The sequence below is a fragment of the Fundidesulfovibrio terrae genome (genome assembly GCF_022808915.1).
GTDB classification, from domain to species: Bacteria; Desulfobacterota; Desulfovibrionia; order Desulfovibrionales; family Desulfovibrionaceae; genus Fundidesulfovibrio; species Fundidesulfovibrio terrae.
The window spans coordinates 57,523-114,911 of sequence record NZ_JAKZFS010000007.1 but is presented as its reverse complement, the minus strand read 5'-3'; the positions used below and the strand labels follow the sequence as shown (position 1 = coordinate 114,911).

Below are 57,389 nucleotides of genomic sequence, written 5' to 3'. Positions count from 1 at the left end.
GAGCCGTTCACTGTTGGGTGGGATGAACGCAAGATTGAGGTTCCCCTGCTGCAATTCGACATTCAGGCGTGTTTCCGGAGCAACCGGAAAAAGATTCCAGACCGCATTCACTCCAGACGTTTTCAATGCCTCGATACATATCTCCCGGGCGAATTCAAGGTGCTGGTCAGATTGTACGGAGAAAGCATATGTTTCAGCACAAGAGGCGTATTTTGCCGTGAGAAAAATGGATGCTATGAAAAGAATGGCGGTCGCAAGGCGCATTGGATTACCGTTTCGGTGAGGGAGTTTTACTCGCCGTCGTGTACGTTGGAGGCCGTTCAGAAGTCAATCTGGTAGAGCTGTCCGGACAAGGGGGGCATCGTCACGCGACGGGGAGATTCGAAAGAATGCCCAGGCCGGTCTCCAGGGAGAGGGACACCCGCCAGTCGCGAGCCTGCTCCAGTTGCCGCCGGACCTGGGCGGTGAAAGCCGCATGGCCGGGTCTGCCGCCGAGCGCGGCGTAGCGCGAAAGCCCTCTCGCCAGCCAGTCCAGCCCTTCGCGCCGTTCGTCCTCGTCGGCGGGCAGTTCCGCGCATCGGGCCGTCCCCGAATCCTCTGTGCAGGAATTTTCCGCGATCAGGGCGGCGCGGACCCCGGCTCTGTGCCCGAACACCTGCGTGGCCAGCACCATCCCCCCTCCCACACGGTTGGCGCCGTGCATGCCTGTGGCGCATTCGCCGCAGGCCAGAATTCCCGGAACGCTCGTCTGGCCGTGCTCGTCGATGACGGCCCCGCCGTTGCTGGCGTGGGCCATGGGTGCCACGCGCAGGGGCGTACCGTCGGGTGCGAGCAGGGTGGCGACGCCTGCGCTGTCCAGTCCCTCGGCCAGGGCCAGATCGATGGCCGAATCCTCCAGGGAGTAGCCGTAGGGGCAGTGTCCCGCGCGCCGGGCGCTCAGTTCTCCAATCCCTGGGATCAGTTCCTCAACCGGAACGGGGGGCACGGGTGGATTCTCCGGGCTGCCGGGACTCGCCAGATGGTAGCCGCCCGCGCCGAGTACTCCCGGCTGCCAGAAGGTTTTTCCGGGAAGCGTCCCCCACATGTATTGGAGGAACCCCAGGTTGGCCATGCGCGCGCCCGTGCGCGCGAGTACGCCCTGGCCGAAGCCGGGGTTCGGGCCGGCCATGGAGTGGGCGAAAAGCCGGGCCGGTCCGCCCATGGCGGCGACCACGGCCCTGGCGCGCACGAGGATTGGCCCGTGCTGGCCCGGGCGTGGTGGGCCGCCGCACTCTGCCCGGGCGGATGCGTGGCCCGACTCGACTGCGCCGCAGGGCATCAGGAGCGCGCCGCGCGCAGGATCGCTCAGGACGGACGCGGCCTGGAATCCGTGCAGGAAGCGGCAGCCGAGCGCCCTCAGTCGCGTGGTGAAACATTCGTAAGCCTTGGACAGGCCGGTGAACACGAAGGCCCGGCGGGAGCCGGGAGAGAAACAGGAGGAGTGCGCCAGGGGCTTCCCCGATGCGTCGCGGGTGAAGGGCACGCCCAGGGCCATGAGGTCGCGCAGGCGCGCCTCGGACTCCTCGGCCTGGACAGCCAGAAGCTCCGGGGAGAGCCATGCTCCCCGATTGAGGGCCAAAACTTCGCGCACGTAGTCCTCGCGGTCCTGGTCCGTGAGGCAGGCGTGCATGCCCAGGGCGTCGTTGACGTTGGCGAAGGAGGAGCCGGACGGCCCGGACGACGGGCTGGCCACGGCCAGGCGCAAGGATGGAGATGCCTCCAGGCAGGAGAGGGCGGCCCGCAGTCCGGCCAGGCCTGCGCCGAGGATCAGAACGTCGGCCTCGATGGAGGACGTGACGGCGGCGGTCAATCCACCTTCTTGCCCTGCTTCTTGATGGCGAAGCAGAGCATCTTCTGGGCTTCCTGAAATTCAGGATTGAGCTTGAGGGCCAGCTTGGCGGCCCGTTCCACCTTATCGAACTTTTCCCAGTCGATGTAGAGCCGGCCCAGGTTGAAATAGAGGTTGGGGTCGTTCTTGGCGTAGTTGACGGCCCGCATGAAGTACTTCTCGCCCACGTCGAACTGGCCGAGCTTTCTGAGCACGATGCCGATGCGGTTGTACAGGTGCAGCTGGTCCGGGGAGAGTCCGAGAGCTTCGTCCAGGTACTTGAAGGCGTCCTCGAAGAGTTCCGCCTGGATGAACAATTCGGCCACCTCGGCCCGAAGAGGGGCGTCGTTGGGGAATTCCTTCACCAGCCCGCCCAGCGTCTTGCGGGCTGGATCGAATTCCTTGTTGTCCAACTGCTGCTTGCCGATTCTCAGCCCCTCGGCCCGGCGCTTCTGGCGCACCTCGATCTGGGCCTGGGCTAGGTCCACGGTGTTGGTCTGGAGTTCGCGCAAGAGTTCGCGCAGACGCTCCAGCAGCTCCTTTTCCTCCCCGGCCGTGTAGGGGAGGACCAGCGGGTAGAGCTGCCGGAGCTCCTTGCTGTTGTTGAGCTGGTAGACTGCCTGCTCGATGAGCTTGCAGAACTCGTCCCGCTCGGCCTTCATGAGCTGGGCCTTGAGCATGGCCAGAACCGCCTCGTGCAGGGCCGTCACCGCCGGGAGCGGCTTGGCCTGCTTGAGGAACGTGTTCACCTGGGTGATCTGGTTCCTGGCCTTGGTGAGTTCTGCGGACATCCACCACCTCCAGTCTGAAGTTTAGCGGCCAAGCTCCCTGCGCAGCATGTCCCGGTAGCGCCCGAAGAACGAGCGGCTGTCGTGCGGTCCGGGGCCCGCCTCGGGGTGGTACTGGATGGCGATGATGGGCTTCTTGGTGTGGGCGAAGCCCTCAAGGGTGTTGTCGTTCAAGTTGACGTGGGTGAGTTCCACGTCCTTGAGCGTATTGATGTCTACGCAGAACCCGTGGTTCTGGGAGGATATTTCGATGTGCCCGGTGGCCAGTTCCTTCACCGGATGGTTCAGGCCGTGGTGGCCGAACTTGAGCTTGTAGGTCTTGCCGCCGAGAGCCAAGCCCAGCAGCTGATGCCCCAGGCAAATGCCCGCGGTGGGGTAGCTGTCCAGGAGCAGGCTCGTGGCGTGCACCATGTCGGTGAGGGCGGCCGGGTCGCCGGGGCCGCTGGAGAGGAACACCGACTCGGGATTGATCTTCTTCACCTGATCGGCGGTGAAGAAGGCGGGCACCACCAGAAGGTCCAGGCCCACGCCCACGAGCAGGCGCAGGATGTTCCACTTGATGCCGCAGTCGAAGGCCACCACGCGCGGACCCGTGCCGGGCCAGTCATAGGTGCCGTCCGCGTTCAGGGTGACGGTTCTGGGACCCTTGCCGTCCCAGATGTAGGGCTCCTTCGGGGTCACGGCGTCGGCCAGTCCCAGGCCCTCCATGGGGGGCAGGTCGCGGGCCTGTTTGACCAGGTCGGCGGGGTCCTTGCAATCGGTTGCGATGATGCCGCGCTGGGCGCCGTGCAGGCGCAGGTGCCGGGTGAGCGCGCGGGTGTCGATGCCCTCGATGCCCACCACGTTATGGCGGCGCAGGTATTCGGGCAGGGTTTCCTTGGCCCGCCAGTTGGAGGGCTCCTTGCAGCATTCCTTGACGATGAAGGCTTCGACGCGGATGCGGTCGGATTCCACGTCGTCTAAGTTGACGCCGTAGTTGCCGATATGGGGATATGTCATGCAGACCATCTGGCCGACGTAGGAGGGGTCGGTGAGGACCTCCTGGTAGCCGGTCATGCCGGTATTGAAGATCACCTCTCCTCCGGCGCGGCCGGGACCGGTGAACGACTCACCTTCGAACCAGGTGCCGTCTTCAAGGGCGAGAAACGCTTTCATTGATGCTCCAGACGCCGCGTACGCGGCATGAAATGGCGGGCCTTAAGCCGGGTTGGCTCTATATAATGCCGGACCCCTGTTCGTCCAGCACGGAATGCGGTTTGCGGTCTTCGGGAAATGGGCCGCGGTACGCCGGTGCGCGCGGCTCACAGCGCATCCGGGGAAGGCCCGGGCGGGCGGTCCGTCCCCGCGCCGCATCGTCAGGCGGTCAGTCCCAGCTCGATGAGCCGGGCGATGAGCGCCGGGAAGTCCAGCCCCACGGCGGCGGCCGCCTTGGGAAGCAGGCTCGTGGCGGTCATGCCGGGCAGGGTGTTCACTTCCAGAAGCACCGGCGTGTCGCCCGTGAGGATGAAGTCGCTGCGGCTGTAGCCGGACAGGCCCAGCACCTGGTGGGCCTTCAGGGCTGCCCGGCGGACCTTGCCCAGAACGTCCTCGGGCAGGGGGGCGGGGCAGATCTCCTCGGCGGCGTCCTGCACGTACTTGCTCTGGTAGTCGAAGAAGACTCCGGCCTTGGGCTTGATGAGGATGGGGGGCAGGGCTTCATGGCCAAGCACCGCGCAGGTGACTTCGAGCCCGTCCAGGGCCGGTTCGGCCAGCACCTCGCGGCCCTCGGCGAAAGCGGCTTCCAGGGCGCGGGGGAGCTCCGCTTCGTCGCGGACGAGGCTCATGCCCACGCTCGACCCGCCGGTGTTGGGCTTGAAGAAGGCCGGGACCCCGAAGGACGGGCGCCACTCGGGGCCGGGCTTGGCCACCAGGAGTTCCCAGTCGGCCGTGACCAGCCCCGCGCTGCGGAATATCTGCTTGGACGCGGCCTTGTTGAGGGCCAGGAAGGACGCCTCGGGGCCGCTGCCCTGATAGGGGCAGCCCGCGGCGTGCAGCAGGGCCTGGATGAGCCCGTCCTCGCCGGGGGAGCCGTGCAGGTTCAGGAAGGCGAAATCATGGGCGCGGGCCGCGTCCATGATGGAGTCGAACTGGCTGAGGGGGTCAAGGGGAGTGACGGAGTGCCCGAGGCTCTCAAGCGCGCCTCTGATCTGGAGCGCGCCCGAAAGGGAGACTTCACGCTCGCTCGACCAGCCGCCCGCAATCAAAAGGATCTTCATGGACGTTCATCCCAAGGGTTTGGCTGAGGGCCGTCTCGATGGTCTCGGCCTGGTGTCTGGATTCCGCGAGTCTGTCGCGGATGTATTGGGTCGTGCCGTAGCGGGAGTAGAGATCGACGAAGCGTTCGTCAAGAGGGACGACGCCGTCGTGCATAACCCGCTTGTCGCCGTAGATGATGGCCATGGGGAGGAAGTAGGCGCGAACGTCCACGGCCCAGGGCCAGTGGACATGGTGCACGATGCCCATTGCCAGCAGGGGGTTGCCGAAGCGTTCCTGCATCCAGGCTCCGCCGAGCTGGCTGTGGTTGCCGCCGTGGCGGATGGTGTAGGTCTTGGCGATGTCGTGGAGCAGGGCCGAGGCGCGCACGAGCTGCACGTCCACGTCCAGGCCCGCCGCCTGGGCGGCCAGAGCCAGGCAGGTGGCCACGCGGGCCACGGACAGGCTGTGCTGGCGGATGTGCGGCAACATGTCGTAGTCGTCCCAGCACTGGAGGCACTCCCGGTCCGAAGGGGCCGGGGGCAGGGTCCTGGGGCTCGGGAGCCTCGGCGGCGGGAGCTTGATGAGCGCGTTCCAGAGCGGGGACGCAGTGGGGCGCGCGGGCATCAGATGAGATCCCTGCAATGCCTGGTGGCGAAGTCCAGGCCTTTCTTGGCCGGTTCCAGGGAGGGGTCGATCGTAAGCACCCGGCGCAGCGTCTCCTGGGCCTTGAGCCAGTTTCCCGAGTCGATGTAGACCCGGGACAGGTTGAAGAGGTAGTTGACGTTGTCCTTGTCCACGGCCAAGGCGTTCAAATACGCCCTTTCGGCCTGGTCGAACTTCTTGATCTTGCGGAAGGCCACGCCCATCATGGCCAGGCTCTTGTGATCCTTGGGGTCGAGGGCCACGGCTTGTTCCAGGAAGGTGATGCATTCGATGTGGTTGATGTCGAAGAGCACCTTGCCGATCTCCGCGCGAAGCTCCGCATCGTCGGGAAAGTCGTCGCACAGGCGCTTGAAGAGCTGGAGCGCCCCGTCGAAGTACTTTTGCATCAGGAGCTGGCGGCCTTTTTCCATGCGTTCGCCCTTGGCCTGCATGCGGGCTTCGGCTTCCTGGCCTTCCCTCCTGGCCTGATTGGCCTGGATGAGGTCGGGCAGGGCCCGCAGTCTGGCCAAGAGTTCCGTTTCCTTCCTTGGCACGTAGTCCAGCGGGGTCTTGCTGGCCTCCTTGACCAGGGGGTCCAGGCTGAGCAGGTGGACGGCTTTTGTCAGAAGCTCTTGGAATTCCTTTTTTTCCTGCTTGATGAGGATGTTGCCGTATTTGATGTAGGCCCCGAGGCCGAAAACGACCACCTTGATGGCGCTGTCGACGTTGCCGTCCTTGAGCACGGAGACGATGTTGAGAAGGTTTTTGCGCGCCTGGGCGACCAGGCTTTCCGGGGAATTGTCTTGCATTCGAAGTATGTCCGGACCCCAAAGGGCCATTTATTTTATTGTCTGAGTTAGGCCCATTGCACGCTTCAGGGCGTTTTGCAAGCCGCCGCGCCCCACGCCGGTCCAGCGCCGTCCACCCGGGGCCGGGCGAGCCTTGACTTGACCGGTGTTACCCCCCATATTCCCAAAATTCTTACCGGGCTGGAATTCCGACCGGCGCGGTTCCTTACTGGAGGACACCGTCATGTGCCTAGCCGTTCCCATGGAAGTCAAACACGTCGAGGGGGACGTGGCCGATGTCGAAATCGGCGGCGTGCGCAAACAAATCCGCCTGGACCTCATCGCGGACAAGCCCCAGGTGGGCGAGTTCGTCATCATCCATGCCGGGTTCGCCATCCGCATCCTCAACCGCGAGGAGGCCATGGAGACCATCAAGATTTTCCAGGAAGGGTGGAACCTTGAACTCATTTGAAGCCCTTCGCGATCCCAAGCTGTGCAAGGACGTGCTCGCCAAGATCGAGGAGGCCATGCAGGGCCAGAGCCTGCGCTTCATGGAAGTCTGCGGCACCCACACCGTGGCCCTGTTCCGCAGCGGCGTGCACTCGCTTTTGCCGAAGTCGGTGGTCCACCTGACCGGTCCGGGCTGCCCGGTCTGCGTCACCCATGAATCCGAGGTGGCCGCATACCTGGAGCTGGCCGGGCGCTCCGACGTGATCATCGCCACCTTCGGCGACCTCATGCGCGTCCCCGGCCCCGGCGGCGCGAGCCTCAAGAAGGCCCAGGCCGAAGGCGCGCGCGTTGAGGTGGTGTACTCCCCCTTCGACGCCCTGGCTGTGGCCGAGGCGAACCCCGGCGACAAGGTCGTGTTCCTGGGCATCGGCTTCGAGACCACCGCCCCCACCGTGGCCGCCACGGTGCGCCAGGCCAAGGAGCGGGGCCTCGGGAATTTCTTCGTGATGCCCTTCCACAAGCTGGTGCCCCCCGCCCTGGACGCGCTGCTCTCGGATCCGGACATGGCCGTGGAGGGCTTCATGCTCCCGGGCCACGTCTCCGCCATGATCGGCCTGGAACCCTACCGCCCCCTGGCCGAGAAGTACGGCATCCCCTCAGTGGTGGCCGGTTTCGAACCCCTGGACCTGCTCCAGGCCATCCTGCTCATGGCCGAGATGAAGCGCCAGGGAAAGCCCATGGTGGTCAACAACTACAAGCGCGTGGTGGCCGACGGCGGCAACCCCAAGGCCCGGGCCATCCTCTATGAGGTCTACACCCCCGGCGACGCGCTGTGGCGCGGCATCGGCATGATCCCCGGCAGCGGGCTGGTCATGAGCGACGCCTACAAGGCCTTCGACGCCTTCGAGGCGCTGGGCGTGACCCTCAAGGAATCCAAGCCTCTGCCCGGCTGCCGCTGCGGCGAGGTGCTTAAGGGCATCATGCCCCCCAACAAATGCCCGCTCTTCGCCAAGGCATGCACCCCGGCCACTCCGGTGGGGCCGTGCATGGTCTCCACCGAGGGCAGCTGCGCCGCGTACCACAAATACCAACTCGACCTCGCATAGGGGCGTCAGGAACCGACATGGGCAACAAGCTCCTTCTGGACCAGGGCAGCGGCGGCCTGGCCTCGCACCGCCTGGTGGCCGACGTGTTCTTCCGCCACCTGGGCAATTCCATCCTCGAACGCATGGACGACGCGGCGCTCATCCGGCCCAAGGGCCCCCTGGCCGTGAGCACCGACAGCTTCACCGTGGACCCCATCTTCTTCCCCGGCGGCGACATCGGCGCTTTGGCCGTGCACGGCACGGTCAACGACGTAGCCATGCTCGGGGCCCGGCCGCTCTACCTCACCTGCGGGTTCATCCTGGAGGAAGGCTTCGACATGGACGACCTGGAGCGCATCGTGGCCTCCATGGGGCTGGCAGCCAGGAAGGCCGGGGTGAAGGTGGTGGCGGGCGACACCAAGGTTGTGCCGCGCGGGGCCGCGGACAAGATCTTCATCAACACCACCGGTATCGGCGAGGTGGTGGCCAAAACGGCCCCCAGCGGACACCGGGCCAAACCCGGCGACGCAGTCATCGTGTCCGGGAGCCTGGGCGACCACGGCCTGACGGTGCTCTCCCACCGCCAGGGGCTCTCCTTCGAGGCGCCTGTGCAGAGCGACTGCGCCTCGCTCAACCATTTGACGCTGAAACTCATCAAGGGCCTCCCCTCCGTGCACGTCCTGCGTGACCCCACGCGCGGCGGCCTGGCTACCACCATCAACGAGATCGCCCAGCAGTCGGGCGTTGGGATCGCCCTGGAGGAAGAAGCCATTCCGGTGAAGCCGGTGGTGGCCTCGGGCTGCGAGATACTGGGGCTCGATCCGCTCTACCTGGCCAACGAGGGCAAGATCATCTGCGTGCTGCCGGAAAAACACGCGGCCAAGGCCCTGACCATCATGCGCCGCGACCCCCTGGGCCGCGACGCCCGGGTGATCGGGCGGGTCACGCAGGAGAACCCGGGCAAGGTGGTGCTGCGCACGGGCCTGGGCGGACACCGTTTGCTCGGCATGCTCGAAGGGGAGCAGCTGCCCCGGATCTGCTAGGCTTCGGCCCGGCCGTACGCCAGAACGCCAAAAGCCCGGCGGCGCGCATGCGCCGCCGGGCTTTTTTGACGCCGAAAGCCTGTAACCGGAGGTGGCGGAAAAGTATCTAATACCAAGATATCGTTTGATATGTCGCACATGGCAGGGTGCTTGCTAAGGTCAACGCGGCAACAGTATCCCGCCCACCGGCCCAGCCGGACACCACCGGATACCATAAGGAGGAGCCATGCTTTCATTGTTCACCGGCGCAGCGCGCCAGCCCAAGGACCCCAACGAAGAGGTCAAGCGTGGCCAGCGCCTCCAGCACGCCAAGGACATGTTCTATTCCGGAAAGCTGCCCGTGGTGACCACTCCTGTCATGAAGGGCAGGCCCATCAAGAAGGTGCTCGGCCTGGTGCACGGTCGCGGCTACGACGCCGAATGCGCCCTTTTGACCCTGGCCGCCTCGGCCATGGAAATCGGCGGCGACGCCATCATCGGCTACCAGGAGTCCGTGGCCTTCCATCCGGACGGTTCCAAGTTCTTCTCCTGCTACGGCACCGCCGTGATCCTGGAGAAGCCCGGAACCAAGGCTGGCAGGCGTTCTCTCACGCATTAGCCTCCGGGCCGCGCCGCTTGCTCGTCGCGACACGAATTCGACGGCCGCCGGGACCACCCGGCGGCTTTGTCGCTCCCGATAGCGGGCGGCTCTCCCTGGCCGTCATTTTTCCGTCACGATCCCCGGGCGTGCCTCCTGCCCGATCCTCGAGATAATTTCCGACCTTCTCCGTCCGGGATGGGAAATCCCTTGGCCTGGTGTGAAAAATTGGGTAAGAAGGTTGAAAATTCGCCGTGTCGCGACCGTTTGAAACGTATCGCTCGACCGAAGCCAGCCAATTTATGCAGAAAGATCAGACCGAAATCTTGGTTGTGGACGACGAGACCCCGGTCCGGTTGAGCCTCGCGGCCTACCTGGAAGACGAGGGATTCATCGTGCGCACAGCCGAATCGGCGGAACAGGCTCTGGAGTCCGCCGGAAGCCAGCCCGCGCACCTGGCTGTCGTGGACCTGCGCCTGCCCGGAATGGACGGAGCCGCGCTCATCCTGGAGCTGGCCAAGCGCCATCCCGGTATGAAGTTCCTCATCCACACCGGATCGACCAAATTCAGCCTCTCCGAAGAGCTCAAGGCCGCCGGACTCGACGACAGCCTGGTCTTCTTCAAACCCGTGCTTGATATGGGGGACATGGCGTCCAAAATCCTCCATCTGCTTGAAGGATAATCCGCAATGCCCCAAGCTCCCGTGGCGACCGTCCTGACCATCGATGACGAGGAGGTCATCCGGCGCTCCTTCCAGGCGTACCTGGAGGACAGCGGGTTCGAAGTGCTCCAGGCGCACAATGGGCGGGTCGGGCTCGACGTCTTCCGCGAACACCACCCGGACATCGTCCTGGTGGACCTGCGCATGCCCGAGATGGACGGCCTCGAAGTGCTGGCCACGGTTGTGCGGGAAGCGCCCGACGTGCCCATCATCGTGGTTTCAGGCACGGGAATGATCCAGGACGCCATCGAAGCCCTGCGCCTGGGCGCGTGGGACTACGTGCTCAAGCCCGTGGAGGACCTGGGCATCCTGGAGCACTCCGTGCGCCGGGCCCTGGAACGGGCCAGGCTCATCAAGGAAAACAAGGCCTACCGCGAAAACCTGGAAAACCTCGTGCGGCGGCGCACCACGGAACTCCACGACCGCACCCGGCAGCTGGAGGAAACCAACCAGCGCCTGCAGAACGAAGTCGGCGAGCGCATCGCCGCCGAAGCAAAATACCGCTCCATTTTCGAGAACGCCATCGAGGGCATCTTCCAGGTGAACCACCAGGGAGTCCTGGTGAGCGCCAACCCGGCCATGGCCCGCATCCTCGGCTACCAGTCGCCGCAGGAGCTCATGGACAACGTGGGCAACTTCTGCTCCCGGCTGTGCGAGGACGCCGGCAAGCGGGAGAAGTTCTTCCGCGTGCTGGAGGACCACGGCTCGGTGCAGGCATTCGAGGTTCAGACCTCGCGGTTGGACGGCCAGGCCCTCTGGGCCTCGGTCAACGCGCACACCGTCACGGGCAAGACCGGCGAAACCGTCCGTTTCGAAGGCACCCTGGAGGACATCAGCGACCACAAGCGCTTCGAGGAGCAGCTGCTCCACCAGTCGCTGCACGACGCGCTGACCGGGCTGCCCAACCGGGCGCTCTTCACCGACCGCCTCTCCCAGGCCATCTACCGCTGCTCGCGCCAGAACAGCTTTTTCGCCCTGCTTTACCTGGACGTGGACCGCTTCAAGGTCATCAACGACAGCCTGGGCCACGCCCAGGGCGACCAGTTCCTCATGAAGCTGGCCGAGCGCCTGCGCTCCTGCACCCGGGAGGCCGACACCCTGGCCCGTCTTGGCGGCGACGAGTTCGCGGTCATCTCGGAGCAGGTCCGCAGCCTGTCGGGAGCCACCATGGTGGCCGAGCGCATCCTGGAAGAGATGCGCAGGCCCTTCAACATCGACGGGCACGAAATCTACAGCACGGTCTCCATCGGCATCATCTGCTGCACCGGCTTCTGCGGCACGGCCGAAGAGGTGCTGCGCGACGCCGACCTGACCATGTACCGGGCCAAGAGCAACGGCAAGGCCCGCTACGAGGTCTTCGACAACGCCCTGCAGGAGCAGACCATCCAGCTGCTCACCATGGAGACGGAATTCAGGCGCGCCCTGGCTAAGAACGAGTTCGAGCTGCACTACCAGCCCATCGTGGACGTGAACACCGGCGCGGTGGTCACCCTCGAAGCGCTGTTGCGCTGGAAGCATCCCGAGCGAGGCTACATACCGCCCCTCGATTTCATCCCCATGGCCGAGGAGAACGGGCTCATCGTTCCCCTGGGCTGGTGGGTGCTCGAGGAGGCCTGCCGCCAGCTGGCCCACCTGCAGGCGCTTTTCCCCAGATCCGCCCCGCTGGGCATGAGCGTGAACATCTCCGCCAAGCAGTTCGCCCAGGCCGACCTGGGGCAGAAGTTGGAGACGCTGCTGTCGCATTCCAGGGTGGCCCCCGGCACGCTGGAACTGGAGATAACCGAAAGCGTCATCATGGACCGGGGCGAGGCGGCCATCGGCATGCTGGAGGAGCTCAAGTCGCTTGGGCTCAAGCTCTTCGTGGACGACTTCGGCACTGGCTATTCCTCGCTTTCGTATCTGCACCGCTTCCCCATCGACATGCTCAAGATCGACCGCTCCTTCATTCGGGAGATCGACGCCACCGGCGGACACGCCGAGATCGTGAGGGCCATCGTGGGGCTCGGGCGCAACCTGGGCCTGGGGCTCATCGCCGAGGGCGTGGAGACCGAGGCCCAGCTGGCGGTCATCCGCACCCTGGGCTGCCAGCTCGCCCAGGGATTCCTGTTCTCGCGGCCCTGCCCGGCGGCCGAGATCGAAAACTACCTGGCGGCCAATCGGGTCGAGCCCACCGACTGATTTTTCCCTGTCCAGCAGGCGAAATGCCCCCTGAACGGTTTACCGTTCAGGGGGCTTTTCGCACGTCCGCGCAGCGGAATTTTGCGCCTGCGAGTGCGGCCGGGCCACGACGCGACACTAGCCGAAGTGGTCGAAGCCCCTGGCCGTAAGCGTCTTGCCGCCGAGGCTTAGTCCGCCGCCCTGGGTCACCTCGCCCACGGCCCAGACGCCGGGCACGCGGCTGTACACTTCCAGGAAGCCGTCCCGGGGGCATGCGCCCAGCAGGCAGTAGTCCTCGCCTCCGACCACCGCCGCCTCCACGGGGTCGCGCCCGGCGGCTTCGGCCATGCGCAGCACCTCGGGGTGCAGTGTGTCTGGATCGATGGCCAGCTCCGCCCCGAGGTCCGGGCCGAGAAAGCGCGGCAGATCCCTGGCCAGTCCGTCGGAGACGTCCATGAGCCCGCGCACCCGTCCGATCCCGGCCAGCCTGGTCCCTTCGGCGATCTTCACTCCAGGGCGCAGGTGCGCGGCCACGGCCTCGGGCCAGTCCTTGGCCGCGTCCGGTCCGAAGCGTTCCAGGGCCTCCAGGCCGCAGGCGGCCAGGCCCACGTCGCCCACCACGAACAGGGCGTCGCCGGGCTGGGCTCCCCCGCGCGGGATGAATTTTCCGCACGGACCGGCCTTGCCCCAGAGGGTGATGGACAGCACGATCTTGGCGCAGGCGTTCAGATCCCCGCCCACCAGGGGCATGTTGAGGGATGCGGCCAGCCCGGCCATGCCGTCAAGCATCCGCTCCCAGTATCCGGCCGGGGTGTCCGGCGGCCCGGCCAGGCCCAGGCTGAAGCCCAAGGGCTCGCCGCCCATGCCGGCCATGTCGCTCACGTTCACGGCCAGGGCCTTGTATCCGGCGTCCTCCGGGGAGAAGTAGGCCCGGCGGAAGTGCACGTCCTCGATGAAGAGGTCCGTGGTCAGGGCCACGGCTTCGGGGCAGGCGAGCACGGCGCAGTCGTCGCCGCGCCCAAGCAGCATGTGGGGATGGGTGTTGGGGAAGCGTTCGGAGATGGCGGCCAGGAAATGGTCTTCGGAAGCGAATGGGCGGCTGTTCATGGCCGTCTGACGTATCCCACCCCGAGCCCTGCGGCAAGCAGGGCTTCCGTGGCCACGGTGGCCAGGGCCGAGCCCTTGGCCCCCATGAAGGGGATGAGCGCGCAGTTGAGGGCGACGTTGCACACGGCCGTGGCGATGGTGACGCGGGCGTAGAATCCCTCGCGGCCAAGAGCGATGAGCGCCTGGGTGAGGATGCCGTTGGGCAGGATGAACAGAAGCGACGGCAGGAGCCACAGGCACAGCTCCTCGGCCGGGCCGTACTTGCCGCCGAAGGCCAGGCGGATGACCAAGGGGCCTATCCACATGGAGAAGGCGGTCCCGGCGACGGCCAGGGCGCACATCACCAGCATCTGGGTGCGGAAGGCCCGTTTGAACACCTCGGGGGCGTGCATGCTCACCCGGAGCTTGCGGAAGAATATCTGGGCCAGCGGGGCGGCGAAGAGCACGGCGGCTTCGATGAGCCGATAGGCGGCGGCGTACTGTCCCACGGCGGCGTTGTCGCCGGTGAGCCGCGTGAGCAGGATGATGTCGGACTTGAAGTAGATGGTGGTGGCGGCGCTGATGAGAAGGAAGGCTCCGCAGCTCTTGTAGATGCCGAGATCGAGCCTGAAGCTCGGGGCCTTGCGTATCCCCGAGGCCATGGGCAGGGTCAGCCCGGCCGCCTGTCCCAGTACCCAGCCGCCGAACAGAAGTGCCGCGCCAGCACCGGGCATGGCCAGGGCGATGCCCACGGCCAGGACGGTGCAGGTGCGCAGGGCCATCCGCAGCCTGGCCTCGCGTTCGAACTGGCCATGTCCCTTGAGGTCGGCGGACAGGAAGACCCCGGCCGAAAAGAGGGCGTAATAGACCAGGGCCAGGCTGAAGGCGGCCTTGTCCGTAAGGGGCAGGAGCCAGATCGCGGCCAGTCCCGCCGTCGTGACCAGCGCCGTGTGCCCGAGGGCCAGGCGCTCCAGCGGCGCTTTCGGAGCCAGGCCGGGGCTTGGGTGGGCGGCTTCCCGGAAGATGAGGGTGGAGAACCCGCCGTCCTGGAAAATGGCGAAGATGGAGGCCGCCGTGAGGATATAGGAATAGGTCCCGAAAGACTCCGGCCCCAGAAAGCGTCCCAGGGCGAAAGACAAAAGCGTGGAGAGCACCGCCGAATAGAGGGTGGCCGCCCATTGCCCGGCCAGTGCCTGCGCGAAGCGGCGGGCGGCGCTCACCGGTCGGCCCCGTCGGGTTGGAGGTTCTCCTGAAGGATGAAATCCGCGGCCGCGGCCAAGTCGTGGGCCAGGAGCGTGGGCTGGCCGGGGGCGGGGGCCGTCACGCGCCTCCAGCCGTGCCCGATGGGCGTTAGCCCCAGCTTCTCGGCGAAGCGCCTTCCATGCCCGGTCAGCACCAGCACGGACTGGGCCATGCCGCTGGCCAGACCGAAGGCCACGTCGGAGGCGTTGTCGCCGATCATGACCGTCTCGTCAGGGGCGAGCCCGTGCCGCGAGCGCAGCTCCTCCCACATGCCGGGCTCCGGCTTGCGGCAGGCGCAGCGCTCGTCCGGGGCGTGAGGGCAGAAGGCCACGCCGTCGAAGGCCACGCCGTACGGGGCCAGGAGTTCCTCCAGGCGTGCCTGCACGGCCCGGAAGTCCTGCTCCGAATAGTAGCCGCGCCCGATGCCCGACTGGTTGGTGACCACGAAGAGCCGCACCCCGGCGCGCTTAAGCCGCCCAAGCGCCTCGCCGGCCCCGGGAACCAGCTCCACCTGGGCGGGATCATGCAGGTAGTGCTTCTCCACGATGATGGTGCCGTCGCGGTCGACGAGGGCGTTCACGATGGGCATCAGCGTGTTCTCCTGAGCCGGTCCGGGAAGGGCTGGGGGGCATCCAGCAATTGCACGTCCAGAGGCGCGTCGTGGGCGAGCGAAAGCGTCGCGGGCCAGGATGAAATAACCGGGACCGGCACGGACGCGGCGTCCAGGCGCAGTTCGAAGCGCATGCGGGCGTCCGGGGCAGACCAGAGCTGGGCCTTGGAGCCGGAGAGCACGAAACGGACGCGGACGTCCCGGGCGGGCTTGTCCAGCTTCACGAGCGAATACTGCGGAATTTTCCAGCCCTCCCAACGCCCGGAGCCGGAACCCTCGTAGCGGTTCACCTCGCGCCAGGCCTCCCCGTCCAGGCTCAGCTGGGTGCTGACGCTGTTCTGCCCGGAGGGCGCGCTGTTCACCCGTGGGAAGGCCGTGATGCGAAGCATCGTGACCGGCAGTTCCGAGCGCAAGGCGTATGTGGTGGAGCAGGGCCGGTCCTCCCGGCAGCTCAGGCAGTCCTCGCCGTCGTTTCGCCGGATGTTCTCGTGCTCGGCCGTGGCGGCAAGGCCGAGGCCGTCCTGGGTGAAGAGCGGCGAGAACGTCAGCTCGGCCTGGGCGCCCGGGTTGACGGTGAGTTCCGACGGGGCCGGGCTGGTGACGCCGAGGGGCGTCCGGACCGGTCCCGTCTCCAGGACGGGCCTGTCCAGGGCTCCGGCCAGCTTGATTGCGCGGATCTCGCGTTTCCCGGACGGGAAGGCGTCGAGCTGGCGGGGCTCCCCGGGAGCGAGGCGCATGCCGGGATGGGCCAGCGCCGGGTCGTAGAGGGCCACGGCGGGCGCGCCGTCGGGGTAGGGGAGCACGCGGACCGGTCTGTCCCCTGGGTGATCCCGGAGGTAGGCATTGAGTTCGCCCGGGGAGCCCACGTCCGGTCGCGACACTGCACCGTCCAGGCTGAAGGCATACAGCGAGCTGGATAGGGCCATATCCCGGCCGGGCGTCCAGGGCGCCACGGGAAGCTGGGCCAGCAGTGCCTCGGGCAGTGCCGTGGGCGGAGTTGCGGGGCCGTCCAGGACGGCTTCCAGGCGGAAGTTTTCCGTCTCGAGGGGGCCGGAACGGGTGAAAGCCGGGCAGTCCAGGCGCAGGTCGAAGGACCGGGCGCCCGACACCATGGGGCTCAGGTCAATAGTTGCGGTGTAGAACAGTTTCCCTTCATGGTTGGGGGCCGACAGCGCGCCGCTGCCGTCCTTGAAGCGCTCCAAGGTGACAGTGGCGGCCTCAACAGGGGCCTTGCCCTCGGGGATGACCGTGAGCACGGTGCTGTCGTCTGTGGGAACGCCTGCCGGCAGGCGCACGGAAAAGGCCATGGTCAGCTTGGCGCTCTTGACGCTCGTCCCCGGCAATGCCTGGAAGCGGTAGACCGCCCAGGCGGCCAGGCCTGCGTCGTGCCGGGTCAGAGTCTTGGCAAGGGGGCTGGGGACCATGTTGGAGGCGGCGTACGCGTCCTCGACCATCTTGAAGCCCGAGAAATCGTCGGAGTAGACGTAGCGGCCACCCTCGCCGGGAACCATCGGCGTGACCGGCGTCCTGGCCACGCCAACGGCCAGGAGGTCCACGTCGTCGAAACGCCCCAGGGCTGCGGCCAGGGGGAATTTCTCGGCAGCCCGCATGGACTCGGTGGCCATCAGGATGGCCCGGTGGTAGCCTACGGGGAAGAGCTCCCTGGCGGAGCGCAGCATGTCCCGCCCGTACCAGTCGAAAATGAGCTTGTGGTTGCGAGGGTTGAAATAGAGGATCGCGTCCCTGTTGTCCTTGTCGGCGGCCAGGAGACCCACGAGGTCTTTGTAGCGTGAGGTCTCGCGCGAGTAGTATTCGCTCACGCTTTCCAGGTTGGGGCGCGACACCAGCAGGCACAGCACGGCGGCCGTGGTCATGCGGGCGAAGAAGATGGGGTCGGCCTTGCCGAAGAGAGCGTCCGCCAGCCTGGAAACCAACACCGACAGGAAATGCGCGGCGAAGACGAGCAGGAAGACGAAAACCGAAAAGATGTAGCGCGACGTCAGTTCCATGCGGGCCTTGGCAAGGAATATCCCGGCGACGGGCATGAAGGCCCACAGCGCCATGAGGCCAAGGAATCCGCGCGACGAACCGCGACAGACGGCCGCCACGCACCCCACCGCGGCCATCGCGGCCATGGCCCAGCCCGCGGGGAATTCGCCCCGGTAGGCGAAGGCAGCGAATTCCTTGAGGCTGGACTCGATGAAATCCAGGCTGAAATTGGCCTTGAAACTGGGGTCGTGCAGAAGGGTGTAGACGTTCAGCTGGCCGGCGGCCCAGGGCAGGTAGAGCGCCGCAGCCGCCCCCATTGCCGCTCCTAGGTGCAGCGCCAGGGACAGGGACTGTCCACGTTCGTCCGTTAAGAACCGGCGCAGCAGGAACGCGCCCGCGAAAAGCGTCTGCGCGGCGATGAGCGTGGCCGCCATGTACGAGGTGTAGAGCATGGCGCAGGCCACGGCCCCGAACCCCCAGAGCAGGCGCTTTCGCCCTTGGGTCAGCCCCTCGTGCAGCAGGTGCAGGGCCAGCAGGTTCTCCAGCATGAAGAGCGAGTAGGGCCGCACCTCCCGGCTGTAGTGCATGTGGTACACCGACAGGGCCATGAGAAGGGCGGCCGTGAGCGCCGTCATCCGGCCCAGGGGCCTGCGGCAGAGCAGGTAGAGCGCGGGCACGGAGGCCACGCCCGCCAGGGCCCCCGGCAGGCGCATGAGCGCGTCGTTGTGTCCGATCAGGGTGAGCCAGTGGGTGAGCACGTGGGTCAGGGGCGGGAAGAGCTCCACGCCGATGTCCGAGGGGCCAAGGTGCTTGAGTACCGGCAGCATCTGGGACAACGGGCCAAGCGAGGCCCCCACGGTTATGAATTCGTCCCACCACAGGGAAGGCTGCCCCAGGTTCTGGAAGCGCAGCCAGGCGGCGGTCAGGGTGATGAGCGCAACGACGAGGCGGTCGGAACGGGCGGTGGATGGGGATGTCACGTAAGCGGCCTTGGTAAGATGTGCGCCCGTGGGATACCGGAGGTCCCGCGCAAATTCAAGCGATCAAGGACGGACGGCGTGTCAGGGGCGGAACGGGCCGCAGTCATGTGATGATCCCCCCGGCCAGGGCCCGGCCGTCCCCGTCGAAGACGGCCGCCACCTGCCCAGGCGTGGGCTTGGGTACCGGGCTTTCGAAGACGAGCGTCATCTCCGCGCCTGAGATCTGCGCCCGAGCGGGCCTGGGCCGCTGGCGGTAGCAGGTCTGGGCCAGGACTGTGGAAGGCCAGTCGCCCGGCGGAACCAGGAAGTTCATCCGGCGGACACGGCAGTCCAAGGCGTCCAACCCGGATTTTGGCCCCACCACCAGGGCGTTTTCGTCCGCGCGTTTGTCCAGCACGTAAAGCGGCTCGCTCCAGGCGATGCCGATGCCCTTGCGCTGGCCGATGGTGTAGCGCCAGAGTCCCTGGTGACGCCCGATCTCGCGGCCGTCCGGCAACACCACCGGGCCTTCGCCGGGCAGGGCCACCCCCTGGGCCTCAAGAAACGCCCGGTAGTCGTCGCCGGGGATGAAGCAGATCTCCTGGCTCTCCGAGGGCAGCGGGGGGGCCAACCCGCGCGCGGCCAGGGCCGCCGGAACGTCCGCCTTGCGCCACTCCCCCAGCGGGAACACGGCACGGGCCAGGGCCTGGGGTGGAGTCAGGGTGAGGAAATAGCTCTGGTCCTTGGCCGGGTCGGCGCCGCGTATGAGCTCCCCCGCTTCCTTCAGCCGGGCGTAGTGGCCGGTGGCGATGCGGTCGGCCCCGAGCCTGGCGGCCTCCTCGAAGAGCAGTCCGAACTTCATGTCCCGGTTGCACCCGGCGCAGGGGTTGGGGGTCAGGCCCGAGACATAGGCGTGCACGAAGGGGGCGATCACCTGCTGCCTGAACCGGGCGGAAAGGTCCACGGCGTGGAAGGGCACGCCGATATCCCGGCAGAGGCCGTCCAGCGCCTGCGCAAGAAGCCGTTGCCGGCCGTCCGGCGCGAGAAAATGGGCGTGCAGGGCCAGCACCGCATGCCCGGCCTCGCGCAGGAGGGCCAGGGCCAGCAGGCTGTCCATGCCGCCCGAGACGGCAACCGCTATGGTCATTTCGAATTGTCCATGACGCCGCGCACGATAGCAGGCCCTTCCGGCGTTGTTAACCACCCCCTTCGGGGGGGGAAAGCTGGTGACACGCTCCCGCTAATCGGGCTAAAATACACCCAAAATAGAAGGGAATAGCAAGTCGCATCCCCGAATATCCAACCCCAACCAGGAAGGAAACACGCCCATGGACGTGACCCTCAACTACGGCAAGCAAGGATACACGCTCTCGTTGCCGGACGACCTCAACGTCACGGTCATCCGCAAACAGACCATGCCCGTTCTGGACGACCCGGCGACGGTCCTGGGGAATGCCCTGAAAAGTCCCGCCTCCTGCCCTCCCTTGCGCGAAACCGCCAAGGGCCGCAAGAGCGCCTGCATCCTGATCTGCGACATCACCCGGCCCGTGCCCAACGGCATGATCCTGCCCGTGGTCATACGGGAACTCCTGGAGGCCGGGCTCGCGGCCGAGGACATCACCGTGCTGGTGGCCACCGGCCTGCACCGGCCCAACGAGGGTGAGGAACTGCGTGAGCTGGTGGGATCGGACTGGGTGCTGGACACCGTGCGAGTGGAGAACCACTTCGCCCGCCGCGACGAGGACCACGTTCTGCTCGGCACCTCCAGCCAGGGCACGGCAATCAAGGTGGACAAGCGCTTCGTCCAGGCCGACCTCAAGATCGTCACCGGGCTGGTGGAACCGCACTTCATGGCCGGATATTCGGGCGGGCGCAAGGTCATCCTGCCGGGCATCGCCCACCACGACACAATCACCCGCTTCCACACCGCCACCTACCTGGAGCACTGCAAGGCGGTCAATTGCGTGATGGAGGGCAACCCCCTGCACAAGGACCAGATGGACGGCGTGGGCATGATCGGCGAGGTGTGGGCCGTGAACACCGTGCTGGACGAGCACCGCCGGGTGTCCTTCATAAACTTCGGCCCGTTGGAGAAGAGCCACCTGGAGGCAGTGGCTTTCACCCGGCCCTATTCCGAGATCAAGCTTTCGCGGCGCTACAAGACGGTCATCACCTCCTCGGCCGGATATCCGCTCGACTCCACCTACTACCAGACCGTGAAGGGCATGGTGGGGGCCATGGACGCACTGGAGGAGGGCGGCAAGCTCTTCATCGTGAGCGCCTGCACCCAGGGCATGGGCTCGCCGGAATACGTGGACGCCCAGAAACGGCTTGTGGCCCTGGGCACGGACGGGTTTTTGAACGACATCATGCCCAAACAGCGCGCGGCCATCGACGAATGGCAGACCGAGATGCAGCTCAAGCCCATGCGCCGGGGCGTCATCTGCCTCTACACCGACGGGCTGACCAACGAGCAGAAGGCCCTGACCGGCGTGGAGACCACGACCGACCTGGACGCCTCGCTGGCCCAGTGGCTCGCGGCCTGCGGCGACAAGGACGTGGTGGTCATCCCCGAAGGCCCCTACGTGGTGCCCATGAAGGATTAACACATGGAACAGCCGGGCCGGAGATTTCCGGCCCGGCGTTTCCGGCCGGATCTACCTCCCCAGCCGCTTCTCCAGTTCCGCCACGGCCAGGGTGGTCTTGATGACCGTGTCCGGATTGAGCGACATGCTCTGGATGCCGCACTCCACGATGAACTCGGCGAATTCCGGGTAGTCTGACGGGGCCTGGCCGCAGATGCCTATGTACTTGCCCTTGGCATTGGCCACCTCGATGACCTGCCTGACCATCTTCTTCACTGCCGGGTTGCGCTCGTCGTAGACGTGGGCCACCAGCTCCGAGTCCCGGTCCACGCCCAGGATCAGCTGGGTCAGGTCGTTGGTGCCTATGGAGAAGCCGTCGAACACCTCCAGGAACTCCTCGGCCATGATCACGTTGGAAGGTATCTCGCACATGCCGATGACCCGAAGACCGTTCTCACCCTGCCGGAGCCCGTAATCGGCCATGGTCTCGATGACCTTGCGGGCTTCCTCCACGGTGCGCGGGAAGGGGATCATGACCTCCAGGTTGGCAAGCCCCATCTCGTCCCGGACCTTGCGGATGGCCCGGCACTCCAGGGCGAACGCCTCCCGGTACGCCTCGGAGTAGTAACGGCTGGCCCCGCGCCAGCCGATCATGGGGTTCTCTTCCCTGGGCTCGAACTGCGCTCCGCCGATGAGGTTGGCGTACTCGTTGGACTTGAAGTCGGACAGGCGCGCGATCACCGGCTTGGGATGGAAGGCGGCAGCGATCATGCCCAGCCCCTCGGCCAGCTTGTCCACGAAGTACTGGGCCTTGTCCTCGTAGCCCGAGGTCATCTCCTGGATGACCTTCTTCACCGCCGTGTCGGCCAGCTGCTCGAACCTGAGGAGCGCCAGCGGGTGGATGCGGATGTAGGCGCTGATGATGAATTCCTCCCGGGCCAGGCCCACGCCGTCGCTGGGGATGAAGCTCTTCTCGAAGGCCTGCTCCGGCGCGGCCAGGTTCATGGTGATCTTGGTCTTTGGCCTGGGCACTTCGTCCAGGTTCAGCTCCTCCACGCGAAAGTCCACCAGTCCCCGGTAGACCAGCCCTTCCGAGCCCCGGGAACAGTCCACGGTGATGTTCTCGCCGGGGACGACCTTCTCCGTGCCGCTGCCTGTGCCCACCACGCAGGGGATGCCGAGCTCCCGCGAGACGATGGCCGCGTGGCAGGTGCGCCCGCCCCGGTTGGTGACGATGGCCGAGGCGATCTTCATGATGGGCTCCCAGTCCGGGTCGGTCATGTCCGTGACCAGCACGCAGCCCTTGCGGAACTCCTTGATGTTGGCCGCCTCCTTGATGACGTGGGCCGGGCCGCGCCCGATCATCTCGCCCACGGCCTTGCCCTTGGCGATCGCCTCGCCGGTTCCCGTGAGCACGAACTTGCGCAGCACGCGCGCGTCCTTCATGGAGTGGACGGTTTCCGGCCGGGCCTGGACGATGAAGAGCTCGCCGGTGAGGCCGTCCTTGGCCCACTCGATGTCCATGGGCCTGTGGCGCCCGGCCTTGGCAGAGTAGTGGTCCTCGATGACCACGGCCATGCGGGCCAGTTCCAGGACTTCCGCGTCCGAGGCCACCAGCCTGAGGCGGTCCGGGAGGATCACGTCCACGTTCTTGGTGGGGGATTTGGCGTCGTCGGTGTAGATCATCTTGATGGCCTTCTCGCCCGCCTTGCGCATGAGCACGGGCTTGAATCCAGCCTTGAGCGTGGGTTTGAACACATAGTATTCGTCCGGACTCACAGCGCCCTGCACCACGTTCTCGCCCAGGCCCCAGGCCCCGGTGATGTACACCGCGTCCCTGAAGCCGGACTCGGTGTCGATGGAAAACATCACGCCCGCGCAGGCCAGGTCGGAGCGCACCATCTTCTGCACGCCGATGGACAGGGCAATGGCGAAGTGGTCGAAGCCCTTGTCCACCCGGTAGGATATGGCCCGGTTGGTGAAAAGAGAGGCGAAGCAGCGCTGGCAGGCTTCAATGAGCTCCTCCACGCCGTGGATGTTGAGGTAGGTCTCCTGCTGCCCGGCAAAGGACGCGTCGGGCAGGTCCTCGGCCGTGGCCGAGGACCGCACGGCCACGTCGCAGCCTGCGCCGTAGCGCTTTTCCAGCTTTGCATACGACTCCTCCACCGCCGCGCGCAGATCGTCCGGGAAGGCCAGCGAGCGGATGAGCGCGCGCACCTTGCGGCCGCGCCGGGCAAGGTTGTCCATGTCGCTGGTGTCCAGGTCCTTGAGGATGTCCTTGATCTTCTCCTCGGCCTGGTTGTGTTCGAGCAGGCGGCGGTAGGCCCTGGCGGTCACGGCGAACCCGCCCGGGACGCGCACGCCCTTGGGGCCGAGCTCCCGGACCATTTCGCCCAGGGAGGCGTTCTTTCCGCCCACCAGAGGCACGTCGTCGATGGTGATGTCGTCGAACCAGAGGATGAGCGCGGAGCGTCTGTCCATTGCGGCCTCCAGGAGGGAGTTTGGCGTGAGGATAGCATGGCGCCGAGGCTCATGAGAAGGGGAATGGGCGGGGACTTTTTCATCCGGAAGCCATGTGCCTGCGCGGGTGGCCTCCATCTCCTCAAGTTTTTGCGGAAACAGCCGATAGAAGCTGTATCTGGTCACCACCAGAGAGCGAGGCGGACATCATGAACACAAACTCCGCATTGACCATCGGCGTATCCACGACCACGGCCATCGGCGTGCTGAAGACCGGAAGCGTTGCCGGAACCGGCTCGTCGCAGGATAAGTCCTCCAAAAACACGGGCGACACCGTCACCATATCCGAGGAAGCCAGGAAGAAGGCGGCCCAGTCGGCCTTGTCTTCCGGCAAGTCCTCGGGCTCGTCCGCCACCAAGGCGGACTCGACCTCCTCCGACACGACGCAGCAGTCCATCGACACCGTCAAGCAGCAGATCAAGGAAGTGGAAGAGAAGATCCAGAAGCTGCAGCAGAGCGGCCTGCCCGAGAAGCAGAAGCAGCAACTGCTCATGGACCTGAACAACCAGCTGATGCAGTTGAACGACCAGCTGTCCCAGCTGCAGAGCAAATCCAGCGGCTCGACCGTCGTGGGAGGCACTGCGGCCAAGGGTTTCGCCAAGAGCCTGACCTAGCGTAGCGTCTACGAAATAAATTTCGATTTATTTTGTAGATAAAAATTTGAAATAATTATTTTTATCCTCAAAAAACGTTCATTTTTTTTGAGGACGCGACACTAGCGCGGGCGGGCGGACGTTCTCAGGGCGCGGCTTCGGCCGCGCTTTTTTTGCCGCGTTACCCAGGGCCCGGCGTACGCGCGGCCCCAGGCTGGATTGGGCGTGGACCTCCGGGACGAAAGAGCGCATACGGTTGGACAATGCCGGTTCCTCACGCTCCCGGGGATCGCGTGCCGGCCCGGGAGCGGGGGAGCACGCCCGAGGAGGCAACGCCATGAGAAACAACAGCTCCTTCGCCCTGTTGGCCGTTCTCCCGATTTTCATTCTCGGCGGTGTATGGACCTACCGCTTGTTCGCCGGGGCTGAGCCCGCCCAGGCACTTGCGCTCGCCGCGACGACCATCGCCGTATCCATGCTGGCGTATTCCGCCATCCAGGTGGCCGACCAATGGGAGCGCGCGGTGCTCCTGCGCCTGGGAAAGTTCCAGGATGTGAAGGGGCCGGGTTTGTTCTTGCTGATTCCGGTCATCGACACCATCCCCTACTGGATCGACATGCGGGTGATCGCGTCCTCCTTCAAGGCCGAGAAGACGCTCACCAGGGACACCGTTCCGGTGGATGTGGACGCGGTGCTGTTCTGGCGGGTCCTGGATCCTCGAAAGGCGTCCCTGGACGTGGCCGACTACAAGAGCGCCATCAGCTGGGCCTCCCAGACGGCCCTGCGCGACGTCATCGGCAAGACCATGCTCTCGGACATGCTGGAGGGCCGGGAAAAGATCGGCAACGAGTTGCAGAAGATCATCGACGAGCGCACCGAGCCCTGGGGGATTAACGTCATCTCCGTGGAGATCAAGGACGTCCTGATTCCCGCCTCACTGGAGGACGCCATGTCCATGCAGGCCCAGGCCGAGAGGGAACGCCAAGCCAGGGTGATCCTGGGCGATTCGGAACGCCAGGTGGCCGAAAAGTTTGCCGAAGCCGCCAGGACCTACGCGGGCGACCAGACAGCCTTCCATCTTCGGGCCATGAACATGCTTTACGAGGGCCTGAAATCCAACGCCACCATCGTCATCGTGCCCAGCACGGCCGTGGAGAGCATGCAGCTGGGCGGGATCGGCGGCATTGCCGGAGCGGCCCAGGCGGTGCGGGAAGGGGTGGCCGGGAAATAGGCGGCGCCGAAGGGGGCAAGGGGGGCGCCCTTGGCTACGGCCTGGCCAGGATGGACATGATGATCTTGTTCCAGGTCCCGTCGCGCCGCATGGACGCCAGGGCGGCGTTGAAGGATGCGAGGAGTTCCGTTTTTCGCGCGTGCTTGGCGAAGGCCAGATAGGTGGGCATTTCGAGTAAAGGCGGCTCCAGGATGATGAAATCGCGCGGCGAGTTGGACACGGCGATGCTCGCATCGGCCCCCTCGCGGGTGGCCACCATTGCGTGGATGCGCCCAGCCTGGAGCTTGGCCAGGTTCTGCGAGTCGCTTTCCACTTCCTCCACGGTGAAGTCCCCGGCGGCGCGGGCCTGGTCGAACGCGTCCCCATAGGACCAGCCGCGCAGGACGCCCACATGCTTGCCCCTCAGGGACTCCAGGCCCGAGTATGGAAAACTTTGCGACGCCAGAACCACCACCTGAAGCCTCTCCACGTAGAGCTCGTCGCTGTAGTCGTATTTTTCCAGGCGCGGCGTCGTTTTGTAGATGCCGCCGATGCCGCCCATGCCCGATTCCATCTCGGCCAGGGCCCGTTTCCAGGGTTCGGCTGATATCCTCACTGGGGTTCCCATGCGGGAGAAGGCTTCCGCGATGATGGCCGGATAGATGCCGGCCGCTTTCTGGTCACTGGTGGCGTACATGAAGGGCGGATTGGCGGCGTCCAGGAAGATATGGACGACGGTATCGGCGGCAATGTCGGACGCCCGGACGAGAAGCGCCAGCAGGAGAATGGCCACGGTGCGAAGGCGCATGAGGACCTCCTGGAAATACCGCCTGAAATGTATCCCTGCGCGGGCGTCAGGTAAAGCCCGGAAAGAAAAAACCCCGGAGCGGCGCTCCGGGGTTTCGTTGTGCGAGGCGGGGGCCGGACGGCCTAATAGGCTTCGTCGTAGGCCACGTCCTTCTCCGTCACTTTGTGGGAGAAGGTCTTGTACACCCAGGCCTGGTACAGGATCACGATGGGCACGAAGGTCAGGGCCACGGCCAGCATGATCTTGAGGGTCAGGGGGGAGGAGGAGCTGTTGGCGATGGTCATGGAGAAGGCCGGGTCGATGCTCGAGGGCAGAAGCGCCGGGAATATCCCGATCACCCCGAACAGGGCCACGCCCGCGATGGTCACGGCGCTGGCGGTCCATGCGGCGGCCATGCGGCGGCTTCCTATGAACACCCGCTGCATGACCAGTCCGCCCACGGGCAGGAGCACGATCACGAACAGGATGGGGTTGTCCAGGTAGTTCTGGAACAGCTTGGTGGCCACGGCGGTGAACACCAGGAAGAGCACCGCCACGATGAGCAGCGCAGGCCAGAGCTTTTCGGCCACCTTCACGGCCCGGTCGCGCAACGCCCCTTCGGTCTTGCAGGAGAGGTACAACGCACCGTGCATCAGGAAGGCCAGCACGAACAGCACGCCGCCCGCCAGCCCGTAAGGATTGAGCAAGGTGAACAGGGTGCCCTTGTAGATGCCGCCCTCGGCGATGGGGATGCCCTTGAAGATGTTGGCGAAGGCCACACCCAAAAGCAGCGCCGGAAGGAAGCTGCCCAGGAAGTGGATGGTGTCCCACAGCTTGCGCCCGCCCGCGGTCTCCATCTTGGAGCGGAACTCGAAGGAGATGCCCCGGAAGATGAGCGAGAACAGCAGCAGCATGAGCGCCGAATACAGGGACGAGAACAGCACCGCGTAGGTGCCGGGGAAGGCCGCGAAAGTCACGCCGCCAGCGGTGATGAGCCACACCTCGTTGCCGTCCCAGAAGGGGCCGACCGCGTTCATGAGGATGCGTTTTTCGGTGTCGTTCTTGGCGATCACGGGCGAGAGCATGCCCACGCCCAGGTCAAAGCCGTCCAGGACGAAGTAGACGGCCCACAACACGCCCCACAACAGAAACCAGATGGTTCCGAGATCCATGTCCGTTTCCTCCGTGTTAGTGGACCGGGCCCTTCTTGGCGTACTTGGCCAGAAGGTAGATGTCGATGACGCCCAGGAAGGCGTAGACCACCACGAAGGCCGCCAGGGACAGGGCCACCTGGGACGGGTCCACAGGGGACACGGCGTCCTTGGTGCGCATGAGCCCGTGGACGATCCAGGGCTGGCGTCCCACCTCGGCCACGGCCCAGCCCGCCTGTATGCCCAGGTACGGCAGGGGGATGGCGTAGAGCATCAGCCGCAGGTAGCCAGGATACTGGGCCAGCCTGTTCGCTTTCCACCAGCCGAAGAAGGCCAGCAGCGGCAGGAGCGTGCCGATGCCCACCATGATGCGGAAGGCCCAGAAGGTGATGGCCACGGGGGGGCGGTCCTCGGGCTTGAAGTCGAGCAGGCCCTTCACCTCGGCGTTGGGGTTGTTGAAGGCCAGGAAGGAGAGCAGGCTCGGGATGCCGATGGCCTCAACGGAGTTCTTTTGGTTGGCCTCGTCGGGCAGGGCCAGCAGGTACATGGGGGCGTTCTTCTGGGTGTGCCAGTGCGATTCCATGGCCGCGAGCTTGGCGGGCTGGATCCTGGCCACCTCGTTGCCGTGGAAGTGGCCGCCAACGGCCAGCACGACGCTGAAGACGAAAGCGAAGCCCGCGCCGGTCTTGAAGGAGCGGGTGAAGAAGTCAACCTCGTTCTTGCGCAGCAGGTGCCATGCGGACACGCCCATCACGAAGAAGCCCGAGAGCATGAACGCGGACGAGAGCACGTGCACGTACTGGTTCCAGGCAAAGGGGTTGGTGATGAGGGCCACGAAGTTATCAAGCTCCGCACGGCCGTTTCGCATCACGAAGCCCAGGGGGTTCTGCATGAAGCCGTTGGCGATGATGATCCACAGGGCCGAGAGGTTGGCCGCGAAGGCCACCAGGCAGATGGCCGTGGCGTGCATGCGCTTGGAGAGCTTCTCCCAGCCGAACACCCACACGCCGATCATGGTGGATTCCAGGAAGAAGGCCACCGAGGCCTCGATGGCCAGAAGCGGCCCGAAAATGTCGCCCACGTAGGCCGAATACCTCGACCAGTTGGTTCCGAACTGGAATTCCAGGGTGATGCCGGTGACAATACCCAGTGCGAAGTTGATGAGGAAAAGCTTGCCCCAGTACTTGGCCATCTTCTTGTACACCTCGTCACCGGTGCGGACGTAGCGGGTCTCCATCAGGGCGACGATGATGGAGAGGCCCAGGGTCAGCGGGACGAAGATGAAGTGGAAGAAGGTGGCGGCGGCAAACTGCAAACGGGAAAGCATCAAGGTGTCCATGCGCCTTCTCTCCTGTGCCTGGCCGGTTAGAGGTTCGTTCCAGTGCCGGAACCGGCGGTTCGGCCGCTTCCGGATTCGGACAGTTGTGTCGCTTGCGCGGAGGAGGGCCGGCCCTTGCCCGTTCCGCGTCGTCTCACGTCAGGCGGATGGCCGGAATCCTGCGCTTGTGCGCGGCGTGTTCCGGACATTCGTCCTGGTTGGCGAGTTCCTCGAAGCTCGTGGCCGACAGGGTCTCCCGGAATTGCCCGCGCGCCCTCTCCCAGACCTTGTGCACGGCGCAGTAGGAACTGCGTCCACACTCCTGGGGCCTGGAAAGGCACTCGTTCACCAGGATTTCCCCGTCCATGGCTTCCACTACCATTAGCAGGGAAATCTCCCTGGGGGGAAGGGCCAATTCATAACCGCCGTGCGCTCCCTGGCGCACCACCAGCACCCCCTCCTTGGCCAGTCCCTGGGCGATCTTGCCCAGGAACGCCATGGGGATGTCCATGGCCTGGGCCACCTCCCTGCGGCTGACCACCTGGCCGAAGGGGTGCTTGGCCAGGTAGAGCACGCATCGGATGGCGTATTCGGCGGCGCGCGTGAGCTTCATCGGACTCCTCGAATCAAGACAAATAAGAGCTGATTTGTCCTATATGCGAGCAGGCGGAGCGTGTCAACAAGATGAGAAAAAAATATTGAAGAAACAGAAGGGGGGAGACTGAACGGGGGGCGGAGAGCGAGCAAGGAGCGAAACGGAGTTGCACGCGCGCCAGGGGCGGCCCGATGGGAAACTTGCGTCAGGAGGGGGCGGGCGTCTGGTCCGCGAAGGTCACTTGTCCGGCCCGCCTCGCGCGGCGGCGGGCCTGGGGAGCAGGCGCAGGGCCAGGGCCGCGAAACCGTCGGGCATGTGGCGGGTTACCAGGGACTTGCAGCGCTTGTGCAGGGCCACGTCGAACTGCCCCAGGAACCAGAACGCCCCCATGCACAGCACCAGGGCCACAAGTCCGGCCACGCCTCCGGGGATTCGTCCGGTGGCGGCGGCCCACCAGTCCAGGACCAGGATGATGATGTTGGAATGCACCAGATAGAGGGCGTAGGAGTAATCGCCCAGCTGCGCCAGTATCTTGGGCGAGCGGATGCGGCTTTCCAGGCGGATGAGCAGGTCCACCAGCACGCAGGCCCCGAACCCGAGCATGTAGAGCACGCTGTACGCCTGGGCGTTGATGGCCGAGGCCACGCAGAGGCTGGCCAGCACCACCTGGCCGGCCCAGGCCATGGTGGCCGGCTCGTTGCGCCGCTGGATGTAATAGTAGGTCAGGGCGCCCATGATGAACGAGTAGTTCCATATGGAAAGCCAGATGGAGAAGATGGTGGGCAAGGGCAGGGGCGGCTTGAAGGCCACGATGTCCGAGACGATCACCGCGAAAAGCCAGGCCAGCAGGAATGCGGGAAAATACCTGTTCCACTTGGGGCGGCAGAACAGGGCGCAGATGAAATAATACCAGATCTCGTAGACCAGGGTCCATTCTATGCCCAGCTTGTAGCTCTTGCCCATGCCGAAGGGCAGGAGCGACATCACCTTGAACAGGTCGTCGGAGTTGAGCGGCGAGGTGGTGAGGGCGCGCATGACGAAGGCCATGGCCACCACGACAAAATACATGGGGTAGACACGCACCAGCCGCTGGGCCAGGAAATTGGGGGCTTTGCGGTCCACCAGCAGGGCCATGAAATAGCCGGAGATGACGAAGAACCCGCAGGGGATGCCGCCCAAGATGTCGGGGACGTGTGCAAAGAAGGAGGGATCACCCGTACGGGTGAGATATATCTTGATGTGCATGAACACGACGCCCACGCACAAAATGCCCCGGAGGGCCTGGATAAGAGTATAGGTCATTGTTCCGGACGATCTAAATAACAGATGTGTCTTGCGATAGTACCTTGAAATGAAAGGGTAATCGGCTCAGCAGTGAACACCTAACAGAATAACCGGTCCCGGTCAACGTCGTGGCCACATAAGAAAAGGGAGCGGCGAGGCCGCTCCCTTTTCAGGAAGGGTGCCGGTAGAGCCTCAGGATGAGGCGATCTTGGCCTGGAGGGCCTTGGCCACTGTGGCCCCCAGCTCCACACACGCCTTGAGCTGCTCGTGGGTGGGGCGGTTCTTGGCGCGCACGCCCTCGATCACGTCGAAGTGCATGCCCTGGAGCATTTCGGTCACGTGCTTGAGGGCCTCGCCGCTCCAGCCGTAGGAGCCGAAGGCGGCGGCGACTTTGTTCATGGGGCGCAGGCCCTTCATGTAGGTCAGCATGGCGGCCACCAGGGGCAGGACACCGTTGTTGTGGGTGGCCGAGCCCGCCAGGACCGCTCCGGATTCGAACACCTCGGACATGACGTCGGAGTGGTGGTCGCTCTTGAGCGACATGATCCTCACGGATGTCCCGGACGCCGCGAGGCCGTCGGCCACGGCGTGGGCCATCCGCTCGGTGGAGCGCCACATGGTGTCGTAGAAGACCACGGCCTGGTTGGTGGGCTTCTGCTCGGCGAAGCGGCGGTAGGCCTCGAGCACCGTGCCCACGCCCGCGCCGCGCCAGACGAGGCCGTGGTCCGGAGCGATCATGTCCACGTCCCACTTGAGCTTGCCCACTTCCTCGAGGATCTTGAGCGTCACCGAGGAGTAGGGCAGCACGATGTTGGCGTAGTAGCGCGAAACCTGGCGCATCAGTTCCGCCTGGTCCACCTCGTCGGCGAAGCGCTCGGAACTGGCGTAGTTCTGGCCGAAGGCGTCCGAGGAGATCAGCAGCTTGTCCTCGGCCACGTAGGTCATCATGGAATCCGGCCAGTGCAGCATGCGGGTTTCCAGGAAGTGCAGGGTGCGGCTGCCGATGCACAGGCTGTCGCCGGTCTTGACCACCTGGAGCGGCCAGCCGTCCGCGCCGTAGTATTCCTTGATGGCCTTTTCGCCCATGACCGAGCAGAAGACCTTCTCGGGCTTGCACGCCTCGATCAGGCGAGGCAGCGCTCCGGAGTGGTCGGGCTCCACATGGTTGACCACGATGTAGTCCACCTTGGAGGGTTCCATCACCTGGGAGACGTTGCACAAGAGCGTGCCCGCGAAGCGGTCTTCCACGGTGTCGATGATGGTGTTTTTCTGGTCCTTGATGAGGAAGGCGTTGTAGGTGGTGCCCTTGGGGGAGAGGGAATAGCCGTGGAAATTACGGCGGTCCCAGTCCACTGCGCCGACCCAGTGGACGTCCTTCTTGATTTCGTAAGCGCTCATGGAGAATCCTCGATGGGGTGTGGAAATGCAGGAAGGCCCGCCGGGTCCCCGGCGGGCCTATGGAAAAAAGGGGTGCTATTCCTTGGTGAATTCGCTCTTGGGCGCCCCGCAGACCGGGCAGACCCAGTCGTCGGGAACGCTTTCGAAAGAGGTGCCGGGGGAAACGCCGTTCTCGGGATCGCCCTCGGCGGGGTCGTACACGTAGCCGCAGACATTACAGACGTATTTGTCCATGAATCCTCCTGAAGAAGTGTCGGACGCGACGCGCCATCTTTTAGCCCTCAGCGCCGGTCCCGCCGTGAGCGGGGCCTTGCCTGAGCGGCAAAGAGGACAATGCACATCCGGTCATACCGGCCGGGAAGCGCGGAGCTCCGGGCCGAAGCGGGGTATACCCGGTTTACTTGCCGCCGTGAACGGATTTCCGGATGAGAGCCGCCTCGAACCCAGGGAAAATCCGGTTCACTTGTAGCACCATATCCGTCCAACCCCGTCAGCTTGTCAAGGGGGAAGTGGCCGGCCGGCGCGTCTAGGTGAATTTCCCCGCCAGGACCTTCAGGTGTCCCGAAAGCTCGTTCACCGAGGCGATGCCCTGGTGCGCCTGCTGGATGCGCGAGAAGATGTCCTGCGAGAGGGAGTTGATGTGGGCCACGTTGCCGTTGATGGTCTCGCTGGTGGCGGATTGCTGCTCCGCCGACGAGGCGATGGACCGGATCATGTCGGCGATGCGGTCCGACTGGGAGACGATGTCCGCGAAGATCCTGCCGGAGTGCTCGGCCATACTGGCCGCGTGCTCCACGGATTCCCTGGTTCCGGCCATGCCTCCAGCCACTGTGCTGGTGCCTTCCTGGATCTCATTGACCGCCTGGGCCACCTCGGCGGTGGCGTGCATGGTCTTCTCGGCCAGTTTGCGCACCTCGTCGGCCACCACGGCGAAGCCTCGCCCGGCCTCGCCCGCGCGGGCGGCCTCGATGGCCGCGTTCAGGGCCAGGAGGTTGGTCTGGTCGGCGATGTCGCCCACCACGTCCATGACCTTGCCGATGTTCATGGCCCGGTCTTTGAGTTCGGAGAGGGAGTCGGCCAGGTTCTGGGCCCGCGAGGCCACGGTCCTGGTTTCGTCGGCGGTGCGGCTGACGTCCTCGCCTCCCTTGAGGGCCACCTTGTGGGCGCTGTCCGAGACCCTGGCGGTTTCGCCCGCGTTCTTGGCCACGTCGATGACCGTGTCGTTCATCTGGTCCATGGCCAGGGTCAGGTTGGATGTCTCGGCGGCGGTCTGCTCCACGCTGCGGGTGAGCGCCTCCATCTGGGTGGAGAGCTCGCCTCCGGCCACGGACAACTTGGAGGCCACCATGCTTATTTCGCGGGCCACGTCCAGCAGCTTGGTGCGCTGCTCCTCGATGTGCACCTTGGCCTGCTCCTCGTCGGTCAGGTCCATGAACACGCCGATGACGCCCATGGTCTGGCCCTGAGCCCCGCGTAGCGGGGACACCTCGTAGTGCAGGGGGAAGATCGTTCCGTCGGCGCGCTCGTAGAGAATCTTGCCGCTGGCCGCGACCCCGGTGTTCATGACCTCGGTGGCGATGGTCACGGGCGCTCCACCTTCGCTCAAGGTCACGTCGGCGTGGCGGCAGACCAGCTCCGCCTGCTTCTGCCCCAGGATGACGCTCAGGGGTTGGTTGACGAAGCAGAACTCGCCGGTCTTGTCGGTGACGAAGAGGGGAATGTTGATGCCCGAAAGGACGCTGTTGTTGTATTCGAGCTGGTCCTGGATGGTGCGCACCATGGCCGCCAGGTCGCGCGAGAGCCCTGAGAGCTCGTCCTGGCCCTTGATCTGGAAGTCCACGTCATGGCGCCCCTGGCGCACCAGGGCGGTGTTTGCGGCCAGGGAGTTGATGCGCCTGAGCACGGCGCGCTTCATGAACCAGGTCACCAGCGAGAGCAGGAGCACAAGCCCCGCCAGGGAGATGAGCCCGCTCATGAGCTTGTCGTTGTCCGCCTGGGCCATGGTGGCGGAGATGTCCTGCAGGACCACGATGGCCCCGAGCACGGGTTTGGCCGCGCCGTGGCAATGGTGGCACTCGGGTTCGTTGCGGATGGGCTTGGTCATGGCCAGCATGTGCTTGCCATCCAGGGTGACGCGTCCCGAGGCTTCGTTTCCGCCAAGGGTCTTGCCCATCATGGCCGCGACCCCGGATTCTCCAAGGAAGGGCGCCAGATCCTTGCGGAGGGCGCCTTCGTTGGTGGAATAGGTCACGTTGCCCTTGAAATCGGTCAGGAAGATCTGCGAGGACTGTTCGCGCCGGGCCATTTTCCGGAAGACGTGGGAGGTCTCCTCGTTCTTGCCCAGGCGCATGGGCTCCTCGATGGCCATGAGGATGAGATCGGCCGTGCGGTCGGAGCTGGCCGAGACCAGTTGCATGGTGGAGCGGTTCTGCCATGTGGCGTTGGCCGCGAAAAGTCCGCTGAACACCAGGACGGATACTCCGGTGATGAGCAGCAGCACCCGGACCCCTAACGACTGGTAGAAGATGTGCATCGCCGCCCCCTAGTGCGCGCCGCCGAAGAGCATCGGCTTGAATCCGAAGGATTTGACCCTCTCGCCGTTGTGGCAGGTCTGGCATTCCTCGACGCTGAGCTTGTTCTTGATCAGGCTCTTCTCGCCTGATTCGGCGTGCGCCGAGCCGGGGCCGTGACAGACTTCGCAGCCCGCGTTGGCCAGTTCGGGAGTCTTTTCGAGGCTGACGAAGCCGCCGGGCTGTCCGTAGCCCGTGGTGTGGCAGGCGTAGCACTCCTTGAGCTCGCTTGGTTCGAGCTTGGAGGCCATGATCTGGATGGATTTGAACGAGTGTGCCTTTTTGGCGAATTTCGAGAAGGAGTCGAATTCCTTCTGGTGGCATTCGCCGCAGGCTTTGGAGCCTATGTAAGATTTCGGACCCGCTGACGCCCCTGGCAGCGAAAAGCCCAAGAACAACACCACTGCCACGAGAACGGCTGCCACCCGCATGTGCAACCCCCGTTACGGCTTGAGGTACGTTGAGAAATCTAGAGGTGTTACTTATTGATAAAAAGCGATATTTGCAATGTAAAAATTGATGCGACAGGCATCGTTACGTATTTGTAAGGGAGCGCGTGCGGCAAAGCAGTCTGGTCGGGCTGCGCCTACTCTAATGCGATCGATCGCGTGGTGAATGGTCTCTCGCAACAGGTTAACGAGAAGCGGACAATGGGATCGGTCGTTTGGAACGCTTGCGGCGGCGCAATAAAAACCGGCGCAAGCAAGGCTTGCGCCGGTCGATCGTACGAGTTTCCATGGCCTGCCGCCACGGGGGGCGCGGCGACACGCAGGGGTGCCGGCCGTCCGCTTTGGCCTGGCTACCAGTCCAGGGTGGCCTTGAACGCCTCGGCCAGGGTTTCCACATCCTCGCTGAGAAGCGTCTCGCCGCCGCACTTCACGGTCAGCTTGCCGTCCGTGGTGACGCGGCCGATGGGGGCCATCCACTGCCCGGCGAAGAGCTTCTCGAAGCTGGGCACGTTGCCGGAGGGCACTCCCACCACGAAGCGCGAGTGGCTCTCGGAGTAGAGAATCTCCAGGGGAGACAGGCAGTCGGGGCTCACGGGCACCCGCGAGAGGTCAACGTCCGCGCCCAGGCGGCCGCCGATGCACATCTCGGCCAGGGCCACGGCCAGGCCGCCGTCGGAGCAGTCGTGGCAGGCATTCACCTGACGGCCCTTGGCCGCCTTGCGCATGCTCTCGTAGCGTTTGCGGGCCGAGAGGGCATCCACCTGGGGGACTTCGGCCATGGACAGCTTCAGCTCGTCGGCCAGCTCCGATCCGCCCAGTTCCGGGCGGGTGAGACCCAGCACGTAGATCACGTCCCCGGACTGCTTGAAGTCCGAGGTCATGGCTTCGGAAGCATCCGGGATCACCGAAAGGACGGTGAAGAGCACCGTGGGCGGGATGGATATCTTGGACCCGCCACCGGTGTAGTCGTTCTTCATGGAGTCCTTGCCGGAGACGCAGGGCACGCCGTAGGCTTGGCAGAAGTGGGCCAGGGCCTGGTTGGCGCGCACCAGCTGGGCCAGCTTGTAGCGCCCGTCCGGGGTCTTGTCGGACTCGACCGGGTCGCACCAGCAGAAGTTGTCCACGCCCGCCATGTGGCTGATGTCGCCGCCCGTGGCCACGGCGTTGCGCACGGCCTCGTCGATGGCGCCGGCCATCATCCAGTAGGCGTCCAGGTCGGAATACTTGGGGCAGATGCCGTGGGAGAGCACCAGCGCCTCCTGGCGCGAGACCACCGGGCGGATCACCGCGGCGTCGGCCGGGCCGTCGCGCAGGACCCCCACCAGGGGCTTGACCACGCTGGACCCCTTCACCTCGTGGTCGTACTGGCGGATCATGTACTCCTTGGAGCAGATGTTCAGCCTGCCGAGCATGCGCGTAAGCAGCGCGCCATGGTCCGTGGCTGCGGGCAGGGGCGAGTCCTTGCCTGCGGGACGCTCCCACACGGCGGAAAGCGCCATGCGCGGGGTGCCCTCGTGCAGGAAATCCATGTCCAGGGAGGCCACGGGCTTTTCGCCGTAGGTCACGGTGAACCGGCCCGAATCGTTGAAGCGCCCGAGCACGGTGGCTTCCACGTCCATCTCGGCGGCCAGGGCCATGAAGCGCTCGATCTGGTCCGGGCCCACGGCGCAGGTCATGCGCTCCTGGGCCTCGGAGAGCAGGATCTCCCACGGGCGCAGGCCGTCGTACTTGAGGGGAGCCTTGGAAAGGTCCACCTCCGCGCCGCCGCTGTCGCCCGCCATCTCGCCCACCGACGAGGACAGGCCGCCCGCGCCGTTGTCGGTGATGGCGTGGTACAGGCCGGTGTCCCGGGCGCGCATGAGGAAGTCGTACATCTTGCGCTGGGTGATGGGGTCGCCGATCTGCACGGCCGTGGCCGGGGAGCCCTCGTGCAGCTCCTCGGAGGAGAAGGTGGCCCCGTGGATGCCGTCCTTGCCGATGCGTCCGCCGGTCATCACGATGAAGTCGCCGGGAAGGGCCTTCTTCTGGTAGCTGGGCTTGCCGTCAAGCGTGGCGGGCATGACGCCCACCGTGCCGCAGAACACCAGGGGCTTGCCCAGGAAGCGTTCGTGGAACACCACCGAGCCGTTCACGGTGGGGATGCCGGACTTGTTGCCGCCATGCTCCACGCCCTCGCGCACGCCTTCCATCACCCGTCGTGGGTGCAGGAGTCTCGGCGGCAGCGCCTCGTCGTAAAAGGGAGAAGCGAAGCAGAACACGTCGGTGTTGCACAAGAGGTTGGCGCCCATGCCCGTGCCCATGGGGTCGCGGTTGACGCCCACGATGCCGGTGAGGGCCCCGCCGTAGGGGTCCAGGGCCGAGGGGGAGTTGTGGGTCTCCACCTTGACGCAGAGGTGGTGGCCTTCGGTGAAGCGGATGACGCCCGCGTTGTCCTTGAACACGGACAGGCAGATGTCGCCGGCGCCCATGCTCTCGCGGATTTTGGCCGTGGAGCCCTGCACGTAGGTCTTGTACAGGCTGGAAATGGCCTGGCGGCGTCCGGTCTCGGTGTTCAGGTAGTCGATGTCGGCGGCGAAGATCTTGTGTTTGCAGTGCTCGGACCAGGTCTGGGCCAGCACTTCGAGCTCGGCGTCGGTGGGGTGCGCCGAAAGCCCGGCGGCCTTGCGGGAGGCGGCCACGGCTGGGTCGGCGTAGTGGGCGCGGATGGCCTGCATCTCCTCGAGAGACAGGGCCAGGACGTTGTCGCGCGAGAAGGCCATGAGCTCGGCGTCGCTCATGGCGGCCAGGTCCACCACGGCCACGTCGTCGCAAGACTTGCCCGTTACCTGGGCGGCCTTGGGTTCGAAGCCGGGGGCCTTGGCCCATTCCTCGGCGGACTTCACCTCGAAGCGTTGGATGAGTTCGTTGCACAGGTGGTCGCGGGCGATGTGCTCCACCTGCTTGAGATCAAGCGTCCCCTTCAGGGCGAACTGGGCCGAGGTGTACACGGCCAGCGTCTTGGCGCGCTCCTTGGGCAGGCCCAGCACCAGGGCCAGGGTCTCCTTGGCGGTGCGGCCTTCATTGTCGGTGACGCCGGGGCGGAAGCCCACCTCCACGATCCAGTCGAAGCCCGAGGCCAGGGGCGAAAGCGAGGCCGTGTGGGAGACGGGATCGTGCAGCGCGGCCGCATCCACGGCCTGCTGGGCTTCCTCGCGGGAAAGCCCGGCCACGGTGTAGGTCTTAACCACGGAGGCGTCGTCCACGGCCACGCCCAGTTCATGGGTTATGCGCATGGCCGCGCGGCGGCCGGGAACGTCCGGGATATTGGATTTCGGAGCTACTTCCACCCGAAAGAGCATGACGGATTTCCTTGTGGTTTTGATATGATTGTTCCGGGCCGCGCCTCGCGGCTGGAGGCCCTGTTTCGTTAGTCGTCGCCGGCCCAGAGGATGCGGTGCCCGCCCTGGTTCTTGGCCGTGTAGGACGCCTTGTCCGCCCGCCGCAGGAGCGAGGACGGCGACTCGGTCTCGCCAAGCATGGCCAGGCCCACGGAGAGGCCCAGGAGCCCCTTGAACTGGTCGTCCACGGCCTTGCTGACGCGCGAGGCCAGGTGTTCGAGCTGGGGGGGCTCGATCTCCGTGACCACCACTGCGAACTCGTCCCCGCCGTAGCGGCAGGGGTAGTCCATGCCGGTGCGCAGCCTGCTCTTCAGGATGCGCGAGATGGCCCTGAGCACCTCGTCCCCGGCCTGGTGGCCCTTGGTGTCGTTGATTGTCTTGAAGTTGTCCATGTCGAAGAACATGAGCCCCATCTTGCGGCCTGTGCGCCTGGAACGCTGGGCTTCGCGGTCCAGGATGACGTGGAACTGGTAGTGGTTGAGAAGCCCGGTGAGCCCGTCGAACAGGGCCAGGCGCTTGAGCTTCTCCTCCAGGCGGCGCACCACGGTGATGTCGCGGCCCACCACCAGCCACTGCTTCTGGCCGCCGGGAGTCTTGGGCAGGGGCGAGAAGACCAGCTCCAGGGTGTGGCCGAATTCCTCGCCGGCGGAGAGCACCGCTTCCACGGGGGCGGGCGCGCCCGTAAGCAGTTCCGGGTCCCACGGCCCCTGGTAGCTGGTGACCGGCTTGGCGATCTGGAAAATGTTCTTTTCCAGCAGCTGCGAGACGCGCGGCGAGGCGAAGGTGATGCGCCCCACAGGGTCGATGGTGAACACCGCGTCGCGCATGGACTTGACCAGCTTCTCCAGGAATTCTCCTTGCTTGAGGGCCTTGAATTCCCAGCCTGAGACCAGGGTGACGTCTTCCAGGAACAGGAGTATCTCGCTGCGGCCCTGCCACTGGCGTTTCTCGGCGGCCAGGTAGACGCAGGCGTCGGTAACGTGGCTCTCACCCTTCCAGAGGCAGAATATCTTGTGCAGCGAGGCGGATTCCGGGTCGGCCAGGAAGCTGTCCCACTCGGTGTCGCGCGAGAAGCCCTTGCCCTCGCCCAGGGCGGCCCAAAGGTCCATGCCCTTGCCGTCGCCTGCGACGCCGAGGAACTGGCGGAGGCGGTCGTTGATTTCCAGTATCCTGCCCTTGGGGGAGAGCCGGGCCACGCCCACGGGCAGCTGGTCCAGGGTGTGGGCCTTTGTTTCCAGCACGGTCTGGCGCAGGGCGAAGTTCTCGTAGCTCTGGCTCACGAAGCGCAGGTAGAGCTCGACCTGTCGGGCGGTGTCAGGAGCCAGGCCCTTGCGGGTCAGGCGCAGTTCGCCCAGGACCAGCCCGTTCGTTCTGAGCGGATAGGTGACGGAAGCGCCTTGCGCGAGGCTCCACGCCAGCGACTCGAAGCCGTTTTCCGCCTTGCGGCGCTCGATACCGTGCGCCGTGTTGGATATGAAAAGGTCCCAGCTGTCGTAGGCGGGGATGCCCAGGGCCAGCTCCCAGCTCTCGATGCCCCATTCCCAGCGCAGGTGGCGTCCGATGATGGTGGCCACATCGGCCTTGCCGCCGCTGGCCTGGGCCACCTCGGATGCCAGGAAGTGGTATTCCTGCATGAGCTTAAGGGTGTGCTGGTAATAGCGCTCGTTGGGGGCGGACTCGGCGATGCCCAGGGTGGAGAGCACGGACTGGAAGCGCTGGGCGCAACGGTTGAGCAGCTCCTCGATTTCCTCCTGGCTCAGGGACAGGCGGCGTTGGAGCATGGCCCGGAAATGGATGATGGCCGTGGGGTTCTCGGCTGAGCCCAGTTCCAGCTCGGACCATCGGGTGGCCAGGATGATGCATTGGGTCAGGGGATCGTAGCTGTCGAGCCCCTCATAGTCGTGGTGGTTGTCCACGCAGGTGGCGCTCTGCAGGGGGATGTGCCAATCGTCGAGGAGCTGGGTGGTGAGCTGGCAATGGTCGGTGTGCCAGATGTCGCGCTCCTCCTCGATCTGGCCGGGCACAAAGGCGGTGATGACCGGCCCGTGGGCCGTGCCCGCGAATTTGGAGGGATCGGCGCAGACCAGCAGGAGAAGCGAGATATCCTTGAGCAGGGCGGTGAGGTAGGCCTGGTCCGCCAGTTCCCGGCAGAGGTGTTCGGCCAGCAGTTCGGCGGCGATGGCCGACCATATGGTGAGGCGCCAGTTGGAGAAGAAATCGATGCCCCGGCGCTCGAAGGCCTCGTTCAGGTGCTTCTGGTAGGTGACCGACAGGGCGATCTTGAGGATTTCCTTGGTGCCCAGAATGGTGGCGGCGCGTTTAAGGTCCGTGACCTTCTGGGTGGAGCCGTAGTAGGGCGAGTTGGCCAGGTTGAGCACGGTGGCGGTGAGCACCGGGTCCATGGCCAGCACCCTGGCGATGACTTCGAAGTCGGGCGAGGGCTTGACCGCCTCCTCCAGGAGCTGCAGCATCACCGGGGGGAAGGTGATCTGCATGCACTGGCGCAGCGAAGCGATGGGATTGGTCATATCGCGCCTATCCGCCGGTTATTTGTCCCGTCTGGCCATGCCCTCCAATGCTGCTCGCAGGAGTCTGGCTTCGGCCGAGTCGGGGAACGCCTCAAGGCACTGGCCGGCTTTGTCCAGGTAGGAGGCTGCCATGTCCCGGGTCTGTTCGGCGTAGCCTCCCGAGGCCACGGCCGCCAGGGCCGACACCAACTGGTCTTCGGACAAGGTGTCGTCCTTGAATGCCTGTGTAAACCTTTTCCGGTGCTCGCCGTCAAGGCTGGCGATGTAGGAAATGAGCGGCAGGGTCAGCTTGCCCTCGCGGATGTCCGAGCCCTTGGGCTTGCCGGAGACCTCCTTGGGGGAGGTGTAGTCCAGGGCGTCGTCCACCAGCTGGAAGGCAATGCCCAGGTTCATGCCGAAGTCTCCGGCCGCGTCGGCCAGGGCTTGCGGAGCCCCGGCCATGAGCGCCCCGGCCTGGCAGGCGGACTGGATGAGACAGGCGGTCTTGCCGGTGATGATCTCCAGATAGCTGTCCATGGAGAGCGCCACGTCCCGTATGTGGGCGATCTCCTGGATTTCGCCGCTCACCGTCTTCATGATGGCGTTGGAGAGGCACTCCGTGAGCACGGGCTTGCCGTAGCGGGCCACCATGGAGTTGGCCAGGGCCAGCAGGGCGTCCCCGGCCAGAATGGTGTGGGTTGTGCCGAAGACCGTGTGGGCGGCGGGCTTGCCCCGGCGAAGGGCCGCGTCGTCCAGGATGTCGTCGTGCAGCAGGGTGGCCGAGTGCAGAAGCTCCAGCGAGCAGGCCAGGGGATAGACGTCTTCGTCCTCTCCCAAGCCCAGGGCCCGCGCCGTCAGGATGGTGAGCAGCGGGCGCAGGCGCTTGCCCCCGGCGGCCAGCACGTGGTCGGCGGCGGGGCGCACGTAGGGGTTGAGCTCTGCCACGTGTTCGCGCAGGCACTCTTCGATCTTGGGAAGCTCCCGGGCAAGATAATCGGCGAATTCGTTCATGATGATGGTGTCTTCACGGGTCGGACCCGGTTTATCGCGGGCCTGGGCCGGCAATCAGCCCAGCCAGCAGGGCCCCAAGGCCAGCCAGGGCCTGTTCGAGCTTCCATTTGGCGCGGTCGCGCTCCCCAACACGGTTGGAGATGGTCCGCACCTCCAAAAAAGGCACGCCTCGGCTTGCGCAGCCAAGGGCCAGGGAAAATCCCTCCATGCTCTCCGAGAGCGCCCCGTGGCGTCCGGCCAGGGCCGTGGCGCGCTCCGGACATCCGGTGATCCCGGCCACGGTGATGGCCGTCCCGGAGACGAGTCCGGCAGGCAGCGTAAGCCCCATGGCCTGCGCGGCGGCGAGCGGATCGAGCCCTATGCGCTGAACAACGCTTTGGCCGCCAGCCCGCAACTGCGGAAAGGCGAAACCGGATGCGTCGGCCAGGCCGTCGGGGCCGACGACCCCGTAATCCGCGTACACTTCCGCGTCGGCCGCAACCGCGGCTTCCAGCGGAGCCGCGTCCAGGTCGAAGCTGCCGGCCACTCCGAGATTGAGCACCCCGGAAATTTCATGCCGCCCAAGCGCCGCTCCCAGCTCCAGGGCCGCGTTCACCGGACCCACGCCGGTCACGATCAGCAGCGTCTCGCGTCCGGCCAGCCGGGCCATGGCCGCGCCGCGAGCGGGAATCTCCGGCTCCGGGGACGACAGTCCGGCCAAGGCCGCGCGCATCTCGCCCTGCGTGGCCGTGACCAGGGCCAGGGGCGCTTGCGGGCCGCGCCGTGCGGTGTCGTCCATATGCGCCCCCGGGTGCGGCTCGTAAAAACTGCGGCAGGCGCTTGCGGCAGCCGTGCCTGTCGCGAAAATCTAACGCTTCCTGACCAGGGCCAGGTATTTCCCCTCGCCGAATTCACGCAACTCGGCGATGTCCGCCTGCCGGTGCGCTGCCACCAGTTCCAGTTTGCGGCGCTGGTCGGGGCATATCTCCACTTCGATCACCCCGCCGCTTTCCAGGGCCTTGAGAAGCGAACTCGCTTCCAGAAAGCCTTTTCAGCAATCGCCCGCGCAATTGAGGCGAGGTATCCGGGTCACGCTACAACCTCCAGTAGGAGAGTCCGGCGGCGGCCACGGCGGCCTTGTCGAAAGTGCCCCTGATGTCCATGAGCAGGCCCGCGTCCTTGGCGGCGAAACGGCCCTTCAGGGCAGGAACGGGCATGTCCTTGTACGCCTGGTGGCCCACGGCCACGATGAGAGCCTCAAGGTTCGTGAAATCTTCGATCGGCGAGAGCGTAAGCCCGTACTCGTGCATGGCTTCCTCGTGGTCGGCCATGGGATCGTGCACCTTGACGCGCACTCCGTATTCCTCCAGTTCGCGGATCACGTCCACTACTTTGGTGTTGCGCAGGTCCGGCACGTTCTCCTTGAAGGTCAGGCCCCACACGCCCACGGTGGCCCCGCTGATGGGCCGCTTGGCCGCTATGAGGCGCTTGATGCACACCTCGGCCACGTGCTTGCCCATGGAGTCGTTGATGCGCCGTCCGGCCAGGATCACCTGGGGGTGCAGGCCCAGCCCCTCGGCCAGGAATGTCAGGTAGTAGGGGTCCACGCCGATGCAGTGGCCGCCGACGAGGCCCGGCCGGAAGGGCAGGAAGTTCCACTTGGATCCCGCTGCTTCCAGCACCTCCTGCGTGTCGATGCCCACCTTCTCGCAGATGAGCGCCAGCTCGTTCATGAGGGCGATGTTCAGGTCGCGCTGGGTGTTCTCGATGATCTTGGCCGCCTCGGCCACCTTGATGGAGCTGGCCCGGTGCACGCCCGCGCTCACCACGGAGCCGTACACGGCGCAGAGCATCTCGCGCACGGCCTCGGTCTGGCCGGACACCACCTTCACGATGGTCTCCAGGGTGTTCACCTTGTCGCCGGGATTGATGCGCTCGGGGGAATAGCCCAGGAAAAAGTCCTTGCCGCAGGTCAGGCCCGAGTGCTCCTCCAGGAGGGGCTGGCAGACCTCCTCGGTGAGGCCGGGATACACGGTGGACTCGTAGACCACCACGCTGCCGGGCTTGAGCTCTTTACCCACGGTGATGGAGGCCGAGCGCACGGGATGCAGGTCCGGGCTGCGGTGGGAGTCGATGGGGGTGGGCACGGCCACGATGAGCAGGCGGCATTCGGAAAGCTTCGCGGGGTCGGCGGTGTAGTCTACCGTGACCTGGGCCAGGGCGGCCGCGTCCACTTCGCCGGTGTCGTCGATGCCTTCGCGCAGGCGCTCGATGCGCCGGGCGGAAATATCGAAGCCCACCACGTTGAAATGCCGGGCGAGCGCCACCGCCAGGGGCAGGCCCACGTAGCCCAGGCCGACAACGGCCAGCTTCGCTTGGCCTGCTTTCAGTTCTTCGAACGAGACCATGTCATTCTCCGTCATATGTATCGGGGCGAAGTCACTACCGGACTTTCCCCCCGGCATCAAGCGGGCTGGACAGACCCGGGGAGCGGGACTAGGTTTGGAGCATGAACATCGATTGGAAGCTCGTCGCCATGGCCCTGGGCATTGCCCTGGTCATCGAGGGAATGCCGTATTTTCTCTTCGCCGAAAAGATGCCTCAAGTCCTGCGGATGCTGTCCGCGCTGCCGCCCCGGTCGCTTCGCCTGATCGGCGCGTGCTCCATGGCCCTGGGGCTGTGCCTGGCCTGGTACATGCGCCTGCTGGTGTAGCCGCCTACGCCTTCTTCACTCCCACGTGAATGACCACGATCCCGAAAGCCAGCTTTTCCCAATAGACGCGCTCGAACCCGGCCGAGCGGAGTTCGCCCGCCAGGGTGTGGGCGTCCGGGAACTCCAGGATGGTGTCGGCCAGGTAGCGGTAGGCGCCGTCGTCCTTGGAGAACACCCGCCCGATGGCCGGCAGCAGCCGGTTCAGATAGAAATTGTATATGCCGCCGAGGATGCGCTGTTTGCCCGAGCCGAACTCCAGGATGCACAGGCGTCCGCCGGGTTTGAGCACGCGCAGGAGTTCCGCGTAGGCCTCCTGGCGGGGCTTTATGTTGCGGATGCCGAAGGCGATGCTGGCGGCCTCGAAGGTTTCGTCCGCGAAGGGCAGGGCGCGTCCGTCGGCCTGCACCGGGGCGATGGTCGAGACGCCCCTGGCGCGAAGCTTCCCGCTTCCCTGCACCAGCATGGGCAGGCAGAAATCCGCCGCGGCCACCCGGCATTGCGGGTGGCGTCCGGCCGCCTCCAGGGACACGTCCAGGGTCCCGGCGGCCAGGTCCAGCAGGCGGCTGGCGCGGCTTCGGGGCAGCTCCAGATGGTCCACCAGGCGCCTGCGCCAGAGGATGTCCAGGCCCAGGCTCAGGAAATGGTTGAGGAAGTCGTACCAGCCCGCGATGCGCCCGAACATGGAGGCCACGCGCTGGCCGTGATCGTTCGCCACGCGCTAGTCCTCGTCCCCGGACTGGCCCGGATGGGGCGTGTGCTCGGTGATGGTGCGCAGCACTTCGAGATAGATGCGGGAGAAGTGGCTGGTGAAGTTGGACGGCGAGATGCGCCCGGTCTCCACGAACTTGACCACGATCTCCTTGGCCACCTGCAGGGCCTTGTCTTGTATCTTGTCCACGGCGTGCTCCGTAGTGTGATTGTGCAAAAACCGCCCGGGGGGAAATGGCCTTTGACCACCAAAGGACAAACCGGGCGGAAAAGAGAAATACCTTGAAGCACTCCCCTTTTTTTCAAAGCCTAGCACGGCGGGCCTGAGGAGTCGAGGGGCCGGGGGCCTCGCCGGTTTCCGGCAAGCCCCCCGGCGGATCAAGCGGAAACAACGGCGCCCCGGCGAGGTTGCAGGCTCGCCTGGGACGCCAGCAGCTGCCCTAGAACGGCAGGATCTTGCGGCCGCGAGCTTCCTCCAGCACCTCGGCCATGCCCAGGTAGAAGGCCGACGCGCCGCACACGATGCCTTCCCAGCCGGCGATGGTGCCGATCAGCTCCGAGCCGGTCCAGTCGCGCACGGCCAGCAGGAAGAACAGGATGGTCAGCGACCCGAAGATGAACTTGAGCACCGGGCCCTTGTTCAGCGTGCCGATGAACATGAACAGGGTGAACAGGCCCCACACGAACAGGTACCAGGCCATGAAGGCGTGCTCGGTCGCGCCGGTGATGCCCCATTTGGGGGCCACGATGAGAAACACCAGGGTGAGCCAGAACATGCCGTAGCTCGTAAAGGCCGTGTATGCGAAGGTGTTGCCCTTCTTGTATTCCAGCACGCCCGCGATCACCTGGGCGATGCCGCCGTAGAAGATCCCCATGGCCAGGATCATGGCGCTGATGGGGAAAAATCCGGCGTTGTGGATGTTGAGCAGGATGGTGGTCATTCCGAACCCGAGCAGGCCTACGGGGGCCGGGTTGGCCGTCTTCTGATCCATTGCTTTCAGACTCCTGGGGTATGGTTGTAGTGTGGGGGCGATCCTTCGGGAGGTGAAGAATGGCCTCGGAAAAAGCCCCGTCCCGTTAAGGGACGGGGCATGCCGTGCAAGTACGGGGAAGCTGAATGAGGCGGCGTGATGCGCGAACGGACTAGATTTCGACCAGGTCGTAGCGCTGGGTGCCCAGGCCGATCTCCTCGGCGTAGGAGAGCTGGAGATCGCCCAGGGTGTGCCGCCACAGGCCCTGGAACTTGTGCTGCCCCGGGGCGTGGTTGGCGTGCAGGTGCGAACCCGGCAGCGCCGCCTGCTGATTGACCAGATCAAGGCAGGCTTTGTCAATGGCCACGGGGTCGCTGGAGGCCAGGATTCCGATGTCGGGCACGATTGGGGCGTCGGACCAGGGCACGCAGTCGCAGTCCGGAGTGATGTTCACCAGGAAGTTGACGTAGCCGGTCTTGGCCTTGCGGCCCTTCACCGCGCCGAAGGCGTATTCCACCATTTTCTCGGTGAAGGGGCCGAGTTCGGTGGCCCAGTCCATGGAGATGGCCTTGGGGCGGCAGACCGTGATGCACTCGCCGCAGCCGATGCAGAGGTTCTTGTCGATGGTGGCCTTTTTGGCGCTGACGTTCACGGCCTTCTCCGGGCAGACCTTCAGGCACTCGGCGCAGCCGATGCACGGCCCCTGGTCCACCTGGAAGCGGGGGGAGTGCTGGTCGCGCTTGCCCGCCGGGGGAGCGCAGCCCATGGCCAGGTTCTTGATGGCCCCGCCGAATCCGGCCATCTCGTGGCCCTTGAAGTGGCTGACGGCCAGCAGGGAGTCGGCCTCCAGGATTCCGGTGGCGATCTTGACCTTCTTGAAATGCTTGAGCCCGACCCGCACCTCACGCCAGTCGTTGCCGCGCAGGCCGTCGGCCACGACCACGGGCGCGCCCGCGGTCTCGGGGCCGAAGCCATGCAGGAACGCCGTTCGCAGGTGGTCCACGGCGTTGTGGCGCGAACCGGAGTAGAGCGTGGCCGTGTCGGTGAGGAAGGGGCTGGCCCCGTATTTCTTGAGCTTGTCGATCAGCGCCCGGATGAGCACAGGGCTGACGAAGGTGTCGTTGCCGAGCTCGCCGAAGTGGACCTTCACTGCAGCGAGGGCGTCCTTGCCCGCGAGCTTCTTGAATCCGGCCTGCTCGAAGAGCTTGCCCACGCGGGAGAGCTTGTTGTCCTTGGGACCCCTGGCCCGAAGGTTGGCGAAATAGACGGCGCTTGGTTTGGCGGCCATGGAAGGCTCCTTGAAAACTGTTAACCTGGATGAATATAGTTAGGCGACTCCATTTTGAACCCTGGCGGGCTCGAGGTCAAGCCGGGCGGACGGATTGACAAGGTGAACGAAATTTATCTTGCCGGAGTCGGCTTGGGGTGCTGAAATATAGGTATTAGTTTCGCCTCAGGAGAAAATGCATGTTCATCCGCATCATCGTGTTTCTGGTTCTTTCGGCCCTGACTCTGCCATGCCTGCCCGCCCTGGCCCAAGGCCAGTATTATCCCTACGGCCCGCCGCCGTCCCGTGACGACTATGACCGCGAACGCCGCCACGAGGAGCGCGAGATGAGGCGCGAGGAGCGCGAGCGCCAGCGCTGGCAGGAGAAAGAGGACGCCCGCCGCCAGTGGGAGGCCGAGGAATGGCGCCGCCACAACCAGCGCTATTTCGGCGGGACGGTCATCCAGCCGCGTCCTTATGAGAGCCCGGAGGCATACGCCGCCCGGGTGCGCGCCCAGTGCAACGTCCAGTGGGGCAACTGCGCCAACTTCTGCAACACCCTGCGCGACCCCTACCAGCGCGCCGCCTGCGTGGCCAACTGCAACAACGAACTCTACGAGTGCCAGTCGGGATTCTAGCGTCGCGTACCTGGAAGACGGAGCACGCATGAAAGCCCCTCTCGCCCTGCGCCTGGCCCGCCGCGAACTGCGCGGCGGGGTGCGCGGGCTGTGGACCTTCCTCGGCTGCCTGGCCCTGGGCGTGGCGGCCATCGCCACGGTGGGCACGCTTTCCGAGGCGTTCCGGGCGTCCGTGGCCGCCGAGGCCGCCAGCATCATGGGCGGTGACCTCGAGGTCAGCCTGAGCAGCATCCCCCTCAAGCCCGCCGAACTCCAGGCGCTTACGCGGCTGGGGCGCGTCTCGGAAGTCCTCGAGATGCGGGCCATGGCCGAGAACGACGCCGCTCCCGGCGCCAAGCGCGCCCTGGTGTCGCTCAAGGCCGTGGACCGGGCCTATCCCCTGCTGGGGGCGGTCACCGCACTGCCGGCCCTTGAGGGAGCCGGATCCCTTGCCGACGCCCTGGCAGAGCGCGGGGGCGTCTACGGAGCCCTGGTCCACCCGGACCTGCTTGCCCGAATCCAGGCCAGGGTGGGCGACGTCATCGGCGTGGGCGACGCCAGCTTCCAGATACGCGGCATACTCACCCAGGAGCCGGACCGGGCGTTTCGCCTGCTGGCCTTCGGTCCGAGGCTTTTGGTGTCGCTTGAAGGAATGGAGAGCACGGGCCTGGCCCGGCCGGGCAGCATGGTGCGCTACGAGTACCGCCTGGCCCTGGGCGCCCCGGCCCAAACGGCCGAGGCCGCCCGGACGCTCAAGCAGGAGCTGGACGACCCGAGCATCCGGGTGCGTACCGCCGACGAGGCCGCCCCCACCATCCGCGACGGATTCACCCGCCTGGGCGGGCTCATGGCTCTGGTGGGGCTGTCGGCGCTGCTGCTCGGCGGACTCGGTGTGTCCGAGGCCGTGTCGGCCTACCTGGAATCCAAGACCAAAACCATAGCCACGTTCAAGGCTGTGGGCGCTCCCGGCGGGCTGGTCTTCCGGGTGTTCTTCCTGCAGATCATGTTCCTGGCCGCCTGCGGCATCGCCGTGGGACTGGCCGTGGGCGCGGCCGTGGGCTATCTGGGCGCGCCCGCCCTGGCCCAGGTGCTGCCGGTGGCCCCCAAGGCCGGGCTCTACCCCAAGGCCTTGGCCCTGGCCGGGCTCTTCGGGGCGCTCACGGCCGTGGCCTTCGCCCTGCCGCCGCTGTCGTCGCGCGTCCACGTGTCGCCCCTGACGCTCTTCCGGGGCTACGCCGCCCCGGAGCGCCCCCGGCCCGGCCGCGCCGCCCTGGCCGCGTCCGCGCTCATGGGGCTGGCGCTTGGCTGGCTGGTGCTGGAAAGCTCCCCGGACGCCCGACTGGGCTGGGGCTTCATCTATTCCGCCCTGGGCTGCACTGTGGCCTTCTGGCTGGCGGCAAAGCTGCTCATTCTGGTTGCGCGCGCCCTGCCGCGCCCGCGCGACCCTCGCCTGGCCTTGGCCGTCACGGGCCTGCACCGCCCCGGCAACCCCACGGGGCCGGTGGTGGCCTGCCTGGGACTCGGGCTCACGGTGCTCTCGGCCGTGGCCCTCTCCGACGCCAATTTTCAACACACCATGCGCGAGGAACTGCCCGCTCAGGCCCCGTCGTTCTTCTTCCTGGACGTCCAGCCCTACCAGATCGACGAATTCCGCCAGGTTCTCTCTTCCATCGAGGGCGTCACGCGCGTGGAGGCCGCGCCGTCGCTGCGCGGGCGCATCGTTTCGGTCAAGGGCGTGCCCGTGGAGAACCTGCAGGTACCCGAGAACGTGGCCTGGGCCGTGCGTGGCGACCGCAGCCTGAGCACCGCCCGGGGCATGTCTCAGGGCGCTCTCATCACTGCCGGAAAGTGGTGGCCCGAGGACTACTCCGGCCCCCCGCTGGTCTCCATGGACGCCGAGGTGGCCAAGGGCCTGGGGCTTCGCGTGGGCGACAGACTCTCGGTGAGCGTTCTCGGGCGCGAGGTGGAGCTCACTGTGGCGAGCCTGCGGCGCATCAACTGGCTGTCGCTCTCGCTCAACTACGCCTTCATTCTTTCGCCGGGCGTTCTGGACAACGACCCCATGAGCTACCTGGCCACGGCCTACGTGGACCCCTCCAAGCCCCAGGCCGCAAGCGAGGTATACGACCGCATCGGGGCGCGCTTCGGCAACATAAGCATCCAGCGCGTGGACGAGGCCCTGGCGGACGTCTCCAACCTGGCGGGGCAGATCGCCATGGCGGTGCGGGCCTCGGCTGTGGTGACGCTCCTGGCGGGGCTTCTGGTGCTGGCCCAGAGCCTGCGGGCGGCCATGGCCCGGCGGCAGTACGAGACGGTGATCTACAAGGTCTGCGGGGCCACGCGGCGCGACATCATGACCATCATGCTCTGCGAGCACGGCATGGCCGGCCTGGCGGCCGGCCTGGCGGCGCTCATGCTGGGGGCCGGGCTGTCGTGGTTCTTCGTGACCCGCTACATGAGCGTGGAGTGGAGCTTCTTCGCCGGGCCGGTGCTCGGCGTGCTGGGGACGGCCATGGCGCTCACGCTGGTGATGGCGCTCTCGGGCATGTGGCGGATGCTGTCCGGCAAGGCGTGGCCGTATTTGCGCAACGAGTAAAGAACTGAAGAATGCCTCCGGCGGCCAAAGGAACGAAGTCCCTTTGGAATCCTAAATAGATTCGCGCCCTTGAGCGTAAGAACGCTCAAGGGCGCGAAGCTTATTGAGGGTCCAGGGGGATGATCCCCCTGGCCGCCGGAGGCCTCTTAACTCTTACGCTCCCAGGGCCGGCATGTGGCATCCGGCCTCGACTTTCAGTTCGTCGATGATGCGCCGCAGTTCGTTGGCCTGTCCCAGCAGCCCCTTGATGGCGTCGGCGGCGTTCTCGACGCTGCCGAGGGTCTGGCTGGTCAGTTCGCTCACGGATTCCAGGGAGCGGTTGATCTCCTCGGATGCGGCGGACTGTTCCTCGGCGGCGGCGGCGATGGTCTGGATCTGTTCGGCCGAGGTCTGCGCGCCCGCGACCAGTTCGTTCAGCAGTGCGCCGGACTTGTCCGCCAACTGCCCGGCCAGCTCGATGGTGTCGATGGCGCGGTCGGTGTTGGAGATGCTGTCCTGGGCCGACTTCTGGATGGCGGTGATGCTGGACGTGACTTCCTGGGTGGCGGTCATGGTCTTTTCGGCCAGCTTGCGCACCTCGTCGGCCACCACGGCGAAGCCGCGCCCGGCGTCGCCGGCGCGTGCGGCCTCGATGGCGGCGTTCAGGGCCAGCAGGTTGGTCTGGTCGGCGATGTCCGAGATGACGGTGAGGATGCGGTTGATGTCCTGGGAGCGCTTGCCCAGGTCGTCCATGTTGCTCTTGAGCGAGCGGGCCTCGCCGCCCACCTGGCGCATGGCCTGGATGGAGTCGTCCACCACCTTGCGGCCCTCGATGGCCTTCTGGCGGGCCTGTTCGGCCTGGACGGAGGCGGAGGAGGCGTTGCGGGCCACGTCCATGACCGCGTCGGACATCTGGTCCATGTTGGTGGCGGTGACGCCGATGCGTTCGCTCTGTTCACCGGCGCGGGTGTTGATGTCGTCGGCCTGGTGGGAGATGGACTGGGTGGCCGAGCCGATGTGCTGCACCACGGCTTCCAGCCTGGAGGCTGCCTGGGCCATGCCGTCGCAGCGGGCCTTTTCGGCCTTGTCCATGGCCTCTTCGGCCTGGAGGCGGGCGGCGTCGGCGGCGAGGGCCTTGTCCTGGGCTTCCTGGGTCTTGGCTTCGATGTCCCGGATGTTGGCGCGCAGGGTCTCCACCATCTTGTTGAGGGCGGCCTGCATGCGGGCGGCCTCGTCGCTGCCCAGGGCGTCGAGCTTGATGTCCAGGTCGCCGTCGGCGCAGCGCATGGCTGCGGAGGTGGCCTCGCGGATGGGCCCGGAGATGGTGGAGATGATGAGCCCGCTCAAAAGGATGATCAGCACCAGGCAGACGCCGATGCCCGTGAAAATCTGAGTCAGGATGGAGCGGATGCGCTCCTCGCTCTGGAGGCGGATGTTGGCTTTTTCCTTCTCGATGTTGTCGATGTAGACGCCCGTGCCGATCCACATGGTGGTGCCGGGAATCATGGTGGAGTAGGCCAGCTTGGGCTGGTCGCCCTGGCCGGGCTTGGGGAAGACGTATTCGACGAAGCCGCCGCCATCCTTGGCCTTGGTCATGAGGTCGCGGACGAAGTAGACGTTGTTCTTGTCCTTTGTGTCGCCCAGGTCCTTGCCTTGGGCGTCTTTCTTGGTGGGCAACGCCACGTTGACGGTGTTTTCGTAGACGAAATAGTAACCGGACTTGTCTTGTTCGAACCGGATGGGATCCACCATCTTGCGGATAAGTTCGATCCGGGCGGCCGGGTCCTTCTCTTCCTTGATGGCTTCGGCGATGGACAGGGCCATGGAATTCGAAGCCACTGCCAGTTTTTCCTTCTGCCCTTCGATCATGATGTTCTGGGCGGCCTGGACGTTATGGTCGAGAACCTGCTTGAGTCCAAGATAGAAGACGGTGACGACGCCGCCGACGAAGATGGAGAACAGGATCAGGAGTAGAGCGAAGCGCCAGGAAATGGAGAAACGGCGGAAGAAGAGCATAAAGGCATTGGCCCGGGCAGGGGAGACGGACGACATGGGTTGGTCCTCCTTGGGCGTAAACGGTCAGGTGCTAGAGCGTTGCACCTATCTATTAATGATTTGAAGGGGGTTTGCAAGTCGTGGACAAAAGATTGGGGGGCTCCAGGACGGAGCCCCCCGGTGGGTCAGGACGGGTCGGGTGCTAGCCGGGCAGCATCCACTTGAGCGGGTAGGCCATAAGCATGGTCAGGGTACAGATGAAGAGCAGCATGGCAACGGAGTGCCACAGCGTGAAGCGGAAGATGTCGCCGTCCTTGCCGTGCAGGCCGGTGGCGGCCACGCCGACGGCGATGGACTGGGGCGAGATCATCTTGCCGGTGACACCGCCGGAGGTGTTGGCGGCGGCGCACAACTCGGGGTTGACGCCGATGGCCGTGGCGGTGGTCTTCTGCAGGTTGCCGAAGAGCAGGTTGGAGGAGGTGTCCGAACCGGTCAGGAACACGCCCAGCCAGCCCAGGATCGGGGAGAAGAACGGGAACAGGGCGCCCGTGGTGGCCAGGGCCAGACCAAGGGTGGTGGACATGCCGTTGGCGTTCATGACGAAGGCCAGGCCGACGATGTTGCCGATGGAGACGATGGGCCAGCGCAGCTGGTGGATGGTGCGGCCGAAGCAGCCGATGGCGCGGCCGACGCTGTAGTTGGGCATGATGAACAGGGCCAGGATGCCGGAGAGCAGGATGGCGGTGCCGGCGGCGGCCAGGGGCTGGAAGTGGTAGACGACGGGCAGGGGGGTCGCCTTGTCGCCGACCAGCTTGGCAACCATGTTGTGGTACATAGGCCAGTCAATGCCGATGTCGACGGCCTTGGCCAGGACGGGCTTGATGGAGGGCCAGCCCTGGAGCAGCACCAGGATGGCCAGGATGATGTAGGGCATCCAGGCGCGCAGGATCTCGCCGGAGCTGTAGTTGCAAACGGCCGGGCCGGTGGGCGCGGGCTCGTCGGGGAAGTGGAACACGTTCTTGGGCTTCCACACGCGCAGGAAGGCCCACAGGGCGACGATGGTCACGATGGCCGACAGGATGTCGGGCAGGGTGGGGCCGTGGAAGTTGGACATCAGGAACTGGGTACCGGCGAAGGACACGCCGGCCACCAGCAGGGCGGGAAGGACTTCCAGGGTGCGCTTGAAGCCACACATGGTGACGGACAGCCAGATGGGCACGATGATGGACAGGAAGGGCAGCTGGCGGCCGACGATGGCGGAGATGTGCATCTCGTTCAGCTTGGTGGCGCCGGCCAGGGCGGTGATGGGGATACCGACCGCGCCGAAGGCCACGGGGGCGGTGTTGGCCAGCAGGCAGAGACCGGCGGCGTACAGGGGGTTGAAGCCGAGGCCCACCAGCATGGCCGCGGTGATGGCCACGGGAGTGCCGAAGCCGGCGGTGCCTTCGATGAAGGAGCCGAAGGCGAAGCCGATGAACACGGCCTGAAGGCGGCGGTCATCGGTGATGCAAGCCAGGGAGTTCTTGATGATCTCGAACTCGCCGGACTCGACGCTCATGTTGTACACCCAGATGGCGGTGATGACGATCCAGACGATGGGGAACAGGCCGTACACGAAGCCGTAGGTATAGGAGCCGATGGCGGTGGAAGCCGGGATGCCCCACACCAGAATGCCAAGCACCAGAGCGAGGAGGGAGGCGATGCCGCCCGCGACATGGCCCTTCATGCGTTTCACTGCCAGCAGATAGAACAGGGCGTAGATCGGGATACCGGCCACGAGCGCCGAAATCCCAATGCTCTTGCTAATGGGGTCATAGATTTGGGTCCAGGCTTCCATCACTTCCTCCTTCAAAGGGTTGATACAATTTACCCAAGGGTCTGGGCGTACAGCTCCACGGGGTGTTTGATGGCGACGCGGTCTCCGGCCTGGGACATCATGTCCGCGATCTGCATCATGCAGGCCGGGCAACCAGCGGCGACGATCTCGGCCCCCGTGGCCGCGATGCTGTCGCGCTTCTTCTTCCCGATCTTGGTGGAGACGGAGTAGTGCTGCAGGTTGAACGATCCGCCGCAGCCGCAGCAGACGTCAGAGCCGCTCATCTCCACCACGTTCAGGTTCGGATTGGCCTTGAGCACGGTCCTCACCTGCCCGGACACCCCCAAGCTCTTCTTGAGGTGGCAGGGATCGTGGATCGTGACCTTCTTGGCATCGGACGACGGTTCGACCTCGGTAACGCCCAGCTTGTCCGCGATAAAGGCGTTGATATCCATGGCCTTGCCGGCGAGCATCTCGATCTGGTCGCGTTCAGCCTGGGAGAGCCCCGTGCCCATGAGCGGCCACACGTGGTGGAATGCCGACGTGCAGGTGCCGCAGGGGGTGATGATGTAATCGAAATCACCCTTGCCGAAGAGCTTGAGGTTCATCCGCACCAGGTCCTCGAAGCTTTTCATGTCGCCCGAGGCCAGGGAGGGAACGCCGCAACAGACCTGGTCGATGGGCATGTAAACGCCCACGCCGTGATGCTTGAACACCTTCAGGATGGCTTCGCCCACGCTGGTGAACATCTTGTCCACCACGCAGCCGTAGAAGAATGCCACCTTCAGGCCGCTCTTGCCCGGAGCGGTGTTCAGGTTTCCGATGCTGCGAAGAGGCTTGTCCGCGAGGGAGAGCAGGTGCCTGTCTCCCAGAAGCGGCGAAAGCAGCTTGGAACAGGAAGATCCGATGATATCGTTCACCGGAGATGTGAAGAACCCCTGGAACTTGGTCCCGAGGGCCAGCAGGTTGTTGAACAGTTTGGGCTTGCTGAGCATGCCCCGGAAGATGGCTTTCTTGACCGGGGAGAGGCCCACGTAAGCGGTGACGATGGCCCTGGCCTTGAGGAAGATGTCCACGGCCTTGACGCCGGAGGGGCAGGCCGCCGCGCAGGAACCGCACAGCAGGCACTTGTCCAGGCGGTCCTTTACGGCCTTGGCGTCCTGGATCATCTCGTGGCCGAGGAATTCCAGCAGGGCGATCTTGCCGCGGGCCACGTCGGACTCGCGGCCGGTCTCGGCAAACAGCGGGCACACGCTCTGGCACATGCCGCAGCGCATGCAGTTGACGAGCTGGTCGTCCAGCTCGCCGAGCATTTTGATCATCTGGTTAAGATCAGCCATGGTCCTACTCCCCCAGGATCTTGCCGGGATTCAAGATGTTCTTGGGGTCCGCGGCGGCCTTGATCCGCTTGGAGTACAGGACGCTGGCCTTGTTGGTCTCAAGCTCCATGTACTTGGACTTGGCCAGCCCGATGCCGTGCTCGCCGGAGAGGGTGCCGCCCAGGTCCAGGGCGGCCTGGAAGATGGCGTCCACGCCCTTTTCGACGCGGTGGAACTCTTCCTTGTCGCGGCGGTCGCACAGGATGGTGGGGTGCAGGTTGCCGTCGCCGGCGTGGCCGAAGGTGCCGATGGTCAGCTTGTAGTCCTTGGCGATCTTGTTCAGGGACTCCATCATGGCCGGAATCTTGGAGCGGGGCACGGTGGCGTCTTCCAGCACGGTGGTGGGACGCAGGCGGGCGAGCGAGGACAGGGCGGCGCGACGGGCTTCCCACACCTTGTTGCGCTCCGCGGCGTCCTTGGCCACCTGCAGGCGGGTGCAGCCGTTCTGCTTGCAGATGTTCTCCACCTTCTCGGCTTCCTCGGCCACCTGGGCGGGATGGCCGTCCACTTCGATGAGCAGGAGCGACCCGGCGTCGGTGGGCAGGCCGACCTTGGCGTAGCCTTCAACGGCTCCGATGGTGAAGTTGTCCATGAACTCCAGGGTGCAGGGCACCACCTTGTTGGCGATGATGGCGGACACGGTGCGCGACGCGGTCATCACGTCGGGGAAGATGGCCATCATGGCCTTGGAGGCCTGCGGCGGGGGGATGAGCTTCAGGATGAATTCGCTCATGACCGCCAGGGTGCCCTCGGAGCCCACCATCAGCTGGGGGATGTTCAGGCCGGTGACGCACTTCACGGTGCGGGAGCCGGACTTGCAGTAGTTGCCCTCGACGTCGAAGAAGTTGACGCCCATGACGTAGTCTTTGGTGACGCCGTACTTCAGGCCGCGCAGGCCACCGGCGTTCTCAGCCACGTTGCCGCCCAGGGTGGAGGCGGCCTGGCTGCCCGGGTCGGGAGGATAGAACAGCCCCTTGGCGGCCACGGCGGCGGCGAACTTGGCGGTGATGGCGCCGGTCTGGACCACGGCGTACATGTCCTCTTCGTTGATCTCGAGGATCTTATCCAGGGCGTTGGTCAGCAGGACGACGCCGCCCTTGGAGGGAATTGTGCCGCCGGACAGGTTGGTGCCCGCGCCGCGGACGGTGATGGGCAGTCCGTTGTCGTTGCAGAGCTTCACCACTTTGCCCATGGCTTCCATGGTGGTGGGGCGCACCACCAGGGAGGGAAGCACGGGGTCGAGCACCGCCGCGTCGTACGAGTAGGAGTGTTTGTCGGCCTCGGCGTCCATGACGTTGTCGTTGCCGACGACGCCCGCGAAAGCCTGCTTGAGAGACTGGCTGACCATCTGAAATTCTCCCGGTAAATTTGTAAGTTGAAGGAATCCTCCCCGGTCAAGGAGGGGTTCGGTCGCCAAGCCCTAAACAACAATCGTGCCAAACCGGACGAATAAAATAAAATCTTTTATTACGGCATGTTGTAGAATTGACTGGTCTGGGGGGACGTGAACGTCCAAAATGCCGGAAATTCTCTCATGCCCCATGAAAGCGCATGGTTGCCGACATTTTGGTAGCGTTTCGAAGACAAATAAGTCTGTCCGGATTTCCGGATGAAAAGGCCGTGTCCGGGTTTCCGGACACGGCCTGAAGCCGGAATAGGGCGCGAGGAGCGTGAAGCTAGAGCACGATATTGTGCTTTTTCAAGAGAGCGTACAGGTGCGACCGGGACAGCCCCGAGGTGTCCAGCATGGCCGTCAGGTCGCGCTCGGTCTGGA

At 65.3% G+C, this 57,389-nt stretch carries 48 protein-coding genes (1 of these 48 running past the window's edge); 12 read left to right on the top strand and 36 right to left on the bottom strand.

The window, feature by feature from the left end; genetic code table 11:
* Positions 1-364 precede the first annotated feature (364 nt).
* From ML540_RS17655 to ML540_RS17630, 6 genes are all read right to left on the bottom strand, one after another.
* Complete coding sequence (locus tag ML540_RS17655) at positions 365-1,849, bottom strand: FAD-binding protein (protein WP_243364799.1); 1,485 nt, start codon at positions 1,847-1,849, stop codon at positions 365-367.
* Positions 1,846-2,658: a tetratricopeptide repeat protein gene (locus tag ML540_RS17650; protein ID WP_243364796.1), complete on the bottom strand. Its 813-nt coding sequence runs from the start codon at positions 2,656-2,658 to the stop codon at positions 1,846-1,848. Before ML540_RS17650 ends, ML540_RS17655 begins: the two co-directional genes overlap by 4 nt.
* 21 nt (positions 2,659-2,679) lie before the next feature.
* Positions 2,680-3,810 carry a glutamine-hydrolyzing carbamoyl-phosphate synthase small subunit gene (gene carA / locus ML540_RS17645; protein WP_243364786.1) on the bottom strand — a complete coding sequence of 377 codons (1,131 nt, stop codon included), beginning with the start codon at positions 3,808-3,810 and terminating at the stop codon, positions 2,680-2,682.
* A gap of 200 nt (positions 3,811-4,010) precedes the next feature.
* Positions 4,011-4,910: a D-alanine--D-alanine ligase family protein gene (locus ML540_RS17640; RefSeq protein ID WP_243364777.1), complete on the bottom strand. Its 900-nt coding sequence runs from the start codon at positions 4,908-4,910 to the stop codon at positions 4,011-4,013.
* Positions 4,867-5,514 (bottom strand): HDIG domain-containing metalloprotein, encoded by a 648-nt coding sequence (locus ML540_RS17635; RefSeq protein ID WP_243364745.1) that lies wholly within the window; start codon positions 5,512-5,514, stop codon positions 4,867-4,869. The genes ML540_RS17640 and ML540_RS17635 overlap by 44 nt, the downstream gene beginning before the upstream one ends.
* Positions 5,514-6,341, bottom strand: a complete 828-nt coding sequence (locus ML540_RS17630) for a tetratricopeptide repeat protein (RefSeq protein WP_243364743.1) — start codon at positions 6,339-6,341, stop codon at positions 5,514-5,516. The genes ML540_RS17635 and ML540_RS17630 overlap by 1 nt, the downstream gene beginning before the upstream one ends.
* 223 nt (positions 6,342-6,564) lie before the next feature.
* Here ML540_RS17630 and ML540_RS17625 point away from each other — a divergent pair, with 223 nt between their 5' ends.
* From ML540_RS17625 to ML540_RS17600, 6 genes are all read left to right on the top strand, one after another.
* Entirely contained in the window at positions 6,565-6,792 is a 228-nt protein-coding gene (locus ML540_RS17625; RefSeq protein WP_243364741.1) for a HypC/HybG/HupF family hydrogenase formation chaperone, read from the top strand.
* Positions 6,779-7,876: a hydrogenase formation protein HypD gene (hypD, locus tag ML540_RS17620; RefSeq protein ID WP_243364739.1), complete on the top strand. Its 1,098-nt coding sequence runs from the start codon at positions 6,779-6,781 to the stop codon at positions 7,874-7,876. The genes ML540_RS17625 and hypD overlap by 14 nt, the downstream gene beginning before the upstream one ends.
* 17 nt (positions 7,877-7,893) lie before the next feature.
* A complete protein-coding gene (hypE, locus tag ML540_RS17615; protein ID WP_243364737.1) occupies positions 7,894-8,898 on the top strand; it encodes a hydrogenase expression/formation protein HypE in 1,005 nt (334 codons plus the stop codon).
* Between the two features lie 226 nt (positions 8,899-9,124).
* Positions 9,125-9,496, top strand: coding sequence for a YbjQ family protein (locus ML540_RS17610; protein ID WP_243364736.1), 372 nt, complete (start codon positions 9,125-9,127; stop codon positions 9,494-9,496).
* Positions 9,497-9,777: 281 nt separating this feature from the next.
* On the top strand, positions 9,778-10,158 hold the full coding sequence (locus ML540_RS17605; protein ID WP_243364735.1) for a response regulator: 381 nt from the start codon (positions 9,778-9,780) through the stop codon (positions 10,156-10,158).
* A 6-nt stretch (positions 10,159-10,164) separates the two neighbouring features.
* Positions 10,165-12,375 (top strand): EAL domain-containing protein, encoded by a 2,211-nt coding sequence (locus tag ML540_RS17600; protein WP_243364733.1) that lies wholly within the window; start codon positions 10,165-10,167, stop codon positions 12,373-12,375.
* Positions 12,376-12,492: 117 nt separating this feature from the next.
* On the opposite strand, the gene thiL is transcribed toward ML540_RS17600, so the two are convergent.
* From thiL to mnmA, 5 genes are all read right to left on the bottom strand, one after another.
* On the bottom strand, positions 12,493-13,461 hold the full coding sequence (gene thiL / locus ML540_RS17595; protein ID WP_243364731.1) for a thiamine-phosphate kinase: 969 nt from the start codon (positions 13,459-13,461) through the stop codon (positions 12,493-12,495).
* Entirely contained in the window at positions 13,458-14,660 is a 1,203-nt protein-coding gene (locus tag ML540_RS17590) for an oligosaccharide flippase family protein (RefSeq protein ID WP_243364729.1), read from the bottom strand. Before ML540_RS17590 ends, thiL begins: the two co-directional genes overlap by 4 nt.
* Entirely contained in the window at positions 14,657-15,271 is a 615-nt protein-coding gene (locus ML540_RS17585; protein WP_243364718.1) for a D-glycero-alpha-D-manno-heptose-1,7-bisphosphate 7-phosphatase, read from the bottom strand. Before ML540_RS17585 ends, ML540_RS17590 begins: the two co-directional genes overlap by 4 nt.
* Complete coding sequence (locus ML540_RS17580; protein WP_243364709.1) at positions 15,271-18,261, bottom strand: glycosyltransferase family 39 protein; 2,991 nt, start codon at positions 18,259-18,261, stop codon at positions 15,271-15,273. Before ML540_RS17580 ends, ML540_RS17585 begins: the two co-directional genes overlap by 1 nt.
* A gap of 103 nt (positions 18,262-18,364) precedes the next feature.
* Positions 18,365-19,387 carry a tRNA 2-thiouridine(34) synthase MnmA gene (gene mnmA / locus ML540_RS17575; RefSeq protein ID WP_243364699.1) on the bottom strand — a complete coding sequence of 341 codons (1,023 nt, stop codon included), beginning with the start codon at positions 19,385-19,387 and terminating at the stop codon, positions 18,365-18,367.
* Between the two features lie 181 nt (positions 19,388-19,568).
* Between mnmA and ML540_RS17570 the strand changes: the two genes are divergently transcribed.
* Positions 19,569-20,846 (top strand): nickel-dependent lactate racemase family protein, encoded by a 1,278-nt coding sequence (locus tag ML540_RS17570; RefSeq protein WP_243364689.1) that lies wholly within the window; start codon positions 19,569-19,571, stop codon positions 20,844-20,846.
* A 51-nt stretch (positions 20,847-20,897) separates the two neighbouring features.
* Here ML540_RS17570 and ppsA read toward each other — a convergent pair whose 3' ends face one another.
* The gene (gene ppsA, locus ML540_RS17565) at positions 20,898-23,306 is read right to left on the bottom strand and encodes a phosphoenolpyruvate synthase (RefSeq protein WP_243364687.1); all 2,409 of its coding nucleotides are present in this window, start codon (positions 23,304-23,306) and stop codon (positions 20,898-20,900) included.
* Between the two features lie 188 nt (positions 23,307-23,494).
* Here ppsA and ML540_RS17560 point away from each other — a divergent pair, with 188 nt between their 5' ends.
* Both ML540_RS17560 and ML540_RS17555 read left to right on the top strand, forming a co-directional pair.
* Positions 23,495-23,959, top strand: a complete 465-nt coding sequence (locus ML540_RS17560; RefSeq protein ID WP_243364667.1) for a hypothetical protein — start codon at positions 23,495-23,497, stop codon at positions 23,957-23,959.
* A gap of 316 nt (positions 23,960-24,275) precedes the next feature.
* Positions 24,276-25,169, top strand: coding sequence for a slipin family protein (locus ML540_RS17555; RefSeq protein WP_243364666.1), 894 nt, complete (start codon positions 24,276-24,278; stop codon positions 25,167-25,169).
* 34 nt (positions 25,170-25,203) lie between these two features.
* Here the strand turns inward: ML540_RS17555 and ML540_RS17550 are convergent, their stop codons facing one another.
* From ML540_RS17550 to ML540_RS17485, 15 genes are all read right to left on the bottom strand, one after another.
* On the bottom strand, positions 25,204-25,956 hold the full coding sequence (locus ML540_RS17550; protein ID WP_243364665.1) for a substrate-binding periplasmic protein: 753 nt from the start codon (positions 25,954-25,956) through the stop codon (positions 25,204-25,206).
* 122 nt (positions 25,957-26,078) lie between these two features.
* Positions 26,079-27,107, bottom strand: a complete 1,029-nt coding sequence (gene cydB / locus ML540_RS17545) for a cytochrome d ubiquinol oxidase subunit II (protein ID WP_243364659.1) — start codon at positions 27,105-27,107, stop codon at positions 26,079-26,081.
* Between the two features lie 16 nt (positions 27,108-27,123).
* A complete protein-coding gene (locus ML540_RS17540; RefSeq protein ID WP_243364657.1) occupies positions 27,124-28,425 on the bottom strand; it encodes a cytochrome ubiquinol oxidase subunit I in 1,302 nt (433 codons plus the stop codon).
* Positions 28,426-28,558: 133 nt separating this feature from the next.
* Positions 28,559-29,017, bottom strand: coding sequence for an RrF2 family transcriptional regulator (locus ML540_RS17535; protein ID WP_243364655.1), 459 nt, complete (start codon positions 29,015-29,017; stop codon positions 28,559-28,561).
* 219 nt (positions 29,018-29,236) lie between these two features.
* Complete coding sequence (locus ML540_RS17530; RefSeq protein WP_243364652.1) at positions 29,237-30,301, bottom strand: acyltransferase family protein; 1,065 nt, start codon at positions 30,299-30,301, stop codon at positions 29,237-29,239.
* A 174-nt stretch (positions 30,302-30,475) separates the two neighbouring features.
* Entirely contained in the window at positions 30,476-31,681 is a 1,206-nt protein-coding gene (locus tag ML540_RS17525) for an FprA family A-type flavoprotein (protein WP_243364650.1), read from the bottom strand.
* A 75-nt stretch (positions 31,682-31,756) separates the two neighbouring features.
* Positions 31,757-31,915: a rubredoxin gene (gene rd / locus ML540_RS17520; protein ID WP_243364648.1), complete on the bottom strand. Its 159-nt coding sequence runs from the start codon at positions 31,913-31,915 to the stop codon at positions 31,757-31,759.
* 292 nt (positions 31,916-32,207) lie between these two features.
* The gene (locus ML540_RS17515; RefSeq protein ID WP_243364646.1) at positions 32,208-34,214 is read right to left on the bottom strand and encodes a methyl-accepting chemotaxis protein; all 2,007 of its coding nucleotides are present in this window, start codon (positions 34,212-34,214) and stop codon (positions 32,208-32,210) included.
* A 9-nt stretch (positions 34,215-34,223) separates the two neighbouring features.
* Positions 34,224-34,682, bottom strand: a complete 459-nt coding sequence (locus ML540_RS17510; protein WP_243364634.1) for a cytochrome c family protein — start codon at positions 34,680-34,682, stop codon at positions 34,224-34,226.
* Between the two features lie 368 nt (positions 34,683-35,050).
* The gene (locus ML540_RS17505; RefSeq protein ID WP_243364631.1) at positions 35,051-38,038 is read right to left on the bottom strand and encodes an AIR synthase-related protein; all 2,988 of its coding nucleotides are present in this window, start codon (positions 38,036-38,038) and stop codon (positions 35,051-35,053) included.
* Positions 38,039-38,106: 68 nt separating this feature from the next.
* A complete protein-coding gene (locus ML540_RS17500) occupies positions 38,107-40,605 on the bottom strand; it encodes a sensor domain-containing diguanylate cyclase (protein ID WP_243364623.1) in 2,499 nt (832 codons plus the stop codon).
* An 18-nt stretch (positions 40,606-40,623) separates the two neighbouring features.
* Complete coding sequence (locus ML540_RS17495) at positions 40,624-41,595, bottom strand: polyprenyl synthetase family protein (RefSeq protein WP_243364606.1); 972 nt, start codon at positions 41,593-41,595, stop codon at positions 40,624-40,626.
* 31 nt (positions 41,596-41,626) lie between these two features.
* The gene (gene mqnB, locus ML540_RS17490) at positions 41,627-42,373 is read right to left on the bottom strand and encodes a futalosine hydrolase (protein WP_243364604.1); all 747 of its coding nucleotides are present in this window, start codon (positions 42,371-42,373) and stop codon (positions 41,627-41,629) included.
* Between the two features lie 69 nt (positions 42,374-42,442).
* Positions 42,443-42,574 (bottom strand): hypothetical protein, encoded by a 132-nt coding sequence (locus ML540_RS17880; protein ID WP_279343533.1) that lies wholly within the window; start codon positions 42,572-42,574, stop codon positions 42,443-42,445.
* A 94-nt stretch (positions 42,575-42,668) separates the two neighbouring features.
* Entirely contained in the window at positions 42,669-43,982 is a 1,314-nt protein-coding gene (locus ML540_RS17485; protein WP_243364602.1) for a nucleotide sugar dehydrogenase, read from the bottom strand.
* Positions 43,983-44,083: 101 nt separating this feature from the next.
* On the opposite strand from ML540_RS17485, the gene ML540_RS17480 reads away from it, so the two are divergent.
* Complete coding sequence (locus ML540_RS17480) at positions 44,084-44,287, top strand: DUF2065 domain-containing protein (RefSeq protein ID WP_243364583.1); 204 nt, start codon at positions 44,084-44,086, stop codon at positions 44,285-44,287.
* Between the two features lie 4 nt (positions 44,288-44,291).
* Here ML540_RS17480 and ML540_RS17475 read toward each other — a convergent pair whose 3' ends face one another.
* From ML540_RS17475 to ML540_RS17460, 4 genes are all read right to left on the bottom strand, one after another.
* A complete protein-coding gene (locus tag ML540_RS17475) occupies positions 44,292-45,002 on the bottom strand; it encodes a ubiquinone/menaquinone biosynthesis methyltransferase (protein WP_243364581.1) in 711 nt (236 codons plus the stop codon).
* 3 nt (positions 45,003-45,005) lie between these two features.
* The gene (locus tag ML540_RS17470) at positions 45,006-45,185 is read right to left on the bottom strand and encodes a hypothetical protein (protein WP_243364577.1); all 180 of its coding nucleotides are present in this window, start codon (positions 45,183-45,185) and stop codon (positions 45,006-45,008) included.
* Positions 45,186-45,435: 250 nt separating this feature from the next.
* Entirely contained in the window at positions 45,436-45,996 is a 561-nt protein-coding gene (locus ML540_RS17995; protein ID WP_341482676.1) for an acetate uptake transporter, read from the bottom strand.
* 142 nt (positions 45,997-46,138) lie between these two features.
* Entirely contained in the window at positions 46,139-47,254 is a 1,116-nt protein-coding gene (locus ML540_RS17460; RefSeq protein ID WP_243364574.1) for a DUF362 domain-containing protein, read from the bottom strand.
* A gap of 179 nt (positions 47,255-47,433) precedes the next feature.
* Between ML540_RS17460 and ML540_RS17455 the strand changes: the two genes are divergently transcribed.
* Together ML540_RS17455 and ML540_RS17450 are read left to right on the top strand one after the other, a co-directional pair.
* Positions 47,434-47,871, top strand: a complete 438-nt coding sequence (locus ML540_RS17455) for a hypothetical protein (protein WP_243364572.1) — start codon at positions 47,434-47,436, stop codon at positions 47,869-47,871.
* Between the two features lie 28 nt (positions 47,872-47,899).
* Positions 47,900-50,446, top strand: a complete 2,547-nt coding sequence (locus tag ML540_RS17450) for an ABC transporter permease (protein ID WP_243364570.1) — start codon at positions 47,900-47,902, stop codon at positions 50,444-50,446.
* Between the two features lie 153 nt (positions 50,447-50,599).
* On the opposite strand, the gene ML540_RS17445 is transcribed toward ML540_RS17450, so the two are convergent.
* From ML540_RS17445 to ML540_RS17425, 5 genes are all read right to left on the bottom strand, one after another.
* A complete protein-coding gene (locus ML540_RS17445) occupies positions 50,600-52,477 on the bottom strand; it encodes a methyl-accepting chemotaxis protein (protein WP_243364569.1) in 1,878 nt (625 codons plus the stop codon).
* 145 nt (positions 52,478-52,622) lie between these two features.
* On the bottom strand, positions 52,623-54,257 hold the full coding sequence (locus tag ML540_RS17440; protein WP_243364567.1) for an L-lactate permease: 1,635 nt from the start codon (positions 54,255-54,257) through the stop codon (positions 52,623-52,625).
* A 29-nt stretch (positions 54,258-54,286) separates the two neighbouring features.
* Entirely contained in the window at positions 54,287-55,576 is a 1,290-nt protein-coding gene (locus ML540_RS17435; protein WP_243364565.1) for a (Fe-S)-binding protein, read from the bottom strand.
* Positions 55,577-55,580: 4 nt separating this feature from the next.
* Positions 55,581-56,963: an FAD-binding oxidoreductase gene (locus ML540_RS17430; protein ID WP_243364563.1), complete on the bottom strand. Its 1,383-nt coding sequence runs from the start codon at positions 56,961-56,963 to the stop codon at positions 55,581-55,583.
* 328 nt (positions 56,964-57,291) lie between these two features.
* A protein-coding gene (locus ML540_RS17425) for a sigma-54-dependent transcriptional regulator (RefSeq protein WP_243364553.1) crosses the window boundary here: on the bottom strand, positions 57,292-57,389 show its 3' end. It continues 1,309 nt past the right edge of the window; 98 of the gene's 1,407 nt are visible here — the last part of the coding sequence; its start codon lies beyond the right edge, outside the window — the gene reads right to left on this strand; it ends in the stop codon at positions 57,292-57,294.

What these genes read in the sequence shown, in the direction of transcription:
- ML540_RS17650 (WP_243364796.1), bottom strand. Translation starts at nt 2,658, where the DNA reads ATGTCCGCAGAACTCACCAAGGCCAGGAACCAGATCACCCAGGTGAAC.
- carA (WP_243364786.1), bottom strand. Translation starts at nt 3,810, where the DNA reads ATGAAAGCGTTTCTCGCCCTTGAAGACGGCACCTGGTTCGAAGGTGAG.
- ML540_RS17640 (WP_243364777.1), bottom strand. Translation starts at nt 4,910, where the DNA reads ATGAAGATCCTTTTGATTGCGGGCGGCTGGTCGAGCGAGCGTGAAGTC.
- ML540_RS17635 (WP_243364745.1), bottom strand. Translation starts at nt 5,514, where the DNA reads ATGCCCGCGCGCCCCACTGCGTCCCCGCTCTGGAACGCGCTCATCAAG.
- ML540_RS17630 (WP_243364743.1), bottom strand. Translation starts at nt 6,341, where the DNA reads ATGCAAGACAATTCCCCGGAAAGCCTGGTCGCCCAGGCGCGCAAAAAC.
- ML540_RS17625 (WP_243364741.1), top strand. Translation starts at nt 6,565, where the DNA reads ATGTGCCTAGCCGTTCCCATGGAAGTCAAACACGTCGAGGGGGACGTG.
- hypE (WP_243364737.1), top strand. Translation starts at nt 7,894, where the DNA reads ATGGGCAACAAGCTCCTTCTGGACCAGGGCAGCGGCGGCCTGGCCTCG.
- ML540_RS17610 (WP_243364736.1), top strand. Translation starts at nt 9,125, where the DNA reads ATGCTTTCATTGTTCACCGGCGCAGCGCGCCAGCCCAAGGACCCCAAC.
- ML540_RS17605 (WP_243364735.1), top strand. Translation starts at nt 9,778, where the DNA reads ATGCAGAAAGATCAGACCGAAATCTTGGTTGTGGACGACGAGACCCCG.
- ML540_RS17600 (WP_243364733.1), top strand. Translation starts at nt 10,165, where the DNA reads ATGCCCCAAGCTCCCGTGGCGACCGTCCTGACCATCGATGACGAGGAG.
- thiL (WP_243364731.1), bottom strand. Translation starts at nt 13,461, where the DNA reads ATGAACAGCCGCCCATTCGCTTCCGAAGACCATTTCCTGGCCGCCATC.
- ML540_RS17585 (WP_243364718.1), bottom strand. Translation starts at nt 15,271, where the DNA reads ATGCCCATCGTGAACGCCCTCGTCGACCGCGACGGCACCATCATCGTG.
- mnmA (WP_243364699.1), bottom strand. Translation starts at nt 19,387, where the DNA reads ATGACCATAGCGGTTGCCGTCTCGGGCGGCATGGACAGCCTGCTGGCC.
- ML540_RS17570 (WP_243364689.1), top strand. Translation starts at nt 19,569, where the DNA reads ATGGACGTGACCCTCAACTACGGCAAGCAAGGATACACGCTCTCGTTG.
- ppsA (WP_243364687.1), bottom strand. Translation starts at nt 23,306, where the DNA reads ATGGACAGACGCTCCGCGCTCATCCTCTGGTTCGACGACATCACCATC.
- ML540_RS17560 (WP_243364667.1), top strand. Translation starts at nt 23,495, where the DNA reads ATGAACACAAACTCCGCATTGACCATCGGCGTATCCACGACCACGGCC.
- ML540_RS17555 (WP_243364666.1), top strand. Translation starts at nt 24,276, where the DNA reads ATGAGAAACAACAGCTCCTTCGCCCTGTTGGCCGTTCTCCCGATTTTC.
- ML540_RS17550 (WP_243364665.1), bottom strand. Translation starts at nt 25,956, where the DNA reads ATGCGCCTTCGCACCGTGGCCATTCTCCTGCTGGCGCTTCTCGTCCGG.
- cydB (WP_243364659.1), bottom strand. Translation starts at nt 27,107, where the DNA reads ATGGATCTCGGAACCATCTGGTTTCTGTTGTGGGGCGTGTTGTGGGCC.
- ML540_RS17540 (WP_243364657.1), bottom strand. Translation starts at nt 28,425, where the DNA reads ATGGACACCTTGATGCTTTCCCGTTTGCAGTTTGCCGCCGCCACCTTC.
- ML540_RS17535 (WP_243364655.1), bottom strand. Translation starts at nt 29,017, where the DNA reads ATGAAGCTCACGCGCGCCGCCGAATACGCCATCCGATGCGTGCTCTAC.
- ML540_RS17530 (WP_243364652.1), bottom strand. Translation starts at nt 30,301, where the DNA reads ATGACCTATACTCTTATCCAGGCCCTCCGGGGCATTTTGTGCGTGGGC.
- ML540_RS17525 (WP_243364650.1), bottom strand. Translation starts at nt 31,681, where the DNA reads ATGAGCGCTTACGAAATCAAGAAGGACGTCCACTGGGTCGGCGCAGTG.
- rd (WP_243364648.1), bottom strand. Translation starts at nt 31,915, where the DNA reads ATGGACAAATACGTCTGTAATGTCTGCGGCTACGTGTACGACCCCGCC.
- ML540_RS17515 (WP_243364646.1), bottom strand. Translation starts at nt 34,214, where the DNA reads ATGCACATCTTCTACCAGTCGTTAGGGGTCCGGGTGCTGCTGCTCATC.
- ML540_RS17510 (WP_243364634.1), bottom strand. Translation starts at nt 34,682, where the DNA reads ATGCGGGTGGCAGCCGTTCTCGTGGCAGTGGTGTTGTTCTTGGGCTTT.
- ML540_RS17505 (WP_243364631.1), bottom strand. Translation starts at nt 38,038, where the DNA reads ATGCTCTTTCGGGTGGAAGTAGCTCCGAAATCCAATATCCCGGACGTT.
- ML540_RS17500 (WP_243364623.1), bottom strand. Translation starts at nt 40,605, where the DNA reads ATGACCAATCCCATCGCTTCGCTGCGCCAGTGCATGCAGATCACCTTC.
- ML540_RS17495 (WP_243364606.1), bottom strand. Translation starts at nt 41,595, where the DNA reads ATGAACGAATTCGCCGATTATCTTGCCCGGGAGCTTCCCAAGATCGAA.
- mqnB (WP_243364604.1), bottom strand. Translation starts at nt 42,373, where the DNA reads ATGGACGACACCGCACGGCGCGGCCCGCAAGCGCCCCTGGCCCTGGTC.
- ML540_RS17485 (WP_243364602.1), bottom strand. Translation starts at nt 43,982, where the DNA reads ATGGTCTCGTTCGAAGAACTGAAAGCAGGCCAAGCGAAGCTGGCCGTT.
- ML540_RS17480 (WP_243364583.1), top strand. Translation starts at nt 44,084, where the DNA reads ATGAACATCGATTGGAAGCTCGTCGCCATGGCCCTGGGCATTGCCCTG.
- ML540_RS17460 (WP_243364574.1), bottom strand. Translation starts at nt 47,254, where the DNA reads ATGGCCGCCAAACCAAGCGCCGTCTATTTCGCCAACCTTCGGGCCAGG.
- ML540_RS17455 (WP_243364572.1), top strand. Translation starts at nt 47,434, where the DNA reads ATGTTCATCCGCATCATCGTGTTTCTGGTTCTTTCGGCCCTGACTCTG.
- ML540_RS17450 (WP_243364570.1), top strand. Translation starts at nt 47,900, where the DNA reads ATGAAAGCCCCTCTCGCCCTGCGCCTGGCCCGCCGCGAACTGCGCGGC.
- ML540_RS17445 (WP_243364569.1), bottom strand. Translation starts at nt 52,477, where the DNA reads ATGTCGTCCGTCTCCCCTGCCCGGGCCAATGCCTTTATGCTCTTCTTC.
- ML540_RS17440 (WP_243364567.1), bottom strand. Translation starts at nt 54,257, where the DNA reads ATGGAAGCCTGGACCCAAATCTATGACCCCATTAGCAAGAGCATTGGG.
- ML540_RS17435 (WP_243364565.1), bottom strand. Translation starts at nt 55,576, where the DNA reads ATGGCTGATCTTAACCAGATGATCAAAATGCTCGGCGAGCTGGACGAC.
- ML540_RS17430 (WP_243364563.1), bottom strand. Translation starts at nt 56,963, where the DNA reads ATGGTCAGCCAGTCTCTCAAGCAGGCTTTCGCGGGCGTCGTCGGCAAC.